Consider the following 57,671-nt stretch of genomic DNA (forward strand, 5'->3'; position numbering starts at 1 on the left):
TCATGAGAAAGCCCATATAAATGGGTAATGTACAAGTTGCTGTAGAAGCATGTTTAGTTCGTCTGATCACAGATACTTTATAAACTATTTTAATACTTTTTTGAATCCGTCAATGCGTAAGTCCTAGAATTTATGAATTCTCGAAAAACTCAACAATCAAAGGAATGGGAACAACGCCGCAGCAGTTATTTTGAGAAAGATGTTTATCCTCTTATCGGTAATAAACCTATTCATGAGATCGACTCGATTGATATTAAAAATGTTCTTGATAGTACTATGGCAAGAATCAAAAAATCAGGAAGAGGTACAGGGGAAGTTAAGGGAATTTTTGTTAGGCAAATAATAGGTGAAGTCATGGAATATGCCATTATCACAAAACGTATTTCTATTGACCCTACCTACGTCCTTAGAGGCTACATAAAGCAGCCAGAAGTAACTCATGCCAGACCCTTGACCGAATCTGAAAAAAGAGAACTTATGTCTAAGCTCAATACATACGGTGGCTCTACTAGTACAAGAAATGCTATCAAAGTAGCAACATATACATGGCTTAGAAGCATTGAAATACGTCGAGGCAAAAAGGAATATATTAATTTTGAAGAGAAGACGTGGACTATTCCAGCAGTATCACAGGCTGATATTTTGGCTGGAAAGCGTAATATGAAAAAGAACAGAATGCATGTTGTTCCTTTATCAAATCAAGCCATACAAATCATTAGAGAGCAATTTGCTCTTTACCCCAATAGCGAATATATTTTTGCAGGTGAAGATGGTGAAATGATGGGTAAAACTACATTAAATACTGCCCTTCATAATATGAAATTAGAATTCACCATGCATGCCCTAAGAGCAACAGCTTCTACAATTGCAAATGAGAATGGTTTTAATAAGGATTGGGTTGAAATACAGCTTGCCCACGTTTCGGATAATAAAACACGGGCGACATACAATCATGCTCAATGGTTAAATGATCGTAAAATTATGATGCAATGGTGGGCTGATCATGTAGATAGTTGGGGCTTTGTTTCATAAACAACTGACACACCTACATGTATCACTTATAGCTATATTTATAGTTTTGAAACACAAGTCTAATGAGATTTAAAAACATGAATAATAAATTTAAGGGCGATCTTGATTTTTATGAATTAGAAGATACAAGTCATCGCCTTGAAGTAATTGAGCTCATACTTAGAGAGGATGAAATCCCCTTCTCAATGAAATGGGCTTACGAAGTTTATCACGCTTGGATTGATGCAAAATAAAATGATTTGATGCCAATATCTCAAAATATAGGCAATTTTTTGCGACACAAGTTGTCTCATCTTTCTAATTTATCATAGCTTTTTCATCTAAAATTCAACACAATACTCTCAAAGAAATTTGAGAGTCGTACCGTGATTACAGGCGAAATTAAAAGCAAAATTGACCAAATATGGAACGCATTTTGGAGTGGCGGTATTTCCAATCCTTTAGAAGTCATGGAGCAAATGACTTATTTGCTGTTTATTCGCCGACTCGATGAAATTCAGATCACAAAAGAAAAGAAAGCTAACCGCTTAAAAACTGCTGTAGAACATCCAATTTTCACCCCTGAGCAAGATCATCTGCGTTGGTCGAAATTCATCACTTTAGGCGATGCTGCAACACTATATAATACCGTTGCCAATGAAGTCTTTCCTTTCATTAAAAACTTAGGTGCAGAAGACGAAACCACCTATAGCCATCACATGAGGGATGCACGTTTTACCATTCCTACGCCTGCGCTACTCACCAAAGTGGTGGATTTGGTTGCGGATGTGCCAATGGATGATAAAGACACTAAGGGCGATATTTACGAGTACATGCTCGGTAAAATTGCATCAGCAGGTCAAAACGGTCAGTTCCGTACGCCTCGCCATATCATCAAGATGATTGTGGAACTAATGCAACCAAAACCAACCGATACCATTTGTGACCCTGCGTGTGGTACAGCAGGCTTCCTTGTAGCGGCAAGTGAATACCTAAACGATCATTACAGTACTGAGATTTTTGCCAACCCTGAAGCTGCAAAGCGTTTTAGTGAACAAACTTTTTTTGGTTATGATTTTGATAGCACCATGCTTCGTATTGGTTCAATGAACATGATGCTGCACGGTGTTGAAAACCCACGTATTGAAAACCGTGATTCTTTGAGTGAAACGCATTCACATATTGCGGAAAAATACAGTCTGATTCTTGCCAATCCTCCTTTTGCAGGCAGTTTGGACAATGAAAGCTGTGCCAAGAATATTCAGGCTGTCGTTAAAACTAAAAAGACTGAATTGTTATTTTTGGCCTTGTTCTTACGTTTGCTGAAAACAGGTGGTCGTGCTGCGGTGATTGTGCCTGATGGCGTGTTATTTGGCTCATCGAAAGCGCATAAAGATTTGCGTCAAAAGATTGTGGAAGAGCAAAAGCTTGAAGCCATTATTTCTATGCCTTCAGGGGTGTTTAAGCCGTATGCAGGGGTTTCAACTGCCATTATGATTTTCACCAAAACCATGTCTGGCGGTACGGACAAAGTTTGGTTTTATGATATGCAGGCGGATGGTTATTCGCTGGATGATAAGCGTAATGAGCTTGATGCGTCTAAGCATGAAAATAATAACATTCCCGACATTATTGCTCGTTTTAAAAACTTAGAAGCAGAAAGCACTCGTAAAGCCACAGAGCAAAGCTTTATGGTGGATAAAGCGGATATTGCTGCCAATGGTTATGATTTGTCGATTAACCGTTATAAGGAAGTGGTGTATGAGCAAGTAGACTATGAAGCACCAAGCAAGATTTTGGCGGATTTAGAAGTACTTGAGCAAGATATTTTAAAAGGAATGGCTATGCTTAAGGAGTTGTTGAAATGACAATTCCTGTTAAAAAAATAAGTACATTTTGTAAAACAGGTAGTGGTGGTACACCTTCTCGCTCAAATAATGCTTTTTTTGAAAATGGTACAATTCCGTGGGTTAAATCAGGCGAATTAAAAAACCGTTATATCACCGAGGTTGAAGAATATATAACTGATTTTGCAGTAGAAAAATCCTCAGCTAAATTAGTCTCAAAAGGTTCTTTACTGATTGCTATGTATGGCGCAACAGTTGGAGAGGTTTCTCAGCTTACTTTTGATGCAACAACGAACCAAGCTATTTGTAATATTGAACCTGATGAAAATGTTTGTGATGTTAATTATCTATACAGATTTTTAGAAGCATCAAAATCGTATCTTTTGAGTCGGCGAGTCGGTGGTGGTCAGCCAAATATTTCTCAAAGTGTAATTAAGGATTTAGATGTCCCACTCCCACCACTTGCAGAACAACGCCGAATTGCTTCTATTTTAGATCAAGCGGATGAGCTACGCCAAAAACGTCAGCAAGCAATTGAAAAGTTAGATCAGCTTTTGCAAGCCACTTTTATTGATATGTTTGGCGATCCTGTCAGTAATCCTAAAGGTTTCGAGGTTAAAAAACTTTCAGAACAAGTAGATTTAATTCAGATTGGTCCTTTCGGAACTCAATTACATCAAGAGGATTACATTGAGAATGGAATCCCTTTAATCAATCCATCACATATAAAAAATGGAAAAATTATTCCTAATCATAAATTAACAGTAAGCCAATCTAAGTACGAAGAATTAACTCAATATCATCTTAGACTGAATGATGTTTTATTAGGTCGTCGTGGTGAAATGGGAAGATGTGCTGTTGTAACTCAAAACGAAGTGGGTTGGTTATGTGGAACAGGAAGTCTTTTTCTTAGACTTAACGTAGAGAAAATTAACCCATTTTTCTTAGAAATGTTGTTATCTTCAGATTCAATAAAAAGATATTTGGAAAACGTGTCACAAGGTCAAACCATGGCAAATCTGAATAAAACCATTGTAGGATCAATACCATTAATTGCGCCAAGCATTGAAATTCAGAACAAATTTTTTCTCATTTCTGAAGAAATTAATAAGATGAAAACTGAATTGGAAAATTCGAAAAATCAAGTAAACAATCTATTTCAATCATTACAAAACCATGCATTTAACGGAACATTATGAATGGAGCTATTGCCGATACAACAAAGCAAATGCATCGGTCATCTTTTTTGATTACAATGCTTCTATGAGAACATGAGTAAAAAGATGACTGATTTTGTCCAACATTCGCCCATAGCGATTCAACGCTATATGCAACAGATAGGAAATCTATCTGCGAATGAACTCGCCAAAAAATCAGGACTTGCAACAGAAAAAGTTTATACATTACTCAATGATGCTACCCCTATTCTCAAGCTCAGTGAGTTGGAACAGATCGCTAAAGTACTTTTTGTTCCGAGTGTATATCTGACCAATGATGAATTAGAATACACACCTGAAATTCCAGCGATTGTTGATCATCGTAATATGGAAGATGTATTTAACAGTTCTTATGCTTATCAAGCCGTTCTTCGTGAAGCTATTAAAGCAAGAAATGACTATCTCTATGTCTTGGAAACTATGGGAGAAGAGCCACTCGATTTTAATTTAATGCTTTCAGGTGATGATGCTGTCGAAGATGCAAAAATTATTTCTGATTATTTTGATCTGAATCACCAAAAACGAGCAGTAAAACATAATGACTATTACTCTGCTTGGCGCAGTATTTTTGAAGCTAAAGATATTTTAGTCATTGAAAAATCAAGCAAAGAACCTTTCGGTTCAGATGGTTTTTGTTTGTGGTTTGATGTCGTTCCTGTGATTGTTGTTTTAAGTACAGGACAAGCCGCTGAAAGACGCTTGTTCACCATCATGCATGAATTAGTTCACTTGGGACTACGCCAAAGTGTATTTGATGGAAAAATAAATGCAATCAATACCAATAATCAAACGGAACGCTATTGTGACACTGTTGCTGGTCATGTTATTGCACCGTTTGAATTATTGGAAAGTTGTTATCAGCCTGATATGACTGTAGACGAATTGGTGTTAAAAGTTCGCTCTAAAGCCAAAGCGAGCCGACCAGCGATTGCAATTCAATTAAAACTCGCAGGATATATTTCTGATCAACAACTTAGAGATTATCTAAAACAACTTGAACAAATTAGAATTGCTAAAAATCAATCTGGTGAAGCAAAAATTCCTGCTTCAACTCGAATTATTAGCCATTTTGGTCGATATTTTGTGCAAACTGTGATTGCAGCAATGTCGCATAATACGATTTCGGCAAGTACGGCTAAAGATATTTTGGGGATTAAGCCAACATATAAACCCACTACATTACAAGATGTGCAGAGACAGGTGTATATGTAGATGATTTATTTGAGTTTAGATACCAACGCAATTTTAGATCTCTGCTTTCGTGTTTATCCTGAACAGACTTTTCCAAAACTTTGGGAAATGCTGGATGATCTTGTTTTAACCACGACAATTAAGTTTTGTGTTTGCTCATCTGTCTTAGACGAAACACAATCAAAATGTCTTTCATTTGAGTTTGACGAAACGACTTTAGAAGATTTTTTAGTACGTTTCAAAGTTAATATTATTGACCGTGATGAAGTCGGCAATAATATTTTATCTATCCGCACAAAATTATTAACTTATCCGTTTTCTGCCACATCTCCTCATGCTACAAAAGATGAACCTGATGTCGATTTAATCGCCACAGCGCAAAAGTACCATACAAATGGTTATGTGATTACTGGGGAAATTGGTTTTATTGGTCATCAATGGGAAACATTTAATGCTCGAAGAAATCAAAGAATCAAAATTCCAGATATCTGCGCATTAATTGGTGTTCAGTCCAGTTCATGGTTACAGTTATTTCAAAGATATAATTTTACCTTGGATTAAATTTCCGCGATTAAAATCTTATTGAAATTATTTGAATTTTTAAGATATATTGAAAAATTAAAAACAAGTTTTTGAAATTAAAAAGTACTATGGGGTTAAGATGAGCAACTTTCAGTTTTTAGAACCTGAATTTAAAAGCTTGGCAGCGACTGCCAAAGAAGCCGAAAAGCTCGTGTATATTTCCCCACAATTTGCTCTTGCTGCTGCTCGAAGCTCGCTTGAAAGTCTTGTACTGTGGCTGTATCAATACGACAAAAAACTGACTCAGCCTTACGATGCTTCACTGCATAACTTACTCAACGATCTCAAATTTAAAGACCTGATTCCGCCCTATATTTGGGACAAAATGGACAATATCCGCATGGTCGGCAACAGTGCCGTACATGGGAAAAAGTTCAAACAGCTCACAACAGAAGAAACTGTAAAACACATCAGCCATTTATTCCTGATGTATGTCTGGTTTGAACGTAACTATGGCTCACCCTCAAAAGACCGTTCACAGCCACATATCTTTAAAACCGAACTAATTCCTAACGCAGATAACACACAGCAAATCACCGCCAACCAAGAACAACTGCAAAAAGAAACAGAAGCTAAAGAAAAACAGTTTGCGGAGCAACATAAAGCTTTACGTGAACGTGAACAAAAACTATTTGAATTGTCCGCAAGTTTAGAAGAGCGTGAAAAACTATTAGCCAATATAGATGCTGAACTTGCACAAAAACGTGCAGACGTTGAACAAGCCAAAATTGCCAACAGCAAAATCGAAGACCATACCGACTATAAAGAAGACGAAACACGTAAGCTTAAGATTGACCTCTTGCTTGAAGAAGCAGGTTGGGAAATTGGCGCATCGGTACGAGAAGAAGTTCAAGTTACAGGTATGCCGAGTCCATCGGGTAAAGGCGCAGTGGATTATGTGCTGTATGATGCCAATGGCTTGCCTTTGGCGGTGGTTGAAGCAAAACGCACATCGACTGACCCTGATATTGGTCAGCAGCAAGCCAAGCTCTATGCAGACTGCTTAGAGCAACAAACAGGACAACGCCCTGTCATATTCTATACCAATGGTTACAAAACCCGAATCTGGAATGATGTGCAAGGTGGCCCACCACGCTTAGTTCATGGCTTTTATACGCAGGCAGAACTCAAACGCTTGATCGAAAGACGCAAAAATAACCCTGATTTAAGTAGCTTCCCGATCAATGCGGATATTGTCGAGCGTTACTACCAAACTCGTGCCATCAAAGCCATGCTTGCAGCCTATCAACGTAAAGAACGTGCAGGCTTACTGATTATGGCAACAGGCACAGGTAAAACACGTACCGCCATTGCACTGGTCGATGTGCTGATGAAAGCCAATGTGGTGCAAAAAGCATTATTCCTTGCAGACCGTACTTCATTGGTCAATCAAGCGCACAACGCCTTTAAAGCTAATTTAAAAGATGCCTCATTCGTCAATTTGCTTGAGGATAAAAACCAAGTGGGTCGAGTCTATTTCTCGACCTATCAAACCATGATCGGCTTAATTGACGAAAAAAATGCCGATGGTACACGCCAATTCGGTACAGGCATGTTTGACCTGATTATTATTGATGAAGCACACCGCAGCGTTTACCAAAAATTTGGCGAGATTTTTAAATACTTCGATAGCTTGCTTGTCGGTTTAACCGCAACGCCACGAGATGAAGTAGATCGTGATACATACGCACTGTTTGGCTTAGAAAGCGGTGTCCCAACCGATTACTACGACCTCGATCAAGCCATTGCCGATGGTTATCTTGTACCGCCCAAAGCCTATTCTGTTCCGCTTAAATTCATGCGTGAAGGCGTGAAATATGACGAACTCTCTGAAGAAGAAAAACAACATTGGGATAGTCTAAATTGGGGCGATGAAGAAGCTCCCGAAGAAGTTTCAGCATCCAAGATTAATAAAGAGCTGTTTAATACAGGCACGATTGATTTAATGCTTAAGCACTTAATGGAAAATGGTATTAAAACCGAAGGCGGTGATCGTTTGGGTAAAACCATTATCTTTGCCGTCAATCAAAAACATGCCCAGTTTATTGCTGATCGCTTCAATGAAAACTATCCGCAATATGATGGGAAATTTGCCCGTGTCATTACCCATGCCACTAAGTATCCACAAAGCTTAATTGATGACTTTAGCAAGAAAGATTTAGCTGAGCCACAGATTGCGATTTCAGTGGATATGCTCGATACAGGGATTGATGTACCTGAAGTGGTCAACTTAGTATTCTTTAAAGCTGTACGTTCTAAAGTGAAGTTTATGCAGATGATTGGGCGTGGTACACGCCTCTGCAAAGAGTTGTTTAGTCCTGAAGATGATAAAAAAGAATTCTTTATCTTCGACTATTGCTCTAACTTTGAATACTTCAATGAAAATCCAGATGGTGCGCCTGTATCGACCACAGAACCTCTTGGACAACGCTTGTTTAAAGCACGTTTAAATATCCTGAGTTTACTGAATGCGAAGGACGATGCCACCGAAGAGCTAAAAGCTGTACAGCAAGATATGCGTCAGAGCCTACAGACTGAAGTGAAGTCCATGAACAATGAGAATTTCATTGTGAAATCTGAACTTGAGTATGTCGAACACTTCAAGAATGATGATGCTTGGAACAACTTAGATGATCTTGCCATCGGTACATTACGAGAACACATTTCGAAACTCCCGAATCAGCTTGAGCCTGAAACTTTAGAAGCCAAACTGTTTGATATGCTTTGCTACAACCTTGAGTTGGCAGTATTGGAAAAGAACAATACAGCGATTCAGAGTTATGCCAATAAAGTGATTGAAATCGCTTCAAAGCTAGAAAGCAAAGAAAATATTCCTGTTGTTGCAGAACAGATTGCGCTGATTCAAGACATTCAAACCGTTGAATATTGGAAAGGCATCACCTTGCCAATGTTAGAGGCGATGCGTAAACGTATTCGCGGTTTGGTCAAACTTATAGAAAAATCGACCTCGACCATTGTCTATTCCATGCTTGATGATGAAATTGGAGAAATGCAAGCAGTCGATATACCAGTCGTTTCAAGTGGCGTAAACCTTGCCCAGTACCGTAAGCGAGTAGAGAGTTTCATCAAAGCCAATGAAAACCATATTACCATCGCAAAGTTAAAGCGTGGTTTAGCCTTAACACCGACCGATCTAAGTGAGCTAGAGCGTTTTGTGTTTGAGGCTCAGGAAGTTGAGAGTCGAGATAAATTCGAAGAATGCTTTGGTACAGATCAATCATTGCCAATGTTCATCCGCTCATTAGTCGGTTTGGATCGGAAAGCCGTACAAGAAGCCTTTTCTAAGTATTTACAAGGCTCAAGCTATAACGAAAAGCAAATCCGCTTTATTGAAATGATGATTGACCATTTGACTCAAAACGGAGTGCTGGATGCGGCACAACTTTATGAACCACCATTTAACCAAATCCACTATGAAGGCATTGATGGTGTGTTTGGTGACGCAGATGCTGACAACATATTTGGGGTTGTTGAAGCATTTAATGAGGCAGTGGCTTAGATTATTAAAGTAGTAATAGGTAGTAACATGACTAATAAATATTATAATTCATTACAGCAGTTTTGGGTTTCTTCTGATAAAGATGATGGAACTGAGAACGAAACATTTGAGACCGAAATTAAAGGAAAATTAAAGTCAGCGTTACAGATGCCAAATATTATGGTTCTGGCTGGTAGTGGTACATCATTAGGTGACATTGTCAAAGGTCCCAAAATGTGGGATTTATGGTTGGCATGCACCACTAATGATATGGATATAATTGCTAAGGAGTGTTTTGCTGAAAATAAATTTGATATCACTATTGAGTCAAATCAAAACATAGAAATATGCCTATCCCATTGCGAAGCTTACTCACAAGTTAGTACAACAAAAGAAAAAACGACTCTATTCATAAAAAAATGTAAGGAATTAATTTTAGAAAAATGCCGTTTTATTAATGATAAAGATGCACAACTTCTTGGTCATAAAGAATTTATTAGAAAATTAGCTAGAAGAAAATCAAAAGATCCTAGAGTTAAGCTTTTTACAACCAATTATGATACCTGTTTTGAAGATGCCGCTGGACTATTAGGTATTACTGTAATTGATGGTTTTTCATTCTCTATGCCTCGGATCTATGATGCAAGGTTTTTTGATATGGATATTGTTCGTAGAAACACTTCTTCTTCTTCGACCAACACCCATTATTTAGAAGGTGTTTATCAACTCTATAAACTCCATGGCTCTATAAATTGGAGTCGTCGTAACACTAACTCTTATATCATCGAACAAGCAGAAAATGTAACAGCTGAAAATAGTTGTATGATTTTTCCTGCAAAGGGAAAATATCAGCAGTCATATATACAGCCTCACTTAGAGTTAATTGCTCGCTTTTCTCAAAGTTTAAGAGAGCCGAATACATGTTTAATCATTGCTGGATTTGGATTTAATGATGATCATTTATCCGAGCCAATATTATCCGCAATTCTCTCAAATCCACACTTGAAAGTTATAATTGTCTCGCCAACTATTGAAAGTGATATTGAAAGACCATCATCTGAAACATCGAAGTATTGGGGAATGTTTAAAAAAATTGCAGATGATAGAAAGAATGATGAGATTTTCTTTCTAAATTGTGATTTTCAGCAATTTTCGAGTTTTATTCCTGATCTTACGGCTTTATCTCCTGCTGAAAATCTTCATGAAAATATGAAAAAATTATTTGGAGATAGAGATGCTTAATGAAAATGGTGTAATCAAACCAGAATTACTTTTTGGAAAGGTAAATGCAGTTACTGCCAATTCTGTAAACTTTGAGTATATAAATTTACAACATCAAGCAACTTACTATCATGGCAAACGTTATGGAAAAGGAGAAGTTGGTGAGTTCATATTAATTGAAAGTCAAGTGAACTTAATTCTTGGACGTATCGTAGAAATAAAAAAGGATGATTTAGATAAGTCTAATTTAGACATAGCTGGGCGAATCCAACTTCTTGGCACAATTCAAATGGACAGTTTGTATGTAACTGCTGGAGTTGAATACTATCCAAATATTAATGATCTCATCTATTCAGCACCTCATGAACTTATCGCTCAGCTTCCTAAAAGGATGAATAAAGGAACACCAAAAGTTGAACTAAATTTAGGTTTCATAGATTTAGATCAGGGTTGTGACATAAATGTAACACCTGAGAAACTATTTGGTCGCCATTTAGGAATCCTAGGCTCTACAGGTGGTGGTAAAAGTTATACAACTGCAAAAATATTAGAGGAATGTCGGAAATTTAATTCGAAAATAATTATTCTTGATCCAACTGGAGAATATAAAGATTTCATTGGTGTTGATATTGAAAATATTCATTTGAGTGATCCTATTAGCCCAGCCCTTGGGTCTTGCGCTGTCAGTTTGCCAGCAGAATGCTTCCAAGAGACTGATTTTATAGCGTTGTTTGAACCTTCAGGCAAAGCACAAGGTCCTAAATTTAGAGATGCTATTAGAAGTTTACGTTTAGCTCACATACTTGAAGCTAGAGCATTACATTTAGATAAAATTGATGATGGTGTATTCATAAAAATAGGTAAAACAGAAGAATCTTGGAAAGTCAGTATCCGCTCTATTGGGGGAACAAAGCTTATTGAAGATCCTTCAGCACCGTTTAATCCTATGAAACTATGTAGGCAAATTCGTCAAGAATGTGTTTGGCCTCCTAAAGCTGATGGTATTTGGAATGAGGACCTGAATAGCTTTAGTTATTGTCTTGCTCTATTATCAAGAATTCATGGCATAACAACATCTAAAACATTTGAGTTCGTTTTTAATCCATTAGAATTACCAACACTTGTACAAAAAATAGATGAGTTTTATAGTTCAAATAAAAAAATATTAAGAATCGATCTAAGTGATGTGGGTTTTGAGTTTAAGGCTAGAGAAATTGTTGCAAATGCTATTGGTCATCATCTTTTGAGTCGAGCGAGGTCAAGGAGTTTTTCAGATAAGCCGATTGTTGTTTTTTTAGATGAAGCCCATAATTTTATTGGTAAAGCTATTGGTAATGAAGATACCATCGCTAAATTGGATGCATTCGAGTTGATTGCTAAAGAGGGACGTAAATTTGGTCTAAATATTTGCTTAGCAACCCAGCGACCAAGAGATATCACAGAAGGAGTACTAAGCCAATTAGGAACACTGATTGTCCATAGGCTCACTAATGATCGTGACAGAGAAATTATTGAACGCGCATGTGGTGAAATAGATAAAGCTGCATCCGATTTTTTACCTAGTCTACAGCCAGGAGAAGCGGTTCTGATTGGAAATGATTTTCCCATTCCTTTAACCATTAATATTCATAAACCATTAATAACACCAAACTCATCTGGAGCTGACTTTCAAAATAAATGGTCTTAATTGTATGATGTTACCTATTTTAAAATAAGTTTATATATCTGTTCATCTTATATAAGAATAGGTACGTTTAACACTTTTGTGTTGATGAGTAAATAAGTGGTTACCCTGCATCTTCTATAGCGAAGTTAAGAATCGAGTAATAAGTAGCGAACCTTACTTTCCAGATAAATGAAACATCAATGTCCAGTACTAGGCATCACTAAGTGTTCATCTAAACAAGAATATGCAAACATAGTTAAACACCACTTATTGTCTATGACTATCAATGGCTAAGCGCCATTTAGTGTCCAATTATGGATTAGTTCAGTCCCTAAGACAATTAAAATACTTTAGAAACAGCTCTCGTCCTTGCTGCCGTTTTTGTATATCTAACTGTTCCCTGTTCCCTGTTCCCATCGACATTTGCGTTCTTTATAAGCTTCTATATCCTGCTGAGTAAAACTAGCTTTAGGAATAGTAAGCATCTTGAATGGAATACTACGATCAGAACTGATTAGCCGATCTTTATCTTCAATCATTTTTAAATCATAAATACTCTGTTAAATTTCGTCATATTCCCGTTGTGGTGAAAATGCATAGATCATTTGATCTAAAGTGTCTTCCCATGCTTGTTTAGTTTCTTCTGTTGCTGTACCTAGTGGATGCAATTCTGTGCTTTCTGCTAAAAAAGGTGATGGTATGCCATATCGTTTTGTTTGTTTGAACTGTACTAAATCTGTATAAATAATTTTGGCCAAATGCGTATCTAAATCCCAGACTTCTCTTTGAGAAAATCGAATCTTTCCTTTTTGTCTAAACATTTTGTGTCGTTATCTCAATTGTTTAAAAATTTCTTTAAAGTGATTATTTTCAACTAGGTAATATACGGTTTCACACTTTTCCTGATCACCATAACGGCTACCAATAGCCATGACTAAACGGCTATCTTTTTGGTAAAAAATATCGTTTTGTGTAAAACCTTTTTCTTTACTATAACAATCAGCAAAAGTATTGGGTAATACAAAACTCTGCCCTGTTTTTGCATTGTATGCTAAAGCAAAGCTACAACCACCGCCACACCCTACTGTTTCCATGACATAATGTCCTGCAAAGTTTGGAGGTTGCTGTGACATTTGTTTGAATAAAGTTCGATATTTTCGACTTTCCGAAGTAAGTTTTAATGGATGATTTTTTCCTGTATATGTCCGTGCTGAATAATCATGAAAAGTTGGAGTTTTAGCGTAAATTGGAAAACTGAACACCAAAATTGAAAGGCTGATATAAAATTTTCTCATTATATTTTCTATCCCTATTGAAGCATCTTAAACTTAAGATTATCACCACACTTGTCTATATAGGGTGTTTGTTGTCTTTTAAAAGCTTGTTTCGCAATCATTGAAATAGCTGCTTCAACATACTGAGCTAGTTCATTACTTTCAATAAAACCATTTTTATTTTGGTCTGCTATCCCAGAGAAGGCATCAAGCACTGCATAAGTGAATAGGCTATGCCCCCTAAATCCATCATCAATTGCATAACGCCCAGCAGTTAATATCATGCCTGATTTACACGTTTTGATATTATGAGTGGTAAATAGGTCAGTCGTTTTCATAACATAATCACTCATGGGTGTATCAATTAAAATAAACTTGTATGCCGTAGGAATATTTGCGATCAAATTTTTTAGTTGCGAAGCACTTACGCCTGTACTTTGTATTTGTTTTGCTGATAAGTCTTGTGTTTTTGAGGTGAGTAAATAATATTCTTCATCCACACGATCAGCCTCACCTGCAATAAACATAACAAATGTATCTGTTGGTTTTATCTTAGATTTCACATCATCAAAAGCCTGCTGGATAGAAGTATGTGTAGTTTGCTCGGGTCGATTTAAAAGCTGTATATTTCCCTCTATATAAGTATATCCAATTTGTGCTTTAAGTCTTTGATAGATAGCAATTGCATCATTTTTTGCGAATTTTGAAGAAAAGTTAGCTTTTGGATATTCTCCAATACCAATCACTATCGCATAGAGTTTTGGCTTTTTTTCTAATGATGGGTTGGCATAAAGCAAACCATGTATACAAAATACTGAAATAATTAATAAAACTCTTTTAAATAGATTACTCATCTCTAATTTGTACTATTTTCATCTGAGTTTGGCATACAATGATTTTCTCTTTCTACAATCAATTGATCATAATCGTTTTTCATAGATTTAAATCGGTCTAGTTCTTTATGATAATCCAAACTTATATTTCCATATTGAGCAGCAGGTGTTGCGGCACTTCTCAGACTTTTCAGCAACTCCTCTATAGTTATTTTCTTTTCATCCAATTCTGCTTCCATTTTCTCCAATTTAAGTGCCACCGCATCACACGCCTGACTGGGATCCAACGCCAAAATATCACCTTGTTTAATATCCAATTTGGCATTAGCTAAATGGCTCATCACAAACAACAAAGCTATCAATAAAAATTCTATAAATATATTCATAAATATACGACATTAAAGCTATAAAATTTTGATATTTATTTCTTGGGCTCTTCTGCTGAAATTACATTTTTTGCTGGACTGATTGTTGTTGGACTTTCAATTTTTTGGAACAATACTGGAAAATTGATCAATAAGTTTTTGAACTAACCCTTCAAGTTGCGTTTCAGTTAATTTACCATTAGCATATAACTGACATAATCCAAACTGAATAGCCACTCATAAAAACACATCTTATTTAGCCATTTTATCTATATCCAAGGTCTAACTCAGGATCATCGTTTTCAGATCTAGGTTTTATAGAATCATTTGTTATTCCAAAATATTCTCGAAGACGTTCTTCCTTAGTGAATCTTTTACCATTGGCATAATCCCAGAAACCATTTTCCCATCTACCCTTATATCCACTGCCATCTTCATAGTATACAACACCAAAACCATGTCTCTCACCATTCACCCAATCTCCACTATATCGTCTGCCATCTTTATAAATTGCATCACCTTTACCATGTTGTTCGCCATCTTTCCAATATCCATTATAAATGGATACCCCATCCACATCTACATGTCTTAATTCACCATACCCATCTTTTTTATCACTTTTCCACCCTCCAGTATAAGTTAAACTTTCTGCGGAAAGGATTGAAGTCAAAGTTCCTTGACCCTCTCTAGAATTTTTTCTCCACTCCCCTTCATATTTATTTCCATTTTTCCATTTCATTGTTCCCTTACCGTCTCGCAAATCATGTTTCCAATCGCCTATATAAGTATCCCCTTCTACAGAAGTAAATTTTCCTTTTCCTTCCATATACCCTTCTTTAAATTCACCTATATATTGATTGCCATTTTTCCATGTATGAATTCCTTTACCATCACGGAAACCATTTTTCCATTCCCCTTCATAATTAGCTCCGCTCTCGAATTTTAATATACCATTCCCATGAGCAAACCCATCCTTACACTCCCCCTTATAGAAAAGAACTACGCCTCTTGATACCCATGGAGAATTCTTTACACTACATTCATCTATTTTATCTGCATAACACATCCCTGTAACAAACATAAATATTAATACGATACAGGTTTTAATAATATTTTGATGCATATCCACAATTCCTTAACCAGTTAAAACAATTTTAGAATCCAGCCTTATTCAAAGCATCAACATAAGCACAGGCATAATTTATCAAATATTTTTCATCAATATTAAACCTAAGTTTACTACTATCAAAATCGTTATAATCATCATTATTATATAGCTGCGTAAATCTAATCGATCTAGGTTCCACATTACATTTAACAAATGCAGTTACATATTGACTATCATTATTTAATGGTTTTAAATTCTCACCCTCAACTTTTGAATTAAATAATTTCGCCATGAATGTGATTGTATAATATGGTTTTGAATCATCTTTATTAAAAGGATTGGCTGAAACAAGATCAACCAGCATATTAGCCTGCACTTTACCACCATCATTTTTCTCAATTATTTCCGTAGCAATTAACTTATAATAACTATGAATTGAATGCCGATTAGCTTCACTAAATATTTTTTTATAATAATCACGAGCATAGTTTTTGGTAAAAAACTCAACACGACCAACTAAATCTGTATAAGTCTTAGTTGGTTTAAACCCTAGCTTTTCACAGGAACCTATTTTTAATGTTTCTGGTCCCATCCCCCTCGCATCACCATCATCAAACTGCTCCCTAAATTCCAAGCTATCAAAATCAAAATTCCATACAATACCGCCATTTTCAGAAGTCTTTCCTAATTTTTGTAATTCACTCCTATCCACATCACCACCTCCAAATAAATATTCGTAAGTAGCATGACTTAGCTCAACACCATACCCCCAACGAATCTTCTTATCATTACTGAGACTCTGTGCAGGTTCAGCCTTACCATTATGTATTACATCAAAACGTCCACTTGTATTTTTAGGAATTTCTATAATATGTACCTGTGAAAGAGATTTTTTATCTCCCCATTTTTTTAAATTACACTTAAATTTAGAAAAATCATCTTGAGAAAATGTTGCACTTGAAAATATCAAAGCACTTAAACCCAATAAAATTTTACGTTTCATTTCCACTCCCTATGAATACCACTTCAAAATTTTTAACAACATTTTTTGCTTTAACCCACTGACGATATATGTAAGTTCCCCACTACCCCTAAAATTTATATATTTCTCTAATTAAACTGTAGTTGTATGATAAATATCAGCTATACCCTAAATGCTCTTTTGCATCCTCATAGAATTTTTTACAAGCAGGCGTTACAAATAATGTAGCTAATGAAATTGGTGTCCCAGCTGAAATTGCTCCACCACATACTGCCCCTGTTGCAACAATTGAAATATTTTTCCACATTGCCTCTTTTTGTGCCTCTTTTAAAACAGGATCATTATTCAACATCATAACAACCCCCACAACAGGGTCTAAATTATCTCCATGCCGATAAACTTTAGCCAACAACTCAGGCCAGTTTTTCGCCAAAACCACAATTGATTCTGGGCTTGCTTGTCCAAGCCCTAAAATCATAGAAGAGTATGGGCTTTGTGGGCTTTCATAAACCACAATATAAGGAGATTTATTTTGAGTTCGAGTAATTTCTAACCCAGAAGCTGAATTTCCAACATTCCCTCGATTTATATTTTGCTGTGAAAGAATAAAATTTAGTTCATCCACTGAACTATTATAGTCATATCCAGCAGTTAAGAAAGTGCTACAATCCTCTGATGTTTTAGGTAAGTTACTTATATTAGCAATTGTCGTTGGCATATAAGTAATGACATTATTTTTATTATCTTTTTTATTTTTATAACCTGTTTTACTTCCATTCTCTACTATTATTTCCACTGACGGTAATTTCATAAACCCTTTACATAGTTCTAAGTTCTTCTTGCGTACCAGAATATTATTCCAAGTCAGTTTATTATTGAATAAAATTACAGCTCTAGGTTTAGTATCACCATTAGGTTTTATTGCATTTATTTTAGGATTGCCGCCCTTTTCTAATTCTAAAGTTGGTCCATTCCCTAAAATGAAATCTCTTGTCATAGGTAAATTGATTAAATGAGATCCATTACTAAAACTTTTATTTATAGACTTCTCTTCTATTTCTATAACTTCTATAGAATTTGAAACTGGTGAGGGTGGGCTTACAGGTGCAATTTCAACAACTGGTTTAAATTTATGATAAGGAGTATTACATGCAGTTAATATTGTTGAAAATCCTAATATCATCAAAGTCTTAATTTTCATTATAATCACCTTAATTAATTACAATTTACTTGTTCAAAATCATTTTCAAAGTTAACTTTCTCTGTCTCAGCATTTAGGTTGGAATGAATATATCTCAAGCATTCTACATCATAACCATCAACAACAATAATAGCCTTTACATCAAAATATGGAGTTTCAGATTCTTTATTTGTAATATTCATGGTTTCTCCAAGATTTATTACATCACCATCAAGAATTTCATGCCCCAACTATTTTCACCAGAAGGAACAATATATAATTTAGTAACTCTAAATCGTTCATCATGCCTAAAAAAGCTGGAACATTAAAACCCACTATTAAAGTATAGTCTTTTGCAAGCTCAACTTAGGAAAAGTTATAACAGAAATCACAATTATTAAAGTGATTAATTTCATCATTTTACATTTCCTTAATTTATAAATTTACAACAACAAACTTTATAGAACACACTTTGAAGATAAGAATTTAAATCAAGACATTTATTACAGAATAAATGTCTTAAAATATATATTTAACGCTGACCTTGTAAAATATATGGGTTACGCTGAGGTGCTGGAATAGGAGTAAAACGACCTGATGAACCACCGTATGATGGTGTATAGCTAGGGTTAGAATATGAACGACGATCATTAGAATATGAACGACGATCATCAGAATAGCCTCTATACTGATAATTTAATCTACAACTCCAAAGACCATCTTGATATACAGGTTCATTACAATAACACCCACTTGAAGCTTTTTCTGTCGATGGGATTTTCTCTTTTGCATTACTACAAGCTTCAGATTTAGTTTGGCCTGTACCTTCAGAAATACCCTCTGCAAATACAAAGCTTGTTGTCACCAACATAATCAAGCTCAATAAAATTTGACGTTTCATTTTTCATCTCTTTATAAAATATACTTCTATACATTCATTAAAAATTTTCTAGGTATTCCCAATACGAAATGTCACGTTATGAGAAGTTAAAATCCATTCAAACTAATTACATTCATAGTTAAAATCAGTCATAATCGGTTCCTTGCATAAATAAGCTAATGTATAATTCAATAAAATCGTAAACCTAAGAATCAAACTGATACTCTAAGGCTTACAATTAGAGAGCATCATTTGCACGTATCAAAACTTTTTTCTTAGTCTTCATTCAAGAATGTTCTCGTCACAAAAGTACGATTGTTTGCACCTCTGCTCCAGAAATTAAAAAACGCAGCATCTTTTCCGCCATCTGGTCTATTTACTGAACCCCCAGTCCATGAAAATGAAACAGTATTTCCACTTTTAGGACGAATATCATCTGAGCCACGGCTACCGACACCAGCACTGATATAATCAAAAATATACCCTTTTGCAGTTGGACGTACGAAATTGACGGTAACTCGTGTTCCATTACTCAGCTGTTTAGGATCACTAGGCGATATACTACTTACCGAAGCGAACCAGTTATTTTTATTACTTCCTGCCGTGCTGTTCGATACAGGAATAGCCATTAAATTCATAGTGTAAGGCTTTAAAATATTTCGACCTTGCTCATCAAGTAAAGTGGTCGCACCATTTTCTCCACGTGGAGTAAAGGTAAATTCACTATCAGGTTTGACTAATCCAAAATTAATACATGGTGATCCTTCAGCTTGTTGATTACATTCACTTAACCAACTTGTAACTTCTACGCTGCCATCATCTTTAGTAATTCCCCAACCTATATATCCACCTACAGGTCTTAAAATAATAGAACGGTTCAAAGCTGGATGTGTCACCTCAATAGATTTAACTTCTGAAGGAGCATCACTAACCCCTATTTCTAATTGTCGAGTAAAAACTTCTTTAGGATTCCCATCTTTATCTGTGTAGATATGAAACTTTTTACTTGTCAGTGTTCTTGTATTAACAGATTCAAGTACCTGATCAATATAACGTTGATTGCCCTTGTTCTGCCAAAATGTGCCCTCTTTGACAAAGACAAAATCCTCATAGCCGTAAACAATATTGTTATCAGCAATTTGAACTCGTACAGTAAGCTCATTATCATCATTCACACTAAGCAAACGTGGCGATTTAAATTTCAGTCCCTTATTTTCTGAGTTACTTAAAATATCATCTAAAAATTCATCCAAACTTTGTCCGGCCTGAAGAAATTTATCATCGGCAGCAAAATAACTTTTAATCTGTCCAGACTGAGGCAAACCATTTTCAAAATGGGATGAGAATAGTGCCAATCGGGCGGAAATACTTTTTAGAGCAGTACCAACTTCTTTAAGTTGACGCAATGGTATAGGTAGTGGGGTATTATCTGTTGGATTAGCTATATCATCGAATACTTTATTGTTATTAATAACATCCTTAATGACTGCTGTTTGTGTCTCTGAGTCAATAATTACCTGAATTGCATCAAGTAACTCATCCATACCTGTGTGATCTGCTACAAATTGTGCCCGAGTAAAATCAATATCTGTTGGTAGATTTATTTGCTTAAGTGCTTCTTGTAAACGATTCGCAAGTACAATATTTGCTGCTGAAAGCTGTCTCTCAATGCCTGATTGTTTAACATATTCTTCATATTCACAATTATCAGACTTAAAACCAACTGCGTTCGCTACAATGAGATCGGTGTAAGGTGTGATATTTATTGTTCCATTAATATCGCTATGCAATGCAATAGAACAAAAGGTTTGTAATACTCCTGAAGCATACCCTTCAGCTTTGAGTATAAATGGGGCTTGCATACCATTTACATCTACAATGTATTCGCCCCTTTCACTTATCTCGACAGTTTTAGATTCATTTTTAGCATCAATAATAGTAACTTGACCAATTAATGGTGCGCCTGCTGCTACTGTTCCAGAAATATGATTTTGTGTTGGAGAAGGATCAGGATTGTTGGTTGTGTCTTTTGATTGAGTATCATTATCATTGCACCCCATCATCAAAAGTGCACTTACCACTGCTGTATACAGAGCAAAATTTTTCATACTATTTCCATTAGTTATTAATTTTTAACTATTATTCTAATGGAGTCATATAAAATATGCCTATCCTCATATGAGGATATTTTAAGAAAAATTTAAGCTTTGTATGGATTAAAGTTATTTCTATTAGAAATCAGAACTTAATCCTATTAAAAAATGCATCAATTCGGCCTGTGAATTACATTCTGTTTTCGTAAAAATATTTCGTAAGTAGGTACGTATTGAACTACGTGTAAGTTCCATTTGTTGTTCAATTTGCTTTAAATTCATACCATTTACAAACATATGGCACAGCTCTAATTCTCGTTTTGTTAATTTATATTTTTCCTTTAGATCATCGTTTAGTAACTGATAGTGGGCTGATCTCTTATCTTTCGTTAATTTACCTGCATTTTTCTCAAAACTAAGCATTACGAGTGGACGAATACCAAAAAATGACATTTCCTTTTCAGAAGCCAACAGACTCAATGTGAATTTTAAATCCGAATTTGATATTGAAAATAGAGTATCTTTACAAAAGTTTAACTGTTGTTGGTTATAACGGAACATTTCTTCAATTTTATATAAATGATCTGATAATTTAACTTGATCATCACTATGTAGAATTAATTTATTATCTTTAGATTGTATATGATGATTGTCTTTTAGCAGTTGATCAGCAGCCTCATTATAATGGACGATTTGACCAGACAAATTCAACAAAATAATTGGTTGGCTAAGCTTATCAATTAAATTATATCCAACAATATTTTTTACAGAAAACTCAAATAACTCGCGTTTAACCAACATGATACGTTTCAAATGTGGTATAAGACGATCTAAGAATTCCAACTCTTGAGAATTTAATGGTTGACGTTGTTCAGATGTACTAATACTCCAAAAAACACATAACTTTTCGTCCCAAAGTAGTTCATGGGTAGCAACATATCTTAAATCAATCGGTAATAAGATTTTCTGATATAGATCAGACTTTTGAACTAATTCGTCTGTAACGTGCGTGTGACATTGGTACCATCCTTTTCGATTAGGATCTAAGAACCTGCCCCATCGAGGATCTGCTTCTATCGGGTATCGTAAATAATCTAATTCCGCAGCTACATAATTTTCTAATGGAAAAATACCAACTCCATTACTATAAGAAAGAACATTATAAGTGAAATCTATAGCTTGAATATGTACATACGATACATCCAAGACATCTAAAAGCCTCTTTGAAAAATTGAACCAGCCATTTTTTTCTAAAGGGATATTGTAGATGAGGTCACAAAGTTCATTATAGTAATTATCAAGTAATTCCATTTCTTTTATATATCAATATCATCAATGACTTACATTATTATTTTCTATTCTTATTTTCAAGCACAGAGTAAGTCAATTCAGTTCATAAGTTTATATTCAAGTTACTCTAAATTAGAGTCTGTTGACATTTACTGTGTAAAAAATAGCGAGAAACTAAAATTCAATCGTCAAACTAAATCTACTTCTGGCTATGCTCCGTACAATCCTGACTGATCAACACTGGTTAAAACTGAAATCTACTGTCCATAATTTTGTATTTATCTCAAACATACTCTTAGAAGTTTTTTGAAGCAATTCTTTATAGAAAGTACTGGCTGACTCATATGTTGATAGAAAAGCCCATTCTGGTTATGTTCGGCTAAATTACAAAGTTCGTGCAAAATCACATAACCAATGTATTGAGTGGTTGCTTTACACAGCTAAAGTTTTAAAACAAGTGCCCCTTGAGGTGAACAGCTTCCCCCATTGTATTTATATCGTAAGAACTCAAAACTTTAGTTTTCAGTACAACATAGCGTTCCATTTAATCAGCTTATACAAACACCAAAATTTCCACGCAATAGTTTCACCAATTGAACATCTTCATCCCCTCTAACTTTTATATTGCTTTCGTATTCTAGAGTTATGCTTCCAACTTTTTGCAACTTTATAGACATAAGCTGGCAGATCATCCCATTCTTCAGGCAAGCCCGTACCTCGTGCAACACGAAGTTTTAAAGGATAGTTCTTATATTCAAGCAAATGAAGAAAATAAAAACTACGCTCTTGACGTGTGCTGAACTTTTTATGATACACATTTCTCAGATGAGGGTATCGTTCTCGTATACCGTCATTAGGATGAATATTTTCAGGTTGTAGGTACTGAAATTTCAGCTTTTTCATATTGCCTCCTAGGTCACATTACCTAGAAGGGGTCCTCTGCGTAGTAGTTCATTGTTTTAAACCTTTAATTTATCGTTGATCCATTGTTTTTAACGAATTCTCTAAGCTGCCAATCCTTCTCTTTATTTAAAATAATAACTGATGATCGTATCTTTATGATCTCCCCAGCCTGTCGAGATATCCGTCAATTCAACACCATTTTTCTGGTAACTTTTTACTCGGTATAAATAAGTACGTGGTGGAGAAACTTCATTGGTTCGTACTTTCTCAATCAAAATGAAAGTCTTGTCATCCAACCATCTTACTCTTAATGGTAATGGATCTTGACATTGCCCTATTTCTGCATACATTGCAGCATCTTTTCCATTCTTGGCAAAAGACAAGCCTGCACATTCTACATCGGGTAAATCTAAGACTAGTCGTTTACCAACTAAGCTTTCTTTTACGCCTGCACTAGCTAATGTTGAAAGGCTTACACATAGTCCTGCGAATATTAATTTTTTCATTTGATATGACTCTTTATTTATTTGGAGGTTAAAACACATTGTCAATAGAGCCACACTGTAAGATGTGCTGTGAGAAATTGACTGGATTGTCATAAAGGCTGATAAAAGTAATCATGTCATTCAGATCAGAAGTATCTCTTTTACTCGTGACGAGAATTTTTTGAATCTTACGTGCCATTTTGTTGTTGTCCTTATTTTCGATTAACGATCATTCACATTAAACCAGTAGGAATATTCTTTAGGCTGACCATTCACCAAGACATTGCTGAGTTTGACGTCGTAGATCACATTCAGTTTCAAATCGTCGAAGTTAAATTGGATATGGTTAGGAACTCCGATATTTTCATAGCGTATATTGCTGATCTTCTGTTTAGCTCCACTACTTCGTTCAGTGACAACAACAGTGGCTTTGGCGTAATCCACATTTCGATTGGCAAAGAAATTCTTTTGATCGGTTAAAACTGAAATCGAGAGAATTGAACCCGCCATATAATATTTGGCTGGATAGTTGTGGTAGGGATAGGCAATCACACCGAGTGGTGCAGCGGTTGGATTGTCGAAGGGATAAACCACTTTGTAGGACGTACCGACCACATAAGGGAATCGGGTATCTTTAAATGATGGCGCATTAACTGAACCATACGCCGATTTTTGTAAGAAAGGATTCAGCATCCAGAGGCGATGCCCCACATCTCCTGCAAACAGATTTAATTTGTCATGCACCATATTTGTAATGCTTTCGGCAGGTGAATAGTCATATTTATTCTGTCTTACCCCCATTTCCAAACTACTGGTTTTTGCACCCACTGCACCAATATCTGAATAGCAGTTTGTGGTCGCTTCAGGGTAATGAGTCAAGATGTTGTTTGCCGCAAGAATCAGGGCAGTCTGCATCATCTCATCTTCATGGGCATAATCGTATGTAATACTTGGCAACCCATGCAAGGCACGAACCGTATTGAGCTCATGTAAAAACTCATTTCTAAACTTTGCTCTGAGCTTACCTGCATAACAGTTATTGATATCGGGTGCATCACCCATAGATGAAGCTTTAAACACATCAAAGCTGATGGTTTTACTCTCTGCTGCCAGTGTTTTAGCATCCCCCTCTTGAGTAAGTTTAAGGGTACATAACCCTGCACCAATCCCTTTGAGTTCCCCCTGACTATAGGTACAGGTTGATGAAGAAAGGCTGCTAATCGTGACAGGTAGTTTGGCACTGGATTCCGTATCCAGTGAATACACACTCTCCGTCAGGATATATTTGATTTTTAGTGGGGTAATGGTTTGCTTGAGCTTATTCACGCACACATTATTTTCTAGATATTGCTCAGCCGCACAACTCACATTGACGGTCATGCTGCTATTCAGTGCTAGAACTTTTGCCGTCCCTGCCTGTGTCAATACCAGATTACACTGACCGACTTTATGCGCTTTAAGTTCACCGCCACTTACACTACAGATGTTGGGTGTGTTACTGCTAAACGTTACTACTAGACCTTGATCTGTTTGCAGCGATAATGGATAGCGTTGACCTTGAATCAGCGTACTGAATGGTAGTGACTGAATATTCTGCACTACCTTGTTTTTACATACACCCTCTTCCAGATATTGGCTTTCAACACAGGTCACGGGCTTAGGGATTGGATTGCCATTATCTGGATTATCCGTTCCACCGCCATTGGATGAACTTGAATCTCCACCCGAACCACCACCACACCCGACCATTGCTGTACTGATTGCCATCATTAGAACTGATGGCATGAACGATTTTGAAATCATCATGATTGACTGCCTTAAATTTTTATATTGTTGTTATTGATAATGATCAGCCGATAATAATTGACGGATTTCACTGGCCATTTGTGGACTATGCCAAGGAAATAGTACTTTTAGGCTGTAATTCGGTTTGAATGGATCTCGTGTACCGATATTGACTTGAAACTCTCGTTTCATCGGTGTGCGATGAACCTGTTGATTGACATGCGTTCCCATCATTGGATTGCTGATCACAGTGGTCGTGGTTCTAAAGTTATCTTCAACTAAGTTGTAGTGTCCAACGGAAGTGATGTAATCAAAGGGATATTTGACGAGGCGTTGATCTGGCTGATCAAACAGAATAATGGTTTTATCTTGGCTGTTAATCCAGACACCACGGTTTTGGTAGTTAAAGCTTTCTCCTTGACGCTTGAGTTGTTCAGTCATCCCGTCAAAGTAGGTATTTCCATATTCATAAAGGTAGTAAAGGATCACAAACCAGAACAGGTCAAAGCCAAAGAAGATGTAACCGAAAGCACCAAAAGAGAAGATTTTGGCAACGATGAGAAAGATCACGATGGGTAAGACCACACATTTTATAAAGAGCTTAGATTTTTGTGGGCGGTGTTCAATGGGTATGATTTTGGGTTTGCTTAATTCAGTCATGGTTGTTTTCCGCATGTTCAATGCAATGCACAATCACCAGCAGATATAAAAAGGTTTATTTTTTATAGGCGTGACTTAGCCATCCACCGTTGGATTGTTCTTGTAAAAATATTGTTTGAATACAGACGAATAATAAAAATTAGCCGTATCGCCCTCGTTGCAAAGCACAACAAGGTTGAACATGGGGTGAGTCGCAAATTAGAAAAAATTGGTACAGCATGAGAAGCTCCTTGAATCTTAAGAAGTTCTGCCATATCACTGCTAAATAATGGTGGCAGAACAAAAGAGGGTTAGCAGACTGGGATCCAAGGAACCAGCACACCCGAAGGTGTCCCCCTTCTGTCCTACCATAAAGATAAAAAGGGGGACGAGAAGGTCCACAAAAAATAGGCAGGCTATTCTCTGTGCTGGATCAACGGTCTGCTAAAACCGACTGGCAATGTAGGCCAGCGAGCCCATATTAATTTTATCCAGCGCTTTAGTCAATTTTACAAAGCACTAAAATCTATACAATTAGATTCGCCTCATATAATCGCATTAAGTCTTTGATTTTTCCCATAAGGTCAAATTACTCCGATCGATCGGCTCATTTTGCTTTGATGGATGAGGCTAAAATGGACTGTTGTTCTCTATTAAAATAAAACAATAAAATAAAGAATTAAATCAGGCGCGGCTCAGCTTTTACATTCAACGCATTGAGATGAATGAATGCCTAATGAGCTGTTAATGAGAAGATTGCGATTTACTCAGGCTGATTTAAAGCGATCAAACTGAAGCTCACGCACCTTCAGAAATAGCCTATTAAATGGGATAGAATAAATAATCAGCAAAGCTCAGCGGGTCGATTGAATGAACTCTGTTAGTACAGCAACAGTTTTAGCAGAAGCCGTATTGAAAACTGCGGATTTACTCGGTCTTAGTAATACTCAACTGGCTACTGTGATGGGTCTCGATCTCATGTCGATGAACCAAATCGAATTCTCAGCTGTATTAGAACCCGCATCTGCACAAGGTGAAGCTGGATTATTACTGATTCGTCTTTATCAAAGCTTATCAGCACTCACGGGCGGTGATTCTGAATGGATTGATTATTTTATGAATGCATTCAATACCGCAACCGATGGTGTCCCGATTCAGCAAATTCAGAACAGAAAAGGCTTAGAGAAAGTCTTAACGGTAGTTGAAGCCCTGAACAATCGATGATTTATTTAACTCATTCTTTTAGCGAATCACCTTAGATTTGATGATTTCTTATTTTTTACAGAATCATTGAGAGCTAAAAATTAAATATTAGTCTATACAGCCGTCCGCAAGTACTGTTCAAAACAATATTCCCAGCCGTCAGAAATTTAAAATATCTCCAGCAGAATCAATGAATTATTTAATGTTAAGATATGTAAAAAGATCCAATCACAGAGTTGACAGCTCAAGCGATACCCAGTTAAGCTAACTCTACACAGCAAAATCTGTGTTCAGGCGTAGGAAACCTGATATTATCTAGGTGCAAATAAATGTCGCACTTGCGGCTATTTTTTTGTCTACTGTTTAGCAGTCGTTATGGCAGTTTGACAGGACAACCGTAAGGTTGGCTGAGCCTAGATTCAGTATTTCCTACTCCTGTTAAGCTGCCACCATCATCGTAGGAAAATGATGGCGGTAAGTAATTAAACTTATCTAGGATTACTGCTATGAACGCAATTCTTCATGGTGCAAACACTTGCACACCTAAAAAACAAGCTGGTCAACTGATTGTTGAACTTGGCAAATCTATTTCAAATCCTCAGCGTCAGACACTCGCCAATCTTTATATTGCTGTTGATACTGCAAACTCCTTGCTCAAAGAACTTGAACAAGCACATCAAATCATTCGTGAATGTATGCATGAAATGACTGATGAACAAATTCTTGAAGTTGCAAAGCTCAATCAAAATAACAATTTATCGTCGCTCTGGGCATTTCGTACACATCAACGTCACAAGATGATTGAACGTGCACAACGTGTTCTACGTGGGGCGAATCATGTCCAAGACCAATAAGAATAATAACCTCCTGATTTCTGGAGACTATCCTCTGATTGCTTCGCCAACGCTTGCAAAAGCGTTTGGCGTGGCTGCCGCCAATTTTTTACAGAAGCTGCATTACTTTTTAGAAAATAACGAAGGAAAAACCTTTAATGGAAAAAAGTATTGGTTCCATAGTTATGAACAGTGGCAAACCACGCTCGGTGTATATAGCATCTCAACGATTAAAAGAATCGTAGCAAAGTTAAAGCAAGCTGGAATTCTTGTGATTGAAAAATTGGCACAGAATAAATGGCTACAAACCAATTTCTATACGATTAACTATAAGAAACTCAAACAATTCATCAAAGTCGACAGTCAACCAGATCATCAGGCTAAAGTGAAATCATCCATTTCTGCTCCAGTCGCTGCACCAAGATTACAAAAGTCAGCACCAGCACATACTGTTCAACCGAGTGCACTAATCAATTCAATTCAACATGCATTTCAAAATATCAAGGTTAAATCAAATACATTTGCACCAACATTGAAAGTAGCAAAGGAATCCCGTATACGCCCTGACTTTGTCACGCGTGAATCTTATTCAGTAAAAGGATTAAGCCAACCACTCCACCCTGCGGCATCCAAGGAAATATTAAAAAATATGGATATGGGCTACCGCTGCTTTTATCAAGCACTGAGGCAACAACGGGTAGATATTGCTTATGATGATCACCGTATTCAACAACTGTTAAAGTATCAGAAGCGAATTCTTCAACACATTGTATATATCAAACAAAATTTTTCAGGACATGAGCGTTATCAATGGCACACGCTTGAACAATTGCAGATGGAAAACTATTTTAAGAAATAGATCAAATTGCGCTAATACCAATTCAGTTGATCCGTCCATAGAAAGTATATAGACAGATCAACTGATTTAATTAAAGGCTGAAGGAGGAATAATACATTCCATTGAGCTTGCTTGTGAGCAGTCATCATCTTCGGTTTATTAATGAGGATATTAGAAGTCAAAATCAAATTTTTTAGATTGATCAAGTTGTGGCTTATTCTGGTTTTCCTGTTCACGTTTTTTAGCCAACGCTAGCTCATACTCTTTTTTATAAAGTTCATACAGATTATTTTGACGAATTTTCCGAATGTTCTTTCTATATTCTGCTACCTTGTCTTGATCTTCAGGATCAGTGCTATAGAGTAATGACCTTGGAATTTGTGGGACTGTTTTTAAATTGGTTCCATGTTTTTTATTATAATCTTCATTAGATAAGCACGATACTGCACTGCTCACTTCGATTTCCATACCATGAATTTCTATAATTTTTGTGGGTGCATATTTTTCTAAAAATTCATTTATTATTTTTTCAGTTTGTGTTCGGTAGTGAAATAATATATTACGACCAAATCCAAGCACATCAGCCGTGATTTTTAATGCACCTCCTTTTTCAGGATTTTTTTGACGATATTGCTTAAAGAACTGCTCTGGGGAACGTTGAATATTATCCAACATACTTTTTTCTGAAAATAATAAATGCAAATGTGGCTGTTCAGACTGTCCATCGAGCGCAGACACATGATTATGAATTGCGATTGTTGATGGCATTTTATATTGACCACAAAACTCATACATCAGTCTCTCAGATAATTCGATACGTTTATTTCTATCCAGTTCTTTGGGCAAAGCGATTGTAATATGTGATGAGGTTCGTCTAGTCTCACTTGTATATTGATCTGCTGCATACCAAAACTTTTCAGGATTATTTTCAGACCAAATCGGCATATTATAAGACGCACAATATTCAAGTTCTTCAATCTCACTTTTATGCTTTGAAAAATATAAAGTACGCGTAATATAGTGATATGCACTTTTTGAGAGTCTACACTTTGAATCACCATCACTCAATTTTATTTGACTGTCATCTTTAACGTTGTGACTTAAATGAAAATAATACATTTTTACTTCCGATATTAATTTAACTGGAATATCGGATCCTACAAAATTTTAAAAATTCATGCTTCGTTTCGTGAAGAAAAATGAAAAAAAATATTTTTCAATTAAAACGCATGAGCAACTTCACTCCCATAATTTAAATTTATATAATAAAAACAATAACTTAGTTGTGTGTTTTATTTGTATGTAGTAACAGTAAATCTAAAACATAAGTAACGCATAAATTATATAATAATCAATTGCTTAAAACTAAAAGTGCTGCGCAGCACGAGTAGAAGTGTCTTTTAAAGCGAGCGAAGCGAAATTTAAAAGACACGGAAACGAGATATAAAAAATCTTTTTTGCATTCGCAAAAAAGATTTTTTATCTGTCCCACCATTAACAGCCAAAAATTAACAGTTAAAACTAACAGAAGAGTATTTTTTTTGAAAAACTCAACATATGACGATTTTTTTTAAGACTCTGTGATATACCAACATTTTCTTAATTAAATATGGTTTAAAATGGCTAGAGTGAAATTAACAGTGAATGAAATAACTTTAAGAGTCGAAAAACACTTAAAACAGATAGCTAAACGTACTCATTCAGATGAGTTAATACTACAATTAATTCAATCGAAAACTGTAAATCAATTTACAGAAGAAGACACAAGAAAATTAAAAAATAAATATCACAAAATTTTGGAATTAAACAGATTAGCAGAATTAATGGACTCCATCTGCACAATCGCAAAGGGTGATCGTTCTGATATTGAAAATGATATCGTTTTTTTTAGTGGATATGAAGATCCTTCTTCTCAGACTGATGAAAGATTAAAAATAGCATTAAAAATGCTAAGAAACTACAATCGAAGAGTTCCTGATTTAATAAAACAAAAAGCACATGATGAAATCAAAAATTCATTTCATAGTTCTTACAGACAAGTAAAACAAAAGATAAAAGATCGAAAGCAAGAGAATCATGAGAAATTTTTTCTTGGAAGTGTGCTTATATCATTTTTTAAATCACAAAATATTGAAATGAATTATCTTGAGAATACACTTAAAATGATCGAGTTTTATCAAACTAAAGATTATTTTAGAAAAGAATTGTTTTCAAAGTCCGAAATTGAACAATTTAAATTTTCAGAGCAAGGTAGAAACTTTAACGACAAGAAAAATTCTATTTTATCCGACCCCAAGAATCCTTTTTATAACAAATCCATAGATTAAAAGAAAAAGTAGTATACGTTAGCTCATTTAAAATAAATGAGCTAAGTAGCTAACGTTGTTATCATCTATAACTAACAAAAGATTATTTACTGATATAATAAAAAAATAAGTATTTTTTTTGATTTTTTACATATATCTCATCTTTTATTTTATTAATTTGATAATCTTCATTTTAAGAGTTTATCTTTTCAACCTATACAAATGGAGAAAATCTAATGATTAAATCTATAGACCTTACAAATACAGAGCGACGCGTATCGACTGCTGAATTTGCATTAAGAATGAATATATCCGAAAAAGAACTATATGATCGAATTAAAACTGGTCGCGTGAAGAGACCAATAAAGGATGGACGTAAAAACTTCTGGCTTAATAGCTATGTCCTTACCTGTATTCTAAATGAGGAAAACTCCATACTTACGTCAGAATGAAATAGATGTTGCTCTAAGTCAAAAACGCCTGATTTTTCTCAGGCGTTTTTTCAATATTTTCATTCATTCATTCAAGAGTTAAATTCTTATCTAATAAGATGACTTCTTTTTTAAGAGATTTAAGGTTTATATAATTAAAAAGGTCACAAATAAAATTTGTGACCTTTTTTGTAACAAACTCATATGTGAGTAACATCATGAGTAAGTTAAATATAAATAGCTTAAATTACATTAAATTACAATAACTTAAACTATACACAAGCGGTTTACATCATTCCGCCCATACCACCCATTCCGCCCATATCTGGAGCAGCTGGTTTATCTTCTGGGATATCAGTGATCATACATTCTGTAGTCAACATTAAACCAGCAACAGAAGCTGCGTGCTCAAGTGCAGAACGCGTTACTTTAGCTGGGTCTAGAATACCCATTTCCAACATATCGCCATATTCACCAGTTGCAGCGTTATAGCCAAAGTTACCTTCACCCGCTTTAACTGCATTGATGACAACTGATGGCTCATCACCAGCATTCGAAACGATTTGACGAAGTGGCGCTTCAATCGCACGGCGTAAAATGTTGATACCCGCAGTTTGATCTTCGTTTGCACCTTTTAAGCCATCCAATACGTTTACAGCACGTACCAGTGCAACACCACCACCTGCTACAACACCTTCTTCAACTGCTGCGCGCGTTGCATGAAGTGCATCGTCAACACGATCTTTCTTCTCTTTCATTTCAACTTCAGTTGCTGCACCAATTTTGATAACTGCAACACCGCCAGCTAATTTAGCAACGCGTTCTTGAAGTTTTTCTTTGTCATATTCAGACGTAGATTCTTCGATTTGCGCACGAATCTGTTGAACACGTTCCGCGATTTGTGCAGCATTACCCGCGCCATCAACAATCACAGTATTTTCTTTAGATACAGTGATTTTGTGTGCAGTACCTAAATCTTGAAGAGAAGCTTGCTCTAAAGACATGCCGACTTCTTCAGAAATAACAGTCGCGCCAGTCAAGATCGCGATGTCTTGAAGCATTGCTTTACGACGGTCACCAAAACCAGGTGCTTTAACCGCACATACTTTGATAATACCGCGCATGTTGTTTACAACAAGTGTAGCAAGCGCTTCGCCTTCAACATCTTCAGCGATGATAAGAAGTGGTTTACCTGTTTTAGCAACAGCTTCTAATACCGTGATTAATTCACGGATATTGCTGATTTTTTTATCTACAAGAAGAATGAACGGATTTTCAAGTTCAGCAGTTAAAGTATCTTGCTTGTTCGCGAAGTATGGAGAGATATAACCACGGTCGAACTGCATACCTTCTACAACGTCTAAAGCATCTTCGAAGCCAGAACCTTCTTCTACAGTGATAACACCTTCTTTACCTACTTTTTCCATTGCTTGCGCAATCAACTTACCAACAGTTGTGTCAGAGTTTGCAGAGATTGAACCCACTTGTTCAATTGCTTTGAAATCATCAGCAGGTTTTGCATTGGTACGGATATTTTCAACAACCGTTTTTACTGCGATATCGATACCACGTTTTAAATCCATTGGGTTCATACCTGCAGTTACAGATTTGATCCCTTCATTTAAAATTGCTTGAGCAAGTACAGTTGCCGTTGTTGTACCGTCACCCGCGATGTCGTTGGTTTTAGAAGAAACTTCACGAACAAGTTGAGCACCCATGTTTTCAAACTTGTCTTTTAAAGAAATTTCTTTCGCAACTGTTACACCATCTTTAGTAATGTGTGGTGCACCGAAAGAACGGTCGATGACAACATTACGGCCTTTAGGACCTAAAGTTACTTTTACTGCATCTGCAAGCACGTTAACGCCTGCGATCATTTTTGAGCGAGCTGAATCACCAAATTTTACGTCTTTAGCTGACATGTTAAACTCCGAATCTTTTTAAATACTGAATCTGAAAATAAATTTGAGTTATGTGTCGAGTTAGCCTTCAAGCACAGCTAAGATGTCCGACTCTTTCATAATTAAGAGTTCTTCACCACTTACTTTTACTGTTGTACCTGCATAAGTACCGAACAATACTTTGTCACCAACTTTAACGTCTAAAGCACGAACGCCATTGTCAGTGATCTGACCATTACCCACTGCAATGATTTCACCTTGAGAAGGTTTCTCAGCAGCAGAACCTGGAAGTAAAATACCACCAGCCGTTTTAGTTTCTTCTTCTACGCGACGAATCACAACACGATCATGTAATGGACGAATGTTGCTCATATTTAACTCCATCAGACTTAGTCTTTTTTGATAAATTGTTATGACAAGACAAAAGCGCCATAACAAAATTTGATATGCCACTTTTGTGGGGTTAAAAAAAATGGCTTCAAGGGGGAAATTAAAAAAAAATCTATTTAAAGATGTTTTTTTCAACACAATCACATGATCTTGCCGAATTAAGCAGCATTTCATGATCGAAGAAAGATTTTCTGTTTTTCATCAAACCAATAATGCTCAATTGTTCCGTCATCTAAAATCACGTTAAAACTATTTGAAAACCCAAAACGCAAACGATTTGAAGTTGCTGTTCCAGCATGAATATCTAAAATAGGATGGTTGAATCCCAATTGAAAAATTTGATTTAAATCATGAACAGCAACTTTGTGTAGATGCCCATGTAATAAACCAAACAACCCTGTCTCACCCCAACGTTCTAATGCAATTTTAGCAAGCACAGGACAATCCTTATCTCCATGCTCATTTGGGAAGGTATAAAAAGGCTGATGGAAAGTGACCAATTTTATTTTATTTGTGGGTGCATTTTTCAGCTTGGTATCCGTTTCATGAATTTGCTCAAGAGAAATATGCCCTCGGGTATGGTATCTCCGACGAATACTATTCATGCCAACAATATAAAAATGCTCCGTTTCTAAAGTAGACTCTAAACGGCCAAAAAACGCTTGGTAACGTACAAATGGAGAGAAGAAGCGTTTCCAGACATGATAAAGCGGAATATCATGATTACCTGGCACAACAAGATATGGGATATGTAAAGAATCTAAAAACTGACGGCAATCATAAAATTGCTTGAAACGCGCACGCTGGGTTAAATCGCCACTGATTACAATTGCCTCTGGGCGTTTTTGTTGGCAAAACAGTCGTATCGCTTGAATACATTCTTCACGTTCAGTACCAAAATGTAGATCAGATAGGTGTAACAACATTTGGAACCATCACTTTCAAGGCTGATTTTTTTACTGAGAATTTTAAAGGTGGTTGCATATCCACTAATTCCCCATCGACTGCAACAGTAAGTTTGGCCTTTTTACAGTCAACCTGTATTTGTTCGGCACAAAAAGAATAGACGTCCGATGCTTGATCGATTTCCCCTTGAACAAGTTTCCATAGCATTTTTAATAAAATGATTCGGTCACTTTTAGCAACAACAACTCCAGCTAACTTGCCTTTTGCAGCACATTCTGCAACTCTTAATTTCATATCCTCTAATTGCAACTGATTATTACCAAAGAATATTAACGGAGTAACTACAGGATATTTTTTCCCATCAACCGTGAGTGCGAGTTTTAATGATTTATGTTCGCGCAGTAGCACATCTAATGCCGAAGTATAAGCATGTAATGGAAAGCGCCCTAAATACTGGTTATAAAGTTCACGCTTCTTAATGAATAAAGGATACAAACCTAAACTGGCATTGTTCAAATAAATTTGATCATTAATCGTTGCAACATGAACTTCGCGCGGTTGACCCACTGCGATTACTTCTGCTGCTAGAGCCACATCAATCGGAATATCTAAAGCACGTGCAACATAATTAAACGTACCTAAGGGCATTATTCCCATTGGAATATTGGTATGCATTAACTTTTTTGCTACGGCATTTAATGTACCATCACCACCTGCAGCAACAACTACCCCACGCGCATGTTCCTGTTGATGTCGAGATAAAACATTATTCATCATTTCATCAAAATTCATGTGCGAATTTAATTCAAACACCTGAATTTCAAATCCTTTCTGACTCCAAAAAGCCATAAGAGCTTCATACTGGTCTTCTTGCTGTGCTGCATGAAAGCCAGATTTTTGATTGTAAATTATGGACAAGGGCCGTAAATTCTGAATCATACCTAACAGCCTTAAAGATAAATCACCAGTATTTTTGTTTATAAAATCAACAATTAAAAGTTTGTTTATGTAAATTTTGGATGAGCATTATTCAATTTATCAATAATAATTCTCAAAAAAAATAAACAAATCTATCTAATTGTTTTTAATAATAATTTAAAATAAAAATAATACACATAAAAAAATTACATATAGAACCAAAAAATACTCAATTTAAGCAAAAACAATACGTTACCCATAAATATACACTCTTAGATTAAGACTCTATTAAGCACGGTAGTCTTATTTTTTTTACGATTTTATGCTTTAATACAGCCACTTTTTTTACTTCATCTATTTTCATTGTCATCCAATGAATAGAATTGTACGTCGTACACACTTTAAAAAGGCATCACCATGACCCAAGTGAACGCACCAGAATTCGTTCGTCACCCTAAGCTTATTGCATGGGTGGAAGAAATTGCAAAATTAACCAAACCAGCAAAAATCGAATGGTGTGACGGAAGCGCGGAAGAATATCAACGTCTGATCGACTTGATGATCGCTAACGGCACCATGCAACAACTTAACCAAGAAAAACATCCTGGTTCTTATCTTGCAAATTCTGACCCTTCTGATGTTGCTCGTGTTGAAGATCGCACATATATCTGCTCTGAAAATCAAGAAGATGCTGGTGCAACAAACAACTGGGTTGCGCCTGCTGAAATGCGTGCGAAATTAAACGGCTTATTTGATGGCGCAATGGAAGGTCGTACCATGTACGTCGTTCCTTTCTCTATGGGTCCTTTAGGAAGCCATATTGCACACATCGGTATCGAATTAACAGATTCACCTTACGTTGCTGTCAGCATGACAAAAATGGCGCGTATGGGCAAAGCAGTTTATGACGTATTAGGTACAGATGGTGAGTTTATCCCATGTGTTCATACGGTTGCTGCTCCATTGAAAGATGGTCAAAAAGATGTCGCTTGGCCATGTAACAATGAAAAATACATTGTTCATTACCCAGAAACTCGTGAAATCTGGTCTTACGGTTCTGGTTATGGTGGTAATGCTTTACTTGGTAAAAAATGCCTAGCTTTACGTATTGCTTCTGCAATGGGTCGTGAGCAAGGTTGGTTAGCTGAGCACATGCTTATTTTAGGCGTAACCAATCCACAAGGTGAAAAACACTACATCGCTGCGGCATTCCCTTCTGCGTGTGGTAAAACCAACTTTGCTATGTTGATTCCACCAGCAGGTTATGAAGGTTGGAAGATTGAAACTGTAGGTGACGATATTGCTTGGATCAAACCAGGTGAAGATGGTCGTTTATATGCAATCAATCCAGAAGCGGGTTTCTTCGGTGTTGCACCTGGTACAAATACCAAAACTAACCCGAACTGTATGGCGACATTAACTAAAGATGTTATCTATACCAACGTTGCTGTAACAGATAACGGTGAAATTTGGTGGGAAGGTCTTTCTAAAGAAGTTCCAGCAAACTTAACCAACTGGAAAGGTCAGCCTCACGTTGAAGGTGAAAAAGCGGCTCATCCAAATGCTCGCTTTACAGTTTCAGCTGGTCAATGCCCTTCTATTGATGCTGACTGGGAAAATCCAGCAGGTGTACCAATCTCTGCATTCATCTTCGGTGGTCGTCGTGCAGATACAGTACCTTTAGTAACTGAAGCTTTTGACTGGGTTGATGGCGTTTATAAAGCTGCAACAATGGGTTCAGAAACAACTGCTGCTGCTGTTGGTCAACAAGGTATTGTTCGCCGTGACCCATTTGCAATGCTTCCTTTCGCTGGTTATAACATGGCTGATTACTTCGGTCACTGGTTACAACTTGGTCAAGAAGTTGGCGCTAAAGCAGAAGCTGCTGGTAACAAATTACCAAAAATCTTCAATGTAAACTGGTTCCGTCGTGATGCTGAAGGCAACTTCGTATGGCCTGGTTTCGGTCAAAACATGCGTGTTCTTGAGTGGATTATTGATCGTTGTGAAGGTCGTGCTGAAGCGACTGAAACACCAATTGGTTATGTTCCAACTTACGAACAGTTGAACTGGACAGGTATCGACTTCTCTAAAGAACAATTCGAAACTGTTACAGCACAAGACAAAGACCAATGGATCAAAGAGCTTGAAAGCCATACTGAGTTATTTACTAAACTTGGTGACCGCTTACCGCAAGCACTTAAAGATCGTCAAAATGAATTATTAGCAGCTGTTAAATCTGCTTAATCACTCTAGTTTCCCTCTTGATTAAAGAGGGGTTCAGGGAGATTTAAAAGGTCACTTCGGTGGCCTTTTTATTTGGCGGATTCCGTAACGATGCGCAACACATTTATAAGTAGTTACTAAAACAATTGTGGTGCAAAATTAAACACCCCAACCAAAGAAACGCCACAAACCATCAACGTAGTGACATGTCAGAAAATCGAAAACCTTGGTTTCACCACGACTAGAAATACCTTAAATAACAGACCCACCCAACCCTATAACTAATATGCTTATAACGGATATGCCGCCTAACTAAATCAAGTAATTTAGGCTAATGAACTGACATGTTATTATCCTTGTTATTTTTATGATTTAATGATGGTTTTAAGTCAAAATAAATCAATATTATTTTGTTTAATACTTCATTAAATAGGCATCTTATGCAGCAGAATTTGGAATCTTATGTATCACCACTACCGCATAAGAATAGTTAGGGGCAAAGCAGACTCATGTCACTCGAAATAGATAGCAGAATCGAAAAATACCTTAGCAACAGTTTACATGGTTTAAACCTTCTTTACGGCGCAAAGCTATATGGGCAAATGCTGGTTTTGCTCTATTCGTGCATAGATGCAATGGGGCTACTAGACGCACCGCCATCACAAATTAAAGCAACAGGCGATTCATTCAAGAATTGGGTAAAAAAATACATGCTTGGCGACCCTCGCATTAACTTTAACGAGTTAGATTTTTGGGCGGCGCGCTGTGCAGTGCTTCACACCTTCACATCCCAATCTGATCTATCCAACAACAATAATGCAAAAGAATTACAGTATTACGCTGGCGCCAAAGAATCGCCACAAGCCAAGTTATTTGCATCCACAACGCCTTTAATAGACGGTGTAAACATATTCCAGTTCATATAGAAGACATTTATTTGGTGTTCCTTGAAGCATTAAAAACGTTCTGTCACCAACTGGCTACCAATTGCAAAAATGATCAGGCTTATGAGAGGCGTCTTAACAAAGTCCTGCAAATGTTTAGCCTGTAATACCCCCTAACAAGGCACTCCAGAGCCGACTCAATTGGCTCATTAAATAAAACATATGGTGGTACTAATTGGCTTGTGCATGCATACGATGATAGAAAGTCTATTGTTATCGTCCTAGATGAAAAAATCCTGCTAGTCCGTTTCTTTTCTTTATCTTTAAACAAGATAACGAATACACACTCTATGACGAAGGAAATAGAGATAAAAAAGTATACAAAGCTAGCCTACGATGAGCTTGTTTCGTTACTAACTGATGATTTTGTTATATCACTTTACTCAGAAATCGTGAAATCAGCGGTGCTTAGTAATGTCGAAAGCGGCACCTAATTCAGGCGTTAAATGGATGCTTCGTGTCTATTTAAACCTACGCAATTTGCATGCAATGAACTGTTACGACGATAACTCTACTCAGCCACTAACCAAATGAGCAATTTGCCCACGTACGGTTTTCATCAAAACACTCTAAAATCAAGCATCAATTAATAAATGATTTAAATCATCAATGCATCGAATAAATGACAATATTCGCATCCCCCAAAGCCCCCTGCACATCTATCAGTAAATAACCTGAGTTCGCCGAACTCAGGTTATTTAGATAAAGGGCTTTTTTAAAGACAGCGCTTAGATACTGCTATAGCGCTTTTTAAGCAGCTTCGTTGCTATGAGTTTTTGCAATCAGATAAGCATCCAAAGCTTCTGTTTCTTTTTGCGTGAAGCTAAGTCCTAGTTTAGAACGTCTCCATAATACATCCTGACTGGTTGTTACCCATTCAGCAGTACATAAATAATCCACTTCACGCGCATACAAACCTTGTCCAAAGTGCTGTCCAAGTTGCTCAACTGAACTTTTCTCGCCTAAAATATTCCAAATACGTGAACCATAAGCTGATGCCCAACGCTTAACTAAAGCTTCTGATGCATCAGTGATTTGTGCACGAATTTCTCGCATCAACTGTTCAACAGACTCCATATTTTCGCCACCAGGTAAAGCTTCTGTTGCAGTCCAACTCCCCTTCATTTCAGGGAAGAATGCTTTTAACTGCTGCATAGCTGACTCAGCTAATTTTCGATAAGTTGTTAACTTTCCACCGAATACGGAAAGTAATGGGGCCTGCCCCACCTCACCTTTGGACAAAGCCAAAGTATAGTCACGCGTAATTGCAGAAGGATTATCTGATTCATCATCACAGAGTGGACGTACCCCAGCAAATGTCCAAATAACATCCGCTTGAGTAAGCTGTTTTTTGAAATGTGCATTGCTCACTTCAAGCAAATAGTCTGTTTCTGCTTGAGTAATTTGCACTTGCGCAGGATCACCTTGGTATTCACGATCCGTAGTTCCAATCATGGTGTATTGATCTAAATAAGGAATTGCGAAGACAATACGGCGGTCATCATTTTGCATAATAAATGCTTTATCACCTTCATACAGTTTCGGTACAATGATATGACTACCTTGAATCAAGCGAATACCATAAGGTGATTTGAGCTCTAAATCTTGTTTGATGAATTTTGCGACCCAAGGGCCAGCAGCATTGACCAGTGCCTTTGCTTTAATTTGGTATTGACAATTTTCATTTTCTAAATCAACAATCCAATACTGCCCATCTCTTCGTGCAGACAAACAACGAGTACGAGTTACGATATCAGCACCCTTTTCACGGGCATGCATCGCATTAAGTACAACCAAACGAGCATCATCAACAGCACAGTCAGAATATTCAAAACCACGTGTTATCGCAGAATTTAAAGGGCTATCTTCTTTAAAATAGACATTATTTGAACCCAATAATTTCTCACGCTTACCTAAATGGTCATAGAAGAACAAACCCGTGCGAATCAACCATGCAGGGCGAAGATGTGGGCGATGCGGCATAATAAAACGCATTGGGCGAATAATATGTGGAGCTTTAGCCAATAGCACTTCACGCTCAGCTAACGCTTCACGTACTAAACGAAATTCTTTGTGTTCCAAATAACGTAAACCACCATGAATGAGCTTACTGCTTGCTGAAGAAGTATGACTGGCTAAATCATCTTTTTCACACAAGAATACCGATAAACTGCGTCCTGAAGCATCAGCCGCAATACCAACACCATTGATACCACCACCAATGACCGCAAGGTCATAGATTTTTTCATTTGTCTGAGGAGAAGTTTGCATAGATCACCACAAATTTTTCATTATTTTTCGATAATGAAAATTAAAACATATAAATCGAAAATAAACAATAAAAAATAGATCAAAAAATGCCAATCTATCGACACTTTTAGATAAATGGTAAAATTCGATGGAGAAACTAACAGTTCAGAAACACGGTAACCGCATTTATTTATAAGAAAAATATAATTTTTATTGAATATATCTTGAGTTAAATTGATTAACTCAAGAAAAGTAACAATTTTTCGAAAATGAATATTTATTTTGCAACAATCAAACCAACATCTAAGTCTCGGATGGTTTTTATAAATTGCTCATTTGGCTGTTGATCAGTAAAAATACAATCCACTTGCTTAAGTGAACCTAATCGAATCATCGCATTACGCCCAAATTTACTGCTATCCGCGGCTAAAAAAACTTGGCGTGCACTTGAAAGAATTTCTTGAGAGACACACACTTCCTGAAAATCAAAATCAAGCAATGTGCCATCTTCTTCAATTCCACTAATCCCGATAAGCGCATAATCTGCTTTAAACTGTTTGAAAAAATCAGCGGTTGCTTGACCAATGACACCACCATCTGGACGAACACGACCACTGGCAATCAGAACTTCAAAATCCTCTTTTGTGCTCAGGGTCTTTGCAACATTCAGGTTATTAGTAATGACTTTTAAGCCCGTGTGATTCAGTAGTGCATGAGCAATCGCTTCGGTTGTGGTGCCAATATTAATAAATAAAGAAGCGTGATTTGGAACGGCAGCAGCAACAGCTTCAGCAATTGTTCTTTTTTGCTCAAGCATATGCCCGACACGCATCGTATATTCTGTATTTTCAACACTTGAATCATGCGCAGCGCCGCCATGATAACGGCGCAAAAGCCCTTCATCCGCTAATTGATTAATATCACGACGAATCGTTTGAGGTGTAACATCGAAATGTTGAGCAAGTTCTTCAATACTAATATAACCACGCTCTCGTACTAATTCGAGGGTTTTTTGTTGGCGTAGTATCAAGCTCATGCTCATCAATCCTGTTTTATTTACGGCATATTATATCCGGCTATTTTAGCTTAATCTTCTGCCCAATCTCGAGTACGTCCGACAGCTTTTAACCAACCTTTATACAATTTTTCAGTTTGATCCTGACTGCATTCAGGTATAAAGGTTCGTTCGATCGACATTCTACTCTTCAATTCATTTAAATCCGACCAGAAACCGACAGCTAAACCAGCCAAAAATGCGGCTCCCATCCCTGTCGTTTCTTTCATTGCTGGACGTTCAACTGAAGTCGAAAGAATGTCCGCTTGGAATTGCATCAAGAAGTTATTCGCTGTTACACCACCATCTACGCGGAGTGTGCGCAACTTTTCGCCAGAGTCTTGTTGCATTGCATCTAATACATCGCGTGTTTGATAAGCAATTGACTCTAAGGTCGCACGAATAATATGCTCAATACTCACACCACGTGTAATACCCAAGATCGCACCACGTGCGGTTGGGTCCCAATACGGCGCACCCAAACCTGTAAATGCAGGAACAACATATACGCCATTACTATCTTTCACTTTGGTGGCGTAATATTCAGAATCATACGAATCATTAATCGCCTTGAGTTCGTCACGCAACCATTGCACACATGATCCACCATTAAACACAGCACCTTCTAGAGCGTAATTCACTTCACCTTTTGCACCACATGCAATGGTAGTCAACAAACCATGTTCAGATTGAACTATACGCTTCCCTGTGTTCATCAATAAGAAACAACCCGTCCCATAGGTATTCTTTGCCTGCCCGACTTCTACACACATTTGTCCAAATAATGCAGCTTGTTGATCCCCCGCAATACCTGCAATTGGAATTCCAACTTCCTGACCGCTAATGGTATGTGTGTATCCATAGACCTCAGATGAGCTACGCACAGTTGGTAACATTACTTTTGGAATGTTTAAAGCTTGAAGTAACTTATCATCCCATTCTAAGGTTTCTATATTAAACAGCATGGTACGTGAAGCATTGGTATAGTCAGTCACATGAACTTGACCATTGGTCAATTTCCAAATCAACCACGTATCCACCGTACCAAACAAAAGCTCACCGCGCTCTGCACGCTCACGACTTCCTTCAACACGATCAAGAATCCATTTTATTTTTGTTGCTGAAAAATATGGATCGATGACTAGGCCCGTTACTTTTCGAACATAATCATCCCAACCATCTTGATGTAACTGATTACAAATTTCATTGCTTTGACGGCTTTGCCAAACAATAGCATTATAAATCGGCTTACCAGTTTTCTTATCCCAAATGATCGTGGTTTCACGTTGGTTAGTAATCCCGATTGCAGCAATTTGGTCACTTGAAATACCCGCTTGTGCTAGCGCCTCAACCCAAACTGCACTTTGAGTTGCCCATATTTCCATAGGATCATGCTCAACCCAACCTGGTTGTGGGTAGATTTGCGTGAACTCGCGCTGAGCAATACTAATAACATTTGCATCATGATCCAACACGATTGCTCGTGAACTTGTTGTACCTTGGTCAAACGCAACCACATATTTTTTTTGACTATCTGTAGAGATCATGACACACCTATCCAGACTTGCCTTATAGCAGACCAATAAACTAAATGCCCGTTAAAACGGGCAAAAATACTGCAATAAAGCAACGACTTCTGTATTAAATAAAAAACTTGGCAGATTATATGCAAAATTGTTCGAAAACGAAAATTCTTTCTTTAACTTTGAACCTCAATACGATGAATAGCGCCAATTTCAAAGATTACTCACAATAACAACCTTATTTTATGCCATACTAATTATGGAAATAATAGGATCATAGATATGAAAAAAACCAATTTATTCATTATTGTTACAAGTACACTTGTGATCACTGCATGTCAAAGTACACCACACAAATTTAACGGCGTGACGGGCTATCAAATAGAAAATAAAACAACAACTTCAGCCACGATTGCTTACACCCTTGCAGCACGTACCAATCAAGATTTAGATCAAAAGAAATTACAACATGCATGCAACCAAGTTTTAGGCGTAGGAAAAACTTATAAAATTTCAATACTCAGTGTGAATGAAATTATGAATCCTACACAACAAGAACAATACGGCGTAAAACTTGGAAATAGTCGTGCAACTTTTGGACTTTCTAATTCACCTGATTTCAATAACAGTGAAGGATATGCAACACGCCAAGCACTTGAAGCACGCCCGACTACACTTAAAGTCATTCGCTATACTTGTTCTGAATAAATAATAATCATGGATGTATAAGTTTTTCTTTAGGTTTATACATCCTATATATTTTATATCTGCAAGACATCAAGAATTGATAGGTCTTTATCGAAAACCGACTTTGCAAATGGGCATAAAGGAATGACTTTAATGTTGCGACCTCTTGCAAAAGTAACTAACTCATTTAAAAGTTTTCGACCTAATCCTTGCCATCGAAATTGATCATTCACATCAGTGTGATCAATAATTAACAAGTATCCTAGCCCATGTGTAAGCCATTTCACCAGCTACTGTTTCACCGTTAAACAGCTTAAATATTCCATGTTTATTATCATCAACCTGTTGAATATTCATTTTCTTTCCTTTTGAAGATTATTTCTATTTCAACTGAATGTTTTAGCATGAGTAAGAGGAAAATAGTGTTGAGATTTGATAGTCTCAACACTGATTATTTTTAGATTAAACATTATTTATTTTGTGCGGTAAAAACTCACATTTCTAAACTCTTTGGATTCATCCAAGTCAGGCCAAGTCGTTGCACTGCGTTCATCAATCTTCATATATTGAGGATGGCTAAAGTTTTTAACTCGGCTATCGGCAACCCAAACTTCGGGCGAAAATTTCAAAAACTCATCTAAAAAGAAACGATTGCATTGGTCATACAGGACGTCCGCAGCGAGCAATACATCCACCTGCTCGGCTTTATATAAATCATCCAAATATTCAAGTTCAACATCATTCAACAAAGCATTTTCACGACATGACGCAAGACTTACTGGATCAATATCACAACAGATCACACGTTTCGCACCTGCCATTTTTGCAGCAATTGCAACTACGCCCGAACCTGCACCAAAATCCAAGACCACTTTATCTTTAACATGATGTGGCTCAGCGAGTAACCACTGTGCCATCGCTAAACCAGATGCCCAACAGAAAATCCAATACGGCGTTTCATTCCAAATACGACGAATCACTTCGTCATCCAAACGATCCGTTGGAAAAACTGGTGGAATCAACCATAACGATATAGGTGTTTCAGGAAGCTGCTGTGCTAGTAGATCCGTATTAGGGATGACTTCATGTAAGGCTTGAAGTAAATGTTCAGGGGCTTTCGCAAATTGAAATGTACAACTCATATATCTTTAATTCTAAAAAACCCCTCTTATCGAGGGGCTATTAATCTTTAAACTAATGCTTTTTCAGCAGCTTCAACAGTTTGACGAATCAAAGTCGTAATCGTCATTGGCCCCACACCACCTGGAACTGGTGTATAAGCAGAAGCAATCTCTTCGATTCCCACTAATTGAATATCACCGACACCACCGCCATCACGCGGGTGGAAACCTGCATCTACAACAACTGCACCTTGCTTGATCCAATCTTTTTGAATCAACTCAGCTTTACCTACCGCACCTACAATAATATCTGCTTGTTTTACCAATTCAGCTAAGTTTTGAGTACGCGAGTGGCAAATCGTCACTGTCGCATTCGCCTGTAATAACATCATTGCCATTGGTTTGCCTAAAATCGCTGAGCGACCGACCACAACTGCATGTTTACCCGCGATCTCGATCTTGTTTTCTTGCAAAATGGTCATGATGCCAGCTGGAGTTGCTGAACCATATGCAGCCTCGCCCATTGCCATACGACCAAAACCTAGACAAGTCACGCCATCCACATCTTTAGCTAATGAAATGGCATCAAAACATGCTCTTTCATCAATTTGTTCAGGCACTGGGTGCTGCAACAAAATACCGTGTACATCAGGATTCGCATTTAATTTTTGAATTTCAGCAAGCAATTGTTCTGTAGTTGTTTCTTTAGAAAGCTCAACTTTCAATGAATCCATACCGACACGGCGGCAAGCGTTGCCTTTCATACGCACATACGTTGCCGATGCACCATCATCACCAACCAAAATTGTTGCCAAAATTGGGGTACGTCCCGTTTTTGCTTTTAATGCTTCTACACGAACCAACAAATCAGCTTCGATTTGTGTTGCCAACGCACGACCGTCTAAAACCAATGCCACAGCGCATCTCCAAAGTGGGTATGAATCAATTGCGTAAATAATACATGATAATTTGACCAATATTCTTTTAGATGTTGTTTTTATGTGCATATTCACGGCAAACACTATTGTTTTTTTTCTAAAGGTTGCTAATATGTGCATCACCAAATGATGGCGGGGTGGCAGAATGGTCATGCAGCGGACTGCAACTCCGTGTACGCCGGTTCGATTCCGACCCCCGCCTCCAAATTTGGTTTTAAAGCCCGAGTGGTGAAATCGGTAGACACAGGGGATTTAAAATCCCCCGCCCACAAAGCGTGCCAGTTCGAGTCTGGCCTCGGGCACCATTTTTCAGCAAATGAAATTTGGTGCTAAAAATTCCAGCTTAATGCTGGTTTTTTTATGTCTGAAATTTAAGAATAAAAAAGCCAAACATTAACGTTTGGCTCGATGTATCAATCGTTTACGCAACTTGCTGCCCTGCTTTCACTGGCAACAAATTCTTATCAAAACTGAGCTGATATTGTCTGGCTGTATCAATGCTATATTCAGATTTTTTGATTGAATCCACATAAACCCACTGTGACTGTACCTGAGTTTCATCAAACTGAACCATGAGATAACCTCGTTGGTTTAAGTTGCAATAGTTCAGCTCATCAATCAAGGTGGTAAATGCAAATTCAAACTGCTGTAACCGAGCCAATGGAATATTTAAATATTTTTCCAGACCTGGTGAAGAAACTGAACTGGTTGCCAATTCCACACCTACAAATGCACCATCTTTACTATATAAATTAGAAGACCATGCATTATGGGTATCCCCTGCCAACACCACAACTTTTTTATTTAATTGTGCCAAAGTGCCGTATAAAATTTCACGCTCAACAAAATAACCATCCCATGCATCTAAGTTATAAGGTGCAACGGTGAGGATACGAGCTTTTTCCTGACTGGTTAAGCTCGGATCACCTTGCTTTAAACGCATCTTTAAGGTGACTAGCTCAGTAATTTGCGTATTCATTTTATTTAAGGTGTCGGCAGTTGGATTGCCTGAAGTTATTTCAGCCAAAGAAAGTAACAACTCAGCAGGAATCAACATTTTCGCCATTAATATTTGTTGACCTAAAACATTCCATGTTGCATTAGATTGTTGAAGTTTTCCGAGTAGCCAATCCCGTTGGGTATACCCCATTAAAGTACGTGCAGGGTTGGTTAAGTCCGCTTGGAATTTTGCAGCATTCAAACCATTTGCGGTCATATAATCTACATAATCTAATTGCTGATCACGCGCGATAATACGTGTATCCAACATAGTAAGCTGAACGAGATTACCAAAATCAAACTGTCGATAAATCTTGATATGCTGATCATCAATTGGACGAATCGGCATCCATTCAAAATAAGCTTGCAATGCTGCTAATTTTCTTTCAGAGAATTTACCTTCATTCTTTGCATTTGCTGTTTCTTCAGTATGATTTTCAGCACCTTCTCGCCATGCATCATTTGCTAATTCATGATCATCCTAAATCACAATAAATGGATGACGATGATGCAAGGACTGTAGGTCTTTATCTTTACGATAGATTGCATAACGTTTGCGATAGTCATCCAGTTTAATAATTTCTTTATCATTATTCGCAGGAAGCGTACGCCCTAATTTCGCTGCATCTTCTGTCGCATAACCATCAGCGCCATATTCATAAATATAATCGCCTAGATGAATCACGACATCTACATTTTGTTTTGCCATTTCACGGTAAACATAAAAATAGCCTGCTGGATAATTAGAACACGAGCACACAGCAAAACTAACCTTTGATGTACTGGTCGGCAAGGTTTTAGTCTGACCTACTGGCGAAATTTTATCACCGAAAACAAAACGATAAAAATAGCTTTGATTTGGTTTTAATCCAGTTGCATCCACCTTTACAGTAAAGTCTTGCGCAGCAGCAGTAGTGACTTTATCGGTTTTAATAATTTGCTTGAATTGCTGATCTAACGCAATTTCCCAAGTGACTTGCAACCGTGCACTGCTATCACTTGGTGTTAAGCGTGTCCACAAAATCACGCGATCCTGTAGTGGATCACCGCTGGCAACGCCATGTTCAAAATTAACTTGTAATGTCGCTGTTTCTTGATCTGAACTGTCATTACATCCTGTAAATCCCGCAGATAAAGACAATGCCCCAAATCCGAATAAACTTTTTTGAATGAGTTCCCGTCGTGAAATTTTTGCTGTCATTTGGATAGCTACCTTAATTTTATTACTTTAAGTAATTAAAACTAAGTTGCTTAAATGAAAGTTTGATCTCAGTTTGATGAAATAATCATGAAAATTATATGACAATGCTTAATTTTTATCTGATAAACACATGAATTGATTGAAAAGAAAGCAATTAATACTTTTTACTCTTGCCAAGTTTTAAAGTCTCCTCTATTATTGCGCACATGCCCGAGTGGTGAAATCGGTAGACACAGGGGATTTAAAATCCCCCGCCCACAAAGCGTGCCAGTTCGAGTCTGGCCTCGGGCACCATTTTTCAACTAATGAAATATGGTGCAAATAAAAATCCAGCGTAAGCTGGTTTTTTTATGTCTAAAATTTAAGACAAGCATAAAAAAATGCCTTAATTAAAATTAAGGCATTTATACTTCTCAATCGAATAAATTTTATTCAACTCTAATAATCTTACCATTTTCATCATGATGCAGCGTGGTTACTTTTTGTTGGCGACCAGCTTGAATTTCTTGTTCAGGCAACTCAAAATAACGTGCATAATCAGGTAGTGCTTTTTCAATTGCATGTTTTTTATGTACGCGTTTTGAAGGTAAAAGCCCCCATAATAATAATGCTACCGCACACATGAAAAGTGCTGTAATTCCGTGCTCAAGACCTTGACTGAATGCAGCCATTAAACGTTGTGCAAGATGCGTTTTTTGCAGTTCAATTAACACCCAAACTAAAATAAATGGTCGCCATAATAGCAGCCAACCTGCCCACATCATTGCTGTTGTGGTCGTAGAAAAATAACGCTTATGCCATGGGAGTTGGCGACGAACATCGATAATCAAACTATTTGCTTTCATTTCTAGTCTCAGCAAAATGAATCTTGCGACTCAGCGAATTCCACGATCTGGGCTAATCCAACGGGCGCGTTTTTCATCACCACGCAACAGTACCTTTGGAAAGGCGACGATTGTAGCAGTAATCGTAATTAACCAAAACACAAATGGGTACCAAATCATCCAATAATAATTTTTCCCTAGGCTTGGCTCATAACGACTATCCATCCATTTGCTTAAAGCAAACTGAATTAAACAGGTCGCACCTAATAAAATTCCACTACCGTATGGTAAAAATGGTGAACTAACGATAGCAAGGGCTGGGATTGTAAATACAAAATGTAACAACCACATGACAGCCATAATCAACATCAAATATGACCATACTAATGTTAAGCAAAGCTCCAACATTAAAGGCCAGAGAAAATTAAGTTTTGGCTTAAAGAACACATCAATATTCTTAATCAGAACTTGTGCCCCACCCATCGCCCAACGTAAACGTTGCTTCCATAAACCATTAAAAGTCTCTGGCATCAAAATCCAAACCAAAGCATTTGGTTCAAAACGAACATCCCAACCTGCGCGTTGTAATTTCCAAGTGATATCAATATCTTCAGTCAACATATTTGGAGACCAATAATCAACTTGATGTACGGCACTTTTACGAAATGCAGTAATTACACCCGATACTGTAAATAAACGGCCAAAAGTACGTTGTGCACGTTTAATCATGCCAACAATTGAAGAAAACTCACCGACCTGTATACGTCCCAATAAAGTTGAACGTGTACGAATACGTGGATTACCTGTAACTGCTGCAACTGTTGAGTCTTCTAGAAAATGACGCATCATCCATTTAGCAGCATGAGGATCTAGTAACGCATCACCATCAATACCTATCAAGAACTCAGCATCAGTCATTAAACTGCCCGCTTGCAGTCCCATCGCTTTACCTTGGTTTTGAGCAAGATGTACCACACGTAATTTTTCATGCTGCATCGCGAGACGATCCAGCACTTCGCCCGTGTTATCAGAACTACCATCATTAATCGCAATCACTTCAAAGTTTGGATAATCTAATTGCAAAGCATGACTAATGGTTTCTTCTGCGTTATCCCCCTCGTTAAAACAAGGAACGAGTACAGCAACTTTAGGATATTCAGGCAAAGTTGCTGGCTGCTGATATGGAGGATCTTGGCGCTCTTTCCAATAAAAAATAATTGCCCCAACCATCCATAAATACGACATAAATAATGGATAATAGAAAACAAACTTAATGGCATAAGCCCATAATAAAGCAATTATACTCATCGACACATTACTCCGTTATGGTACTAATTGTGATGATTTTAAAGCAAATGCCTTACGCATCGTTTCCACATCTGGGTGTTCTTTAATCGGATCGTCAGGATAATATGCAATGTGCATCGCACCTTGTTGATAAAGCGACTTAATTGTTGCTGCCATTTCTTCAGAAGGAATCTTCTGATCATTACGCCAGTTAATGGCTTGTAACTCCATCACTGTCTTTTTAATCCCGTTTGGATATTGTTTCACCCGATTCATAATATCCGTATAAAATTTTTCGGGATGATCCGATTGCTCCATATACGGCATTGCCATTATTGCAGTGAAATCATAACGTCTTAATGACTCTTCTAAAGACTGTGCATACCAATTTTCGGCGTACGGGTTAAGGGCAACTTGCGCATACAAATTACGTGCAGTCATCAAATAAGGCTGATATTGACGCACCTCACCTGCGAGCTCCATTGCAAAATCATCTAGGGTACGCGTTTTATAAGCAGTCCATTTCTGTAACTTGTCGTCATTATTTCGTATTTTGGCCAGATCCGTTGGCAAACCTTGTTTCGCATAGGCTGCTAGTGCTTGAGGGCTTGCATCTTCATAATCAGATAATGTCACATCATCATGGAATAACAGGCCATCAAATGGCGTTGATTTTGCAAGATCTTGATAAATCTCTTTAATGGTTTGTCTTGCTTTTGGTGAATATGGGCTTAAGCGGATATACCCCATATTCAAATGCTCGCCTGCTTTTGCTTGTTGCGTGACAACTAAATCCTTTGACACTGGGTCTGATTTAGGTAATTCCCATGCAAGTAAAGGCATCCAAGCATACAAACGCTGTACTGGCGTACGTGTTTGAATTTGCCAAGCTACTCGGTTAAATAAATCCGCACGCATTGGAATATGACGATTTGGGAAATACACCATATCAGCAGAACCATTTGCATCAGGATCAGAAAATGCTTGTAAATAAACAGTCTTGACTCCCATTGCATTGATACGATCTAACAGATTACCTAAATTGCGTTCCTGTTGTTGTGGGTCTGGATCATAGATGTAATCTAAATCCACATGCATGATCTTTTGCGGACGATTATTATCATTCAAATTCAGTTCGCGGTTCTTAATTTCTTGTGCCAAGGCATTGGTTGACATATTTCCTTGAATTAAAATACGCCCCATATTTTGGATCGATTGTTTGGCATGATCAGCGCCATCATCCAAAGTAATGGTAATCGGCATACCCAATTGTTTAGAAATTTGAACTAATTGCATATTGTAGCGACCATAAGGCCAAACCATAACACGTGGTGAACGTAAACCATGTGCCTGCAATAATTCATTATTTTTCTTTAAATCTTGATAAACACGTGCTTGATAATTTGCATCGCTTTCATAGGTTTTCGTATTTGAATCATAGATTCGAGTAATCGCTGCTGGTTCTGAATTACCTTGAGGGTTTGCGTTTACTCCTCGATGCAAATGATAGCTATGGCTTGCAATCTCAACTAAGCCACTATTTTGCATTTCTTTGAGTTCATTCCAACTCAAAATTTTATTGCGCGTAATCTCTTCCCCACCAAAGTCTACTTTCTGATTAGCTTTTGGCTCCAACCAAGAGCCGACAACTGCTAATACAACTGGAATTTTTTTCGCACGTACAATTGGATAAGCATTTTGATAAAAAGACTGATAACCATCATCTACTGTCAATAACACAGGTTTAGTGGGTAAAGTATATTTGCCCTGATGTGCTTTAATCAGTTGATCGACATTGATAAAGTGATAGCCATTATTTTGTAACCAATCAATGTGCTCGCTGAATTGTTGTGCTGTTACTGCATAACTTGGGATGAGTGCATCTTTATGCTCGGTAATTTCATGATAACCAATGACGGTTAACGTTGTCGCATCAATTTTGGAATTTTCTGCAAAAGTTGCTGTATTCGCAACTAAACCAATCATTAGACCTAAAAATGTTTTTAAGGTCGGAGACACTAAACGTGTTGTCATAGAGATATCTTCTCAATATTCGAAAATGGCTGAGCGCGAATCATGCATGAATCATCTTACAATTTGTGGACAAATAAGATTTTTAGCGAGTCAGCTGGGAGCAAGGATTGTATTTATAATTTTAAAAACTGAAAATAATCTTAAAAAAATATTTTATAAATTTTATCGCAATATACATCAATATTTTAGCAATATGTAATTAGGTTCCTAACACGATACGTATTAAGAACCTAGTGAGCTAAATATAAAAGCTTAATATTGAATGAGCTGAAAATTTGGATGCTCAGAAAGTTGTTGTAAATAATAACGTTCTTTTTGATAAAAATATTTATATAAGCGATTTACCCATTCACCACGACGGAATGTCTGAATCTTTTTATTCACGCCATCATATTGTAGCAAGAGGATATTCCCTTCTAATGGAGATAATAAGGTAATCTGATAGTCAGGATGTGAATGCTGATGTGAAGGAATCAGCTCTCGTATAATCTCGACCTTGTTCTCTCCATCCATCCAATAATGTTTATCAATCAATGCTTTTTCATTGACCCAAAAACCATTTTCAGCGCCATTATAAGTATTAATCAAGAAAAAATTATGTAATTCTTTTAATAGCTCAGAAGCGGTAATATCCAAATAATCATTCATAGCTGCCTCACTCACTCAATTTTTTGGTGCTCGTTAACACAAGCATAGATTTTTTATAGTTTACCTCGCCATGTTTATGAATCTGCTGATCATGGATGGCAAAATTAAAAGCAATTTTTCCAAAAGGTAAATTAACATCACATTTTTTGTAAAAACTTTGATTCAAAATGGATTGCTCTTTGTTTAAAAGATATACAGAACCTTCTATAGAATCAATAATTTTAAGCAGATTGTTAAAAACAGAAGATTTAAATAAAAATATTTAAAATCAATATATTAAGATTAAATCATTTTTTTGATTTGTATTGTTTTTGTACCTTTTTTTTGCAAAGCATGAATGAAGCAATCAAATCAATGCCATCATGCTTTGCATCATTGAGACTAAATCACTCGTCGCGAGTTTTAACATCAAATAATTCAATTTCAAAAATCAGATTTGAATTTGCTGGAATAATTTTTCCCATTTTGCGTTCGCCATAAGCTAAATGTGCAGGTACGATTAATTTACGCTTCCCACCAACGCGCATTCCCATGATGCCTTGATCCCAACCTTTGATTACTCGCCCTGTACCAATCACCGTCTCAAAATAATTCCCGCGATCAATTGAAGAATCGAACTGAGTACCATCTTCCAACCACCCTGTATAGTGTGTTGTGATTAAAGCACCTTTAACAGCTTCTTTACCTTCACCTACTTTTAAATCAATAATTTGTAATTCAGCGCTCATTTTTTCTCCCAACCTGATTTATTGCAATTGTAACCATTGAATATCGACTTGACCGTTATCGCTTAACAAAGTCCATTCTCCATCCATAATATTAAGCTGTAATTGCATCGTGCGCTCACATAAGCCTTCAAGTGCCTGTGTAGTCTGAGATGCTAATTGCCAAACTTCCACATTACTCAAAGTCTTAATCTTGGTATTTTTTTGCCACCAATCAGCAGCTTGTGAACCATAGGTAATCACAGCCACTTTCTTACAGCGAGCACTGGCTTTTTTCACTTTATCTTCAGATGGACAACCGACTTCAATCCAATTTTCTAAAAGCCCTGTTAAATCTTTTTGCCATAACGCAGGCTCATCCGTTTCAAACAAATCTTTGGTGAATTCTAATCGCTCATCGGCATAACGTGCATAAGCAAGAATACGAACCATCAAACGTTCAATAGTCTCTGACGGATGTAAGGCAAGTGTTAGCTGATAATCTGCATAGATATGCTGATCCATATTGGCAATATTCAAATCTGCCTTATATATTGTTGCTTTTAGCGCCATGAAAAATACTCTTAAATACGGTGTACTCAAATTTGGCGCTAAGCATACTCTATTTTATTACAGAAAATATCGGCTTTAATCATTTTGAGCATCAGTTAGATCAAGACGACAATTTAATAATTGTGTTTCAAACCCCAACCAATCTTGTTCGGATTGGCAAATAATTTCAATTCGATTATCGATACTCTCTTCGGCAGACTTATAGTTAAATTGTTGAGGATTAAAGTTAAAACTTTTCCAACCTTGATCCGTATTAAATATGCCTTTGATACGGACCCAATTTTGTTGCGTACACAACAAATCTAACAGTTCAAAAAATTTAAATTGCCAGCGTTTAGGCAATTTCCAACCTGCAACGGTATAACCTTGGGCCGTTTCTACATAATGATATGGAAGTTGTTTTATTTCTAACGGAGGCTCAATAGCCTGTGTTTGTTGTAACTTGAGTAAAGGTTGAATCTTACGTTGTACAGGTTGTTGCATAATATCAACCTGAGACAATTCAATTTTGCCACACTCAACTTCAATCCAATGCTGGACATAAGTGTCATATTCTTGTTTTAAAGCCGCATAGGCTTGATGATCTGCTACTGACATACAATCAATATGCGAGAGGACTACGATTTGGGCAGATTTCAGTTGATCGGTATATAAGTTCTGTTTCACCCAATCTTCATCATGTAGACGACTCCCATCCACAACAATCACCAAAGCACGCATTGCTAAACTACTTTGCCAATGTGGCTCGGTCAGTTGTTCCAATAATTGTGCAGGATGACCTAAACCCGTTGGTTCGATAAATAAACGATCAGGTTTACTTTCACTGAGTAAGCGAGCCAGTGCAATTTGCATAGGAAGTTGACTGCTACAACACAAGCATCCACCAAGTAGTTCTTTGACAGCATAGCCTTGTTGTTGAGTAATCAGTTGTTGATCAACACCTATTTGCCCAAACTCATTCATTAGAACAGCCCAAACTTCGTTTTCAGGCTTTTGAGTTAATAAATGCTGCAATAGCGTTGTTTTACCTGCACCTAAAAAACCAGAAATAATGTGAGTAGGAACAATTTTGGGAGCAATAAACTTCACGATTTACTCGCATTAAAAATTTATTTCATTCTAAAGAGAAAAATATGCGAAATAAAATAAAGAATGAAATTTATGAAACAATTCAATTAAAAATAAAAATAGAGTGAATTAAATCACGAAATTAATCTAAAAATACTATTTAAAACTAATATATAAATGTTTTATTCAATTATTAAACTATTTGCAAAAGAAAGCTCTTGTTTAAAACACGTAAAATCTCAGATTGTTTTTTAATCAAAAATTCATATTTATATACATTTTATTGATAGGTTCAGGCATATAATTTTACAAGCGCATCACAAAACTACGTTTTATGATGCTCTATTGTTAAGTTTGCCGTAAAAGATTGTTAAGAATATTGCTGTAAAAAACTTAGGCGCTTAGCATAAACCTCATGCAGAAATTCAAGATTTGTTCTCACTCATCTCTCGAATTGAAGCTGTAATTTTTTAATTAAGTTTAAATATGGATGCCAAACATGAAACTCATTAAGACTTTAATTGCGACAACATTTGCTTTAACAGCGGCAACAACATTTGCAGCTTCGGCTCATGACAAATCACATAGCACCAAAACCACCGAAGAGAAAGTCGTTGTATCAAATCAAGAGCAACCTGAAACTCTAAATCCAGCTACGACAGACACCACAGCAAGTGATGCAGCAACATCGGCTGCCCCGACGGCTAGTAAATAATTTGATCTTCAGGTTCCTCCAGACCCTTTAGAACAACATTTGTAATGATTTGACTCATCTTTACAAATAAAAAAGATCGAACCATGCTGCGGTTCGATCTTTTTTTAGATCACTAGGAATGTGATGAATAAATCAACACTGGCTAGTTTTTTTGAAAATACTGCAAGAAGGTTGCTGTACTTCTTGTAAACGTAGATCCTTACGCTGTTCTGCAGCTTCGAAACGACAACGCTTCCAATCCGTATCTAATTTTAATGTCGGAACAACTTTAGGTTTACGCTCCTCATCCACAGCAACCATGGTGAAATAGCAGGTATTGGTATGTCTGATTGTACGCTTTTGAATATTCTGTGCTTCTACACGAATGCCGACTTCCATAGAAGTACGTCCTACATGATTAACACTCGCTAAAAATGTGACTAATTCACCAACGTAAATTGGCTCTTTAAAATTAACTTTATCAACAGACAATGTCACAACATAACTGCCTGAATAACGGCTTGCACAAGCATAAGCAACTTGGTCAAGCAGTTTTAAAATTGCTCCACCATGAACATTACCTGAAAAGTTTGCCATATCAGGTGTCATTAAAACTGACATTGTAAGCTCTGACTGATCATCAGGTGCTTGGTTCAATTGATCTAATGGATACATAGGAGAACTCATAGGAGAATACAACATGTGTATTATCGTTCATTCCTCAACGTAAAAATACGTATAAATGTATAAAACATCATCAACTATTTTTATGATAGATCGAAACATTATTTCAGTAGGATTACATATAGACCCTTTTTATTAGATTTTATCTAAAATTAACAATGTGTTATTAACCAGATAAATACTCATCATACAAAATTTTATATCTAATAATTTAATTTAAATTTGTAGCTTGAATGAGTCCCATCACACCATTAACGATCATATCGACAGCAATTGTACCGATCAGTAAAGCAGATAAACGCCCCATAATGTCAAAGTAACGATCAATATACTTCGCATGCTTGTAGCGTAAATGATCGTGTCCGTATTTCATCGCGATAAGAATACTGCAAGTTAACGCCAATGTGAGGGCAATCACAGCAATTGCTCCTCCAA

General features: G+C 36.8%; 52 protein-coding genes, 3 tRNA genes and 3 pseudogenes (1 of these 58 running past the window's edge). 21 read left to right on the forward strand and 37 right to left on the reverse strand.

Annotated features, from left to right (window positions below; all coding sequences use genetic code 11):
• Positions 1 to 126: 126 nt before the first annotated feature.
• The 9 genes and pseudogenes from HYG88_RS09695 to HYG88_RS09735 all read left to right on the forward strand — a co-directional run.
• Positions 127 to 1,032: pseudogene (locus tag HYG88_RS09695) on the forward strand (tyrosine-type recombinase/integrase); the annotation flags it as partial.
• Positions 1,033 to 1,109: 77 nt separating this feature from the next.
• Positions 1,110 to 1,265 carry a hypothetical protein gene (locus HYG88_RS09700; protein WP_178882996.1) on the forward strand — a complete coding sequence of 52 codons (156 nt, stop codon included), beginning with the start codon at positions 1,110 to 1,112 and terminating at the stop codon, positions 1,263 to 1,265.
• Between the two features lie 132 nt (positions 1,266 to 1,397).
• A complete protein-coding gene (locus HYG88_RS09705; RefSeq protein ID WP_178882997.1) occupies positions 1,398 to 2,879 on the forward strand; it encodes a class I SAM-dependent DNA methyltransferase in 1,482 nt (493 codons plus the stop codon).
• Positions 2,876 to 4,057, forward strand: a complete 1,182-nt coding sequence (locus HYG88_RS09710; RefSeq protein ID WP_178882998.1) for a restriction endonuclease subunit S — start codon at positions 2,876 to 2,878, stop codon at positions 4,055 to 4,057. The genes HYG88_RS09705 and HYG88_RS09710 overlap by 4 nt, the downstream gene beginning before the upstream one ends.
• Positions 4,058 to 4,141: 84 nt before the next feature.
• Positions 4,142 to 5,287, forward strand: coding sequence for an XRE family transcriptional regulator (locus tag HYG88_RS09715; protein WP_178882999.1), 1,146 nt, complete (start codon positions 4,142 to 4,144; stop codon positions 5,285 to 5,287).
• Complete coding sequence (locus HYG88_RS09720) at positions 5,288 to 5,827, forward strand: DUF4411 family protein (RefSeq protein ID WP_136458816.1); 540 nt, start codon at positions 5,288 to 5,290, stop codon at positions 5,825 to 5,827.
• A 100-nt stretch (positions 5,828 to 5,927) separates the two neighbouring features.
• Complete coding sequence (locus tag HYG88_RS09725; RefSeq protein WP_178883000.1) at positions 5,928 to 9,368, forward strand: DEAD/DEAH box helicase family protein; 3,441 nt, start codon at positions 5,928 to 5,930, stop codon at positions 9,366 to 9,368.
• A 27-nt stretch (positions 9,369 to 9,395) separates the two neighbouring features.
• Positions 9,396 to 10,589, forward strand: a complete 1,194-nt coding sequence (locus HYG88_RS09730; protein ID WP_178883001.1) for an SIR2 family protein — start codon at positions 9,396 to 9,398, stop codon at positions 10,587 to 10,589.
• On the forward strand, positions 10,582 to 12,255 hold the full coding sequence (locus HYG88_RS09735) for an ATP-binding protein (RefSeq protein ID WP_178883002.1): 1,674 nt from the start codon (positions 10,582 to 10,584) through the stop codon (positions 12,253 to 12,255). Before HYG88_RS09730 ends, HYG88_RS09735 begins: the two co-directional genes overlap by 8 nt.
• 539 nt (positions 12,256 to 12,794) lie before the next feature.
• On the opposite strand, the gene HYG88_RS15285 is transcribed toward HYG88_RS09735, so the two are convergent.
• The 16 genes from HYG88_RS15285 to HYG88_RS09820 form a co-directional block, all read right to left on the reverse strand.
• Positions 12,795 to 13,055: a hypothetical protein gene (locus HYG88_RS15285; RefSeq protein ID WP_256731659.1), complete on the reverse strand. Its 261-nt coding sequence runs from the start codon at positions 13,053 to 13,055 to the stop codon at positions 12,795 to 12,797.
• Between the two features lie 9 nt (positions 13,056 to 13,064).
• Complete coding sequence (locus HYG88_RS09745) at positions 13,065 to 13,529, reverse strand: hypothetical protein (protein WP_178883003.1); 465 nt, start codon at positions 13,527 to 13,529, stop codon at positions 13,065 to 13,067.
• 14 nt (positions 13,530 to 13,543) lie between these two features.
• Positions 13,544 to 14,362 carry a caspase family protein gene (locus tag HYG88_RS09750; protein WP_178883004.1) on the reverse strand — a complete coding sequence of 273 codons (819 nt, stop codon included), beginning with the start codon at positions 14,360 to 14,362 and terminating at the stop codon, positions 13,544 to 13,546.
• Positions 14,363 to 14,364: 2 nt separating this feature from the next.
• Positions 14,365 to 14,727, reverse strand: coding sequence for a hypothetical protein (locus HYG88_RS09755; RefSeq protein ID WP_178883005.1), 363 nt, complete (start codon positions 14,725 to 14,727; stop codon positions 14,365 to 14,367).
• 244 nt (positions 14,728 to 14,971) lie between these two features.
• Complete coding sequence (locus HYG88_RS09760) at positions 14,972 to 15,829, reverse strand: MORN repeat-containing protein (protein ID WP_178883006.1); 858 nt, start codon at positions 15,827 to 15,829, stop codon at positions 14,972 to 14,974.
• Between the two features lie 31 nt (positions 15,830 to 15,860).
• Entirely contained in the window at positions 15,861 to 16,817 is a 957-nt protein-coding gene (locus HYG88_RS09765) for a hypothetical protein (RefSeq protein ID WP_178883007.1), read from the reverse strand.
• Positions 16,818 to 16,953: 136 nt separating this feature from the next.
• Complete coding sequence (locus HYG88_RS09770; RefSeq protein ID WP_178883008.1) at positions 16,954 to 17,997, reverse strand: hypothetical protein; 1,044 nt, start codon at positions 17,995 to 17,997, stop codon at positions 16,954 to 16,956.
• Between the two features lie 14 nt (positions 17,998 to 18,011).
• Entirely contained in the window at positions 18,012 to 18,179 is a 168-nt protein-coding gene (locus HYG88_RS09775; RefSeq protein WP_178883009.1) for a hypothetical protein, read from the reverse strand.
• Between the two features lie 329 nt (positions 18,180 to 18,508).
• Positions 18,509 to 18,877, reverse strand: coding sequence for a hypothetical protein (locus HYG88_RS09780; RefSeq protein WP_178883010.1), 369 nt, complete (start codon positions 18,875 to 18,877; stop codon positions 18,509 to 18,511).
• 254 nt (positions 18,878 to 19,131) lie between these two features.
• A complete protein-coding gene (locus HYG88_RS09785; RefSeq protein WP_178883011.1) occupies positions 19,132 to 20,964 on the reverse strand; it encodes a hypothetical protein in 1,833 nt (610 codons plus the stop codon).
• Between the two features lie 123 nt (positions 20,965 to 21,087).
• Positions 21,088 to 22,260, reverse strand: coding sequence for a LuxR C-terminal-related transcriptional regulator (locus HYG88_RS09790; protein WP_178883012.1), 1,173 nt, complete (start codon positions 22,258 to 22,260; stop codon positions 21,088 to 21,090).
• A 591-nt stretch (positions 22,261 to 22,851) separates the two neighbouring features.
• The gene (locus HYG88_RS09800; RefSeq protein ID WP_178883014.1) at positions 22,852 to 23,142 is read right to left on the reverse strand and encodes a hypothetical protein; all 291 of its coding nucleotides are present in this window, start codon (positions 23,140 to 23,142) and stop codon (positions 22,852 to 22,854) included.
• Positions 23,143 to 23,264: 122 nt separating this feature from the next.
• Entirely contained in the window at positions 23,265 to 23,648 is a 384-nt protein-coding gene (locus HYG88_RS09805; RefSeq protein WP_178883015.1) for a hypothetical protein, read from the reverse strand.
• A gap of 28 nt (positions 23,649 to 23,676) precedes the next feature.
• Complete coding sequence (locus HYG88_RS09810; RefSeq protein ID WP_005085365.1) at positions 23,677 to 23,826, reverse strand: hypothetical protein; 150 nt, start codon at positions 23,824 to 23,826, stop codon at positions 23,677 to 23,679.
• A 23-nt stretch (positions 23,827 to 23,849) separates the two neighbouring features.
• Positions 23,850 to 25,433, reverse strand: coding sequence for a CAP domain-containing protein (locus tag HYG88_RS09815; RefSeq protein ID WP_178883016.1), 1,584 nt, complete (start codon positions 25,431 to 25,433; stop codon positions 23,850 to 23,852).
• Between the two features lie 30 nt (positions 25,434 to 25,463).
• On the reverse strand, positions 25,464 to 26,072 hold the full coding sequence (locus HYG88_RS09820) for a hypothetical protein (RefSeq protein WP_178883017.1): 609 nt from the start codon (positions 26,070 to 26,072) through the stop codon (positions 25,464 to 25,466).
• A gap of 849 nt (positions 26,073 to 26,921) precedes the next feature.
• Here HYG88_RS09820 and HYG88_RS09825 point away from each other — a divergent pair.
• The 3 genes from HYG88_RS09825 to HYG88_RS09835 all read left to right on the forward strand — a co-directional run bounded on the left by HYG88_RS09825 (position 26,922) and on the right by HYG88_RS09835 (position 28,946).
• Positions 26,922 to 27,275: a DUF2384 domain-containing protein gene (locus tag HYG88_RS09825; RefSeq protein WP_178883018.1), complete on the forward strand. Its 354-nt coding sequence runs from the start codon at positions 26,922 to 26,924 to the stop codon at positions 27,273 to 27,275.
• Between the two features lie 485 nt (positions 27,276 to 27,760).
• Positions 27,761 to 28,108 (forward strand): hypothetical protein, encoded by a 348-nt coding sequence (locus HYG88_RS09830; RefSeq protein ID WP_178883019.1) that lies wholly within the window; start codon positions 27,761 to 27,763, stop codon positions 28,106 to 28,108.
• A complete protein-coding gene (locus HYG88_RS09835; RefSeq protein WP_178883020.1) occupies positions 28,092 to 28,946 on the forward strand; it encodes a hypothetical protein in 855 nt (284 codons plus the stop codon). Before HYG88_RS09830 ends, HYG88_RS09835 begins: the two co-directional genes overlap by 17 nt.
• Before the next feature lie 150 nt (positions 28,947 to 29,096).
• On the opposite strand, the gene HYG88_RS09840 is transcribed toward HYG88_RS09835, so the two are convergent.
• Positions 29,097 to 30,044 (reverse strand): MobA/MobL family protein, encoded by a 948-nt coding sequence (locus HYG88_RS09840; RefSeq protein ID WP_178883021.1) that lies wholly within the window; start codon positions 30,042 to 30,044, stop codon positions 29,097 to 29,099.
• Positions 30,045 to 30,544: 500 nt separating this feature from the next.
• Between HYG88_RS09840 and HYG88_RS09845 the strand changes: the two genes are divergently transcribed.
• Together HYG88_RS09845 and HYG88_RS15290 are read left to right on the forward strand one after the other, a co-directional pair.
• The gene (locus HYG88_RS09845) at positions 30,545 to 31,252 is read left to right on the forward strand and encodes a hypothetical protein (protein ID WP_178883022.1); all 708 of its coding nucleotides are present in this window, start codon (positions 30,545 to 30,547) and stop codon (positions 31,250 to 31,252) included.
• Between the two features lie 215 nt (positions 31,253 to 31,467).
• Entirely contained in the window at positions 31,468 to 31,683 is a 216-nt protein-coding gene (locus HYG88_RS15290) for a hypothetical protein (RefSeq protein WP_136458840.1), read from the forward strand.
• A gap of 266 nt (positions 31,684 to 31,949) precedes the next feature.
• Here HYG88_RS15290 and groL read toward each other — a convergent pair whose 3' ends face one another.
• The 4 genes from groL to HYG88_RS09865 form a co-directional block, all read right to left on the reverse strand.
• Positions 31,950 to 33,584, reverse strand: coding sequence for a chaperonin GroEL (groL, locus tag HYG88_RS09850; protein WP_004770360.1), 1,635 nt, complete (start codon positions 33,582 to 33,584; stop codon positions 31,950 to 31,952).
• Positions 33,585 to 33,644: 60 nt separating this feature from the next.
• Positions 33,645 to 33,935, reverse strand: a complete 291-nt coding sequence (gene groES / locus HYG88_RS09855) for a co-chaperone GroES (protein WP_005144860.1) — start codon at positions 33,933 to 33,935, stop codon at positions 33,645 to 33,647.
• A 188-nt stretch (positions 33,936 to 34,123) separates the two neighbouring features.
• A complete protein-coding gene (locus HYG88_RS09860; protein ID WP_005158107.1) occupies positions 34,124 to 34,879 on the reverse strand; it encodes a metallophosphoesterase in 756 nt (251 codons plus the stop codon).
• Positions 34,860 to 35,798 carry a diacylglycerol kinase family protein gene (locus tag HYG88_RS09865; protein WP_005158108.1) on the reverse strand — a complete coding sequence of 313 codons (939 nt, stop codon included), beginning with the start codon at positions 35,796 to 35,798 and terminating at the stop codon, positions 34,860 to 34,862. Before HYG88_RS09865 ends, HYG88_RS09860 begins: the two co-directional genes overlap by 20 nt.
• A gap of 396 nt (positions 35,799 to 36,194) precedes the next feature.
• Here HYG88_RS09865 and HYG88_RS09870 point away from each other — a divergent pair, with 396 nt between their 5' ends.
• Positions 36,195 to 38,024, forward strand: coding sequence for a phosphoenolpyruvate carboxykinase (GTP) (locus HYG88_RS09870; RefSeq protein WP_005158109.1), 1,830 nt, complete (start codon positions 36,195 to 36,197; stop codon positions 38,022 to 38,024).
• Positions 38,025 to 38,512: 488 nt separating this feature from the next.
• Positions 38,513 to 38,929: a hypothetical protein gene (locus tag HYG88_RS09875; RefSeq protein ID WP_005158110.1), complete on the forward strand. Its 417-nt coding sequence runs from the start codon at positions 38,513 to 38,515 to the stop codon at positions 38,927 to 38,929.
• Positions 38,930 to 39,697: 768 nt separating this feature from the next.
• Here HYG88_RS09875 and glpD read toward each other — a convergent pair.
• The 3 genes from glpD to glpK all read right to left on the reverse strand — a co-directional run bounded on the left by glpD (position 39,698) and on the right by glpK (position 43,798).
• Positions 39,698 to 41,218 carry a glycerol-3-phosphate dehydrogenase gene (glpD, locus tag HYG88_RS09880; RefSeq protein WP_005158111.1) on the reverse strand — a complete coding sequence of 507 codons (1,521 nt, stop codon included), beginning with the start codon at positions 41,216 to 41,218 and terminating at the stop codon, positions 39,698 to 39,700.
• A 256-nt stretch (positions 41,219 to 41,474) separates the two neighbouring features.
• The gene (locus HYG88_RS09885; protein WP_178883023.1) at positions 41,475 to 42,233 is read right to left on the reverse strand and encodes a DeoR/GlpR family DNA-binding transcription regulator; all 759 of its coding nucleotides are present in this window, start codon (positions 42,231 to 42,233) and stop codon (positions 41,475 to 41,477) included.
• A gap of 50 nt (positions 42,234 to 42,283) precedes the next feature.
• Positions 42,284 to 43,798, reverse strand: a complete 1,515-nt coding sequence (gene glpK / locus HYG88_RS09890) for a glycerol kinase GlpK (RefSeq protein WP_087536979.1) — start codon at positions 43,796 to 43,798, stop codon at positions 42,284 to 42,286.
• A 258-nt stretch (positions 43,799 to 44,056) separates the two neighbouring features.
• Between glpK and HYG88_RS09895 the strand changes: the two genes are divergently transcribed.
• On the forward strand, positions 44,057 to 44,482 hold the full coding sequence (locus HYG88_RS09895) for a hypothetical protein (protein ID WP_087548097.1): 426 nt from the start codon (positions 44,057 to 44,059) through the stop codon (positions 44,480 to 44,482).
• A gap of 53 nt (positions 44,483 to 44,535) precedes the next feature.
• Here HYG88_RS09895 and HYG88_RS09900 read toward each other — a convergent pair.
• From HYG88_RS09900 to folD, 3 genes and pseudogenes are all read right to left on the reverse strand, one after another.
• Positions 44,536 to 44,818 (reverse strand): annotated as a pseudogene (locus HYG88_RS09900) (GNAT family N-acetyltransferase).
• Positions 44,819 to 44,934: 116 nt separating this feature from the next.
• Complete coding sequence (locus tag HYG88_RS09905; RefSeq protein WP_178883024.1) at positions 44,935 to 45,603, reverse strand: methyltransferase; 669 nt, start codon at positions 45,601 to 45,603, stop codon at positions 44,935 to 44,937.
• A gap of 47 nt (positions 45,604 to 45,650) precedes the next feature.
• Positions 45,651 to 46,499 carry a bifunctional methylenetetrahydrofolate dehydrogenase/methenyltetrahydrofolate cyclohydrolase FolD gene (gene folD, locus HYG88_RS09910; protein WP_087536976.1) on the reverse strand — a complete coding sequence of 283 codons (849 nt, stop codon included), beginning with the start codon at positions 46,497 to 46,499 and terminating at the stop codon, positions 45,651 to 45,653.
• 152 nt (positions 46,500 to 46,651) lie between these two features.
• Between folD and HYG88_RS09915 the strand changes: the two genes are divergently transcribed.
• A tRNA-Cys gene (locus HYG88_RS09915) sits at positions 46,652 to 46,725 on the forward strand.
• A 14-nt stretch (positions 46,726 to 46,739) separates the two neighbouring features.
• Positions 46,740 to 46,825: transfer RNA gene (locus tag HYG88_RS09920), tRNA-Leu, on the forward strand.
• A gap of 116 nt (positions 46,826 to 46,941) precedes the next feature.
• On the opposite strand, the pseudogene HYG88_RS09925 reads toward HYG88_RS09920, so the two are convergent.
• Positions 46,942 to 48,720, reverse strand: a pseudogene (locus tag HYG88_RS09925) (alkaline phosphatase).
• A gap of 208 nt (positions 48,721 to 48,928) precedes the next feature.
• Here HYG88_RS09925 and HYG88_RS09930 point away from each other — a divergent pair.
• Positions 48,929 to 49,014, forward strand: a tRNA-Leu gene (locus HYG88_RS09930).
• Between the two features lie 134 nt (positions 49,015 to 49,148).
• Here the strand turns inward: HYG88_RS09930 and pgaD are convergent.
• The 7 genes from pgaD to HYG88_RS09965 form a co-directional block, all read right to left on the reverse strand.
• A complete protein-coding gene (gene pgaD, locus HYG88_RS09935; protein WP_005158127.1) occupies positions 49,149 to 49,565 on the reverse strand; it encodes a poly-beta-1,6-N-acetyl-D-glucosamine biosynthesis protein PgaD in 417 nt (138 codons plus the stop codon).
• Positions 49,566 to 49,595: 30 nt separating this feature from the next.
• A complete protein-coding gene (gene pgaC / locus HYG88_RS09940; protein WP_005158135.1) occupies positions 49,596 to 50,852 on the reverse strand; it encodes a poly-beta-1,6-N-acetyl-D-glucosamine synthase in 1,257 nt (418 codons plus the stop codon).
• A 15-nt stretch (positions 50,853 to 50,867) separates the two neighbouring features.
• Positions 50,868 to 52,865: a poly-beta-1,6-N-acetyl-D-glucosamine N-deacetylase PgaB gene (gene pgaB / locus HYG88_RS09945; protein WP_005158137.1), complete on the reverse strand. Its 1,998-nt coding sequence runs from the start codon at positions 52,863 to 52,865 to the stop codon at positions 50,868 to 50,870.
• A 252-nt stretch (positions 52,866 to 53,117) separates the two neighbouring features.
• Positions 53,118 to 53,513: a hypothetical protein gene (locus tag HYG88_RS09950; RefSeq protein ID WP_005158138.1), complete on the reverse strand. Its 396-nt coding sequence runs from the start codon at positions 53,511 to 53,513 to the stop codon at positions 53,118 to 53,120.
• Between the two features lie 386 nt (positions 53,514 to 53,899).
• The gene (locus HYG88_RS09955) at positions 53,900 to 54,241 is read right to left on the reverse strand and encodes an FKBP-type peptidyl-prolyl cis-trans isomerase (protein WP_005158141.1); all 342 of its coding nucleotides are present in this window, start codon (positions 54,239 to 54,241) and stop codon (positions 53,900 to 53,902) included.
• A gap of 18 nt (positions 54,242 to 54,259) precedes the next feature.
• On the reverse strand, positions 54,260 to 54,790 hold the full coding sequence (locus tag HYG88_RS09960; protein WP_005158142.1) for a YaeQ family protein: 531 nt from the start codon (positions 54,788 to 54,790) through the stop codon (positions 54,260 to 54,262).
• Between the two features lie 75 nt (positions 54,791 to 54,865).
• A complete protein-coding gene (locus tag HYG88_RS09965; RefSeq protein ID WP_005158143.1) occupies positions 54,866 to 55,879 on the reverse strand; it encodes a GTP-binding protein in 1,014 nt (337 codons plus the stop codon).
• A 478-nt stretch (positions 55,880 to 56,357) separates the two neighbouring features.
• Here HYG88_RS09965 and HYG88_RS09970 point away from each other — a divergent pair, with 478 nt between their 5' ends.
• The gene (locus HYG88_RS09970; RefSeq protein ID WP_087537190.1) at positions 56,358 to 56,573 is read left to right on the forward strand and encodes a hypothetical protein; all 216 of its coding nucleotides are present in this window, start codon (positions 56,358 to 56,360) and stop codon (positions 56,571 to 56,573) included.
• 132 nt (positions 56,574 to 56,705) lie between these two features.
• On the opposite strand, the gene HYG88_RS09975 is transcribed toward HYG88_RS09970, so the two are convergent.
• Positions 56,706 to 57,227: an acyl-CoA thioesterase gene (locus HYG88_RS09975; protein WP_005158145.1), complete on the reverse strand. Its 522-nt coding sequence runs from the start codon at positions 57,225 to 57,227 to the stop codon at positions 56,706 to 56,708.
• Positions 57,228 to 57,447: 220 nt separating this feature from the next.
• A protein-coding gene (locus HYG88_RS09980; protein WP_005158146.1) for a MarC family protein crosses the window boundary here: on the reverse strand, positions 57,448 to 57,671 show its end. It continues 400 nt past the right edge of the window; 224 of the gene's 624 nt are visible here — the last part of the coding sequence; the start codon falls outside the window, past its right edge; its stop codon occupies positions 57,448 to 57,450.

This window comes from Acinetobacter sp. SwsAc4, from assembly GCF_013391535.1.
GTDB lineage: Bacteria > Pseudomonadota > Gammaproteobacteria > Pseudomonadales > Moraxellaceae > Acinetobacter.

Excerpts from the sequence above, each read along its gene's own strand:
- HYG88_RS09955 (WP_005158141.1), bottom strand. The coding sequence starts at position 54,241 with ATGAGCGCTGAATTACAAATTATTGATTTAAAAGTAGGTGAAGGTAAA.
- HYG88_RS09825 (WP_178883018.1), top strand. The coding sequence starts at position 26,922 with ATGAACTCTGTTAGTACAGCAACAGTTTTAGCAGAAGCCGTATTGAAA.
- HYG88_RS09735 (WP_178883002.1), top strand. The coding sequence starts at position 10,582 with ATGCTTAATGAAAATGGTGTAATCAAACCAGAATTACTTTTTGGAAAG.
- HYG88_RS09830 (WP_178883019.1), top strand. The coding sequence starts at position 27,761 with ATGAACGCAATTCTTCATGGTGCAAACACTTGCACACCTAAAAAACAA.
- HYG88_RS09820 (WP_178883017.1), bottom strand. The coding sequence starts at position 26,072 with ATGACTGAATTAAGCAAACCCAAAATCATACCCATTGAACACCGCCCA.
- HYG88_RS09800 (WP_178883014.1), bottom strand. The coding sequence starts at position 23,142 with ATGAAAAAGCTGAAATTTCAGTACCTACAACCTGAAAATATTCATCCT.
- HYG88_RS09765 (WP_178883007.1), bottom strand. The coding sequence starts at position 16,817 with ATGAAACGTAAAATTTTATTGGGTTTAAGTGCTTTGATATTTTCAAGT.
- HYG88_RS09865 (WP_005158108.1), bottom strand. The coding sequence starts at position 35,798 with ATGATTCAGAATTTACGGCCCTTGTCCATAATTTACAATCAAAAATCT.
- HYG88_RS09760 (WP_178883006.1), bottom strand. The coding sequence starts at position 15,829 with ATGCATCAAAATATTATTAAAACCTGTATCGTATTAATATTTATGTTT.
- HYG88_RS09815 (WP_178883016.1), bottom strand. The coding sequence starts at position 25,433 with ATGATGATTTCAAAATCGTTCATGCCATCAGTTCTAATGATGGCAATC.
- glpD (WP_005158111.1), bottom strand. The coding sequence starts at position 41,218 with ATGCAAACTTCTCCTCAGACAAATGAAAAAATCTATGACCTTGCGGTC.
- HYG88_RS09860 (WP_005158107.1), bottom strand. The coding sequence starts at position 34,879 with ATGTTGTTACACCTATCTGATCTACATTTTGGTACTGAACGTGAAGAA.
- HYG88_RS09810 (WP_005085365.1), bottom strand. The coding sequence starts at position 23,826 with ATGGCACGTAAGATTCAAAAAATTCTCGTCACGAGTAAAAGAGATACT.
- HYG88_RS09725 (WP_178883000.1), top strand. The coding sequence starts at position 5,928 with ATGAGCAACTTTCAGTTTTTAGAACCTGAATTTAAAAGCTTGGCAGCG.
- HYG88_RS09775 (WP_178883009.1), bottom strand. The coding sequence starts at position 18,179 with ATGAATATTACAAATAAAGAATCTGAAACTCCATATTTTGATGTAAAG.
- HYG88_RS09755 (WP_178883005.1), bottom strand. The coding sequence starts at position 14,727 with ATGAATATATTTATAGAATTTTTATTGATAGCTTTGTTGTTTGTGATG.
- HYG88_RS09700 (WP_178882996.1), top strand. The coding sequence starts at position 1,110 with ATGAATAATAAATTTAAGGGCGATCTTGATTTTTATGAATTAGAAGAT.
- HYG88_RS09905 (WP_178883024.1), bottom strand. The coding sequence starts at position 45,603 with ATGAGTTGTACATTTCAATTTGCGAAAGCCCCTGAACATTTACTTCAA.
- HYG88_RS15285 (WP_256731659.1), bottom strand. The coding sequence starts at position 13,055 with ATGTTTAGACAAAAAGGAAAGATTCGATTTTCTCAAAGAGAAGTCTGG.
- HYG88_RS09895 (WP_087548097.1), top strand. The coding sequence starts at position 44,057 with ATGAAAAAAACCAATTTATTCATTATTGTTACAAGTACACTTGTGATC.
- HYG88_RS09750 (WP_178883004.1), bottom strand. The coding sequence starts at position 14,362 with ATGAGTAATCTATTTAAAAGAGTTTTATTAATTATTTCAGTATTTTGT.
- pgaB (WP_005158137.1), bottom strand. The coding sequence starts at position 52,865 with ATGACAACACGTTTAGTGTCTCCGACCTTAAAAACATTTTTAGGTCTA.
- HYG88_RS09790 (WP_178883012.1), bottom strand. The coding sequence starts at position 22,260 with ATGGAATTACTTGATAATTACTATAATGAACTTTGTGACCTCATCTAC.
- groL (WP_004770360.1), bottom strand. The coding sequence starts at position 33,584 with ATGTCAGCTAAAGACGTAAAATTTGGTGATTCAGCTCGCTCAAAAATG.
- HYG88_RS09975 (WP_005158145.1), bottom strand. The coding sequence starts at position 57,227 with ATGTATCCATTAGATCAATTGAACCAAGCACCTGATGATCAGTCAGAG.
- HYG88_RS09875 (WP_005158110.1), top strand. The coding sequence starts at position 38,513 with ATGTCACTCGAAATAGATAGCAGAATCGAAAAATACCTTAGCAACAGT.
- pgaC (WP_005158135.1), bottom strand. The coding sequence starts at position 50,852 with ATGAGTATAATTGCTTTATTATGGGCTTATGCCATTAAGTTTGTTTTC.
- HYG88_RS09835 (WP_178883020.1), top strand. The coding sequence starts at position 28,092 with ATGTCCAAGACCAATAAGAATAATAACCTCCTGATTTCTGGAGACTAT.
- HYG88_RS09960 (WP_005158142.1), bottom strand. The coding sequence starts at position 54,790 with ATGGCGCTAAAAGCAACAATATATAAGGCAGATTTGAATATTGCCAAT.
- HYG88_RS09885 (WP_178883023.1), bottom strand. The coding sequence starts at position 42,233 with ATGAGCTTGATACTACGCCAACAAAAAACCCTCGAATTAGTACGAGAG.
- HYG88_RS09970 (WP_087537190.1), top strand. The coding sequence starts at position 56,358 with ATGAAACTCATTAAGACTTTAATTGCGACAACATTTGCTTTAACAGCG.
- HYG88_RS09805 (WP_178883015.1), bottom strand. The coding sequence starts at position 23,648 with ATGAAAAAATTAATATTCGCAGGACTATGTGTAAGCCTTTCAACATTA.
- HYG88_RS09950 (WP_005158138.1), bottom strand. The coding sequence starts at position 53,513 with ATGAATGATTATTTGGATATTACCGCTTCTGAGCTATTAAAAGAATTA.
- HYG88_RS15290 (WP_136458840.1), top strand. The coding sequence starts at position 31,468 with ATGATTAAATCTATAGACCTTACAAATACAGAGCGACGCGTATCGACT.
- HYG88_RS09785 (WP_178883011.1), bottom strand. The coding sequence starts at position 20,964 with ATGAAAAATTTTGCTCTGTATACAGCAGTGGTAAGTGCACTTTTGATG.
- groES (WP_005144860.1), bottom strand. The coding sequence starts at position 33,935 with ATGAGCAACATTCGTCCATTACATGATCGTGTTGTGATTCGTCGCGTA.
- HYG88_RS09770 (WP_178883008.1), bottom strand. The coding sequence starts at position 17,997 with ATGAAAATTAAGACTTTGATGATATTAGGATTTTCAACAATATTAACT.
- HYG88_RS09870 (WP_005158109.1), top strand. The coding sequence starts at position 36,195 with ATGACCCAAGTGAACGCACCAGAATTCGTTCGTCACCCTAAGCTTATT.
- HYG88_RS09710 (WP_178882998.1), top strand. The coding sequence starts at position 2,876 with ATGACAATTCCTGTTAAAAAAATAAGTACATTTTGTAAAACAGGTAGT.
- HYG88_RS09715 (WP_178882999.1), top strand. The coding sequence starts at position 4,142 with ATGACTGATTTTGTCCAACATTCGCCCATAGCGATTCAACGCTATATG.
- pgaD (WP_005158127.1), bottom strand. The coding sequence starts at position 49,565 with ATGAAAGCAAATAGTTTGATTATCGATGTTCGTCGCCAACTCCCATGG.
- HYG88_RS09730 (WP_178883001.1), top strand. The coding sequence starts at position 9,396 with ATGACTAATAAATATTATAATTCATTACAGCAGTTTTGGGTTTCTTCT.
- HYG88_RS09745 (WP_178883003.1), bottom strand. The coding sequence starts at position 13,529 with ATGAGAAAATTTTATATCAGCCTTTCAATTTTGGTGTTCAGTTTTCCA.
- HYG88_RS09840 (WP_178883021.1), bottom strand. The coding sequence starts at position 30,044 with ATGTATTATTTTCATTTAAGTCACAACGTTAAAGATGACAGTCAAATA.
- HYG88_RS09720 (WP_136458816.1), top strand. The coding sequence starts at position 5,288 with ATGATTTATTTGAGTTTAGATACCAACGCAATTTTAGATCTCTGCTTT.
- HYG88_RS09845 (WP_178883022.1), top strand. The coding sequence starts at position 30,545 with ATGGCTAGAGTGAAATTAACAGTGAATGAAATAACTTTAAGAGTCGAA.
- HYG88_RS09780 (WP_178883010.1), bottom strand. The coding sequence starts at position 18,877 with ATGAAACGTCAAATTTTATTGAGCTTGATTATGTTGGTGACAACAAGC.
- glpK (WP_087536979.1), bottom strand. The coding sequence starts at position 43,798 with ATGATCTCTACAGATAGTCAAAAAAAATATGTGGTTGCGTTTGACCAA.